Origin of the sequence: Micromonospora parastrephiae (assembly GCF_016802865.1) — a bacterium.
In the GTDB taxonomy this organism is placed as follows: Bacteria; Actinomycetota; Actinomycetes; order Mycobacteriales; family Micromonosporaceae; genus Micromonospora; species Micromonospora parastrephiae.
Genome location: NZ_JAEVHM010000008.1, coordinates 1 through 55,255, shown reverse-complemented (window position 1 = coordinate 55,255; position 55,255 = coordinate 1). Strand labels below are relative to the sequence as shown.

The following is a 55,255-nucleotide window of genomic DNA, read 5'->3' as shown; positions in this document are numbered from 1 at the left end:
CCGCGATCGACAAGCCGGTCAGCGCGAAGGAGCAGGGTGCGAAGGTGCGGGGCCACTACACGGCGCTCGCGCAGGATCTCCGTGAGGAGGCGCCGACGGCTGCGGATCCGCGGGTGCGTACGGCGTTGGAGAATCTCGCCGCCGCGGTCGAGAAGCGGCTCACCGGCCCGAAGGCCACCGAGGTGGAGGCGCCGGACCTGGATCCGACCCTGAAGGCGTTGGACAGCGCCTGCGGTCGTTGAGCGACGCGGGGGCACCGGCCGCGGCGGCCGGTGCCCCCGACCGGCTCAGCTCCAGGGCACCTGGGGCGACGGGTAGAAGTTGACCTGCTGCAGGCGCCAGCGGGGTGCCTGCTCCCCCAGTCGGGTCCGGAACGATTCCCAGTCGTGGCTGGCCGCCGTCGACCAGCCGAGCTCGGCGATCGCGGGCAGGCGTGGGAAGGCCATGTACTCGATGTCGTCGAGGGTTCGCAGGGTTTCGGACCACAGGGGTGCCTCGACGCCGAGGATCGCGTTCTCGCCGACGCGCTGACGCGGGTGGCGGGGTCCCAGCCGTACGCGTCGGAAACCTCGATCAGGCCGGCCCAGCGCAGCCCGAGGGGCGTGTTGGCGTCGTACTTCATGTCCAGGTAGGACTTGTTGGCCGGCGACATGATGACCTTGGTGCCTCGGGCGGCGGCGTCGGCCAGGTCGGCGTTGGTGGTGCCGGTGCCCCAGAACTGTGCGACCACGTCGGCGGGTGGATCGACCTGTGTGACCTCGTTCCAGCCCGAGGCGCGTTTGCCGTACTTGGTGACGAGGGGCAGGACGCGGTTCATGAAGGTGCGGTAGTCCTCGTCGGTGGTGGCGTGGGCTTCGTCGCCGCCGATGTGCAGGAAGGGTCCGGGTGTGATGGCGGCGAGTTCGCGGATGACGTCCTCGACGAAGCGGTAGGTCAGGTCGTCGTTGATGCAGAGGGAGCTGTAGCCGACGGCGGTGTCGGTGCGTGGGGGCGGCGGGACACCGTCGCAGTTGAGTTCGGGGTAGGTCGACTGGGCGGCGTTGGTGTGGCCGGGCATGTCGATCTCGGGGACGATGGTGATGTGTCGTGCGGCCGCGTAGGCGACGACGGCCTTGTAGTCGGCCTTGGTGAGGTATCCGGGGCCGACGCCGTCGACTCCGGTGCCGGGGCCGCCGCCGACGGTGGTGAGTCGGGGCCAGGAGTCGATCTGGATGCGCCAGCCCTGGTCGTCGGTCAGGTGCAGGTGCAGGTAGTTGATTTTGTACTGGCTGATGAGGTCCACGTAGGCGGTGATCTCGTCGACGGTGTGGAAGTGCCGTGCGAGGTCGAGCATGGCGCCGCGGTAGGCGAAGCGCGGGTAGTCGACGATGCGTCCGCCGGGGATGGTCCAGGTGGTTCGTCGCCGGTTGGGCGCCTCGATGTCGGCGGGTAGGAGTTGGCGCAGGGTCTGTGTGCCGGCGAACAGTCCGGCGGGGGTGTTGGCGCGGATCGTGACGCGCTGGCGGGTGACGTCGAGTTGGTAGCCCTCCTGGCCGATGCGGTGGTCCGCTCCCCCGAGCAGGAGGGCGATCTCGGGCAGTGGTGTGGAGGGCACGGGTAGGACCGGCAGGGGGTAGCCGGTGGCGGGGCGCAGTGTCTCGGCGAGTTGACGGCCCACCTGGCGGGCGTCGGTGGAGCCGGGTGTGGTGCGGATGACGGTCAGGGGGCTGATCCGGAACGCGGCCCGGGGGTCGGGGCGGGTGTCGACGGGTGCGGGGATCACGTCGGTCAGGTGTCGGGCCGGGGTGGTGGGCGCGGCGACGGCCGGGGCTGCGGTGAGGGTGAGGGGCAGTGCGAGTGCGGCGGTGACCATCAGCCGCGTCGTGGTGTGTCGGCGACGCACGGATACCTCCAGGCGTTCGTTATGATCGGTGTTCGTCGATCCGACTCGCACGCTACCCGTGGCGCGCTTGGACTGTAAACCTTCCTAATCAATGGTCCGGGTGCGACGCTGGTGCGGTCTGTCGCCGTGCTCACGGCGGCACAGCAGGGGAATTCGCAGGTGGGCAGCGCCGTTCACCGGTTGGAAGATCAGTTCAGATGATCGGATGGAAGTGCCATGCCCATGCGCTCTGACGCGGTAGTGCTGTTCGGCGTCACGGGAGACCTCGTATCGAAGAAGCTGTTCCCGGCGCTGTACGAGCTGACCCGACGCGGTCGCCTCGACGTGCCGGTGATCGGCGTGGCCCGCTCCCCCTGGGATGATCAACAACTGGTCTCCACCGCCCGCAAGTCGGTCAGCGAGGCGAACGCCGAGGTCGACGACGAGGCGTTCGACGCCCTGGCGCGCAACCTGTCGATGATCTCCGGCGACTACGCCGACCCGTTCACGTACCAACGGCTCGCGGAGCGTCTGCGCGACGCCGAACGACCGATCTTCTACCTGGCGATCCCGCCGGCGGTGTTCGGCGCCGTCGTCGACGGCCTGGCGGCGGCCGGACTGGCCGAGCGGGGCCGGGTGATCGTGGAGAAGCCGTTCGGGCGTGACCTGACGTCGTCGCGCGAGCTGGACCGTACGCTGCGCGCGGCGTTCGACCCGCGGCGTGTGTTCCGCATCGACCACTACCTCGGCAAGGAAGCCGTCGAGGGCCTCTACGCCTTCCGGTTCGCGAACCGGTTGTTCGAGCCGTTGTGGAACAGCGAGCACATCGACAACATCCAGGTCACGCTCGCCGAGGGCTTCGGCACCCAGGGCCGGGCCGGCTTCTACGACCGGGTGGGCGCCACCCGCGACGTGCTGCAGAACCACATCCTGCAGGTCGTCGCCCTGATCGCGATGGACGCGCCGGCCGCCGACGACATCGACGCCTTCCGCGAGGCGGAGAGCGCGGTGCTGCGGCAGATCGAGCCCCTGTCGCCGGACTCCACGGTGCGGGGGCAGTACGCGGGTTACCGCGACGAGCCGGGCGTCGCGCCGGACTCGAACACGGAGACGTTCGTGGCCACCCGGTTGACGGTCAACTCCCCCCGCTGGGCGGGTGTGCCGTTCTACCTGCGCACCGGCAAGTCCCTGCCAGGGACGGCGACCGAGGTGGTGGTCGAGTTCAAGCAGCCGCAGCGCTCGCTCATCCCGGCCGAGAACGGGGCCCAGGCGCCCGCGAACCTGCTGCGGTTCCGGCTCGGTCGCGGCGACGGCATCACGATGTCCATCCAGGCCAAGAGCCCGGGCGCCGAGGTGACCAGCCGGCCGGTGGACCTGTCGGTCGACTTCGGCGCGGCGTTCGGTCGCCGTCAGGAGGCGTACGAGCGGCTGCTCGACGACGCGATGGACGGGCAGCATCTGCGGTTCGCGCGCGCGGAGACGATCGAGCAGGAGTGGCGCATCGTCGGGCCGATCCTGGATCTGGCGGCCGAGGTCCAGTCGTACGACAAGGGCACCTGGGGTCCGGCGGACGCCGACGCGTTGGCCGGCGGCTGGCACACCCCGGACCTGCGGTAGTGGTGCTGCTCACGGTGCCGGCAGCGCCGGCATCGTGGCAGGCTGGGCCGAGTGACAGCTGATCATCAGGACCAGGACCAGGACACGCTACGCGCGCTCGCCGAGCTGGCCGAGGCCGAGTTCATGTTCCGGTACGAGTCGGGGGCGCCGGCCGACGTCCGGGAGGCGCTCGGGATCCGGACCGCCCGGATGGGCGGCGGGGTGGTGCTGTCGATGCGGCACGACCCGACCGGGTACTGGAGCAAGGCGCTCGGGTTCGGCTTCGACGAGCCGGTCAGCGGCGACCTGATCGCCCGGGTGTGCGACCTCTACCGCGCCGAGGGCACTCCGGCAGCTGTCATCCAGATCGCTCCGGACCGGTTGCCGGCGGACTGGGACGACATCTGCGCGCGGGAGAACATCAGCGCGGGGAGCGTCTGGGTGAAGCTCGCCGGCGAGATCGCGGCGCTGCGGCCGGGCCGCACGGACCTGCGGGTCGGGCCGGTCCCGGACCACCTGGTGGACGAGTGGGCCTCGGTGGTGCTGCGCTGCTTCGGGATGCCCGAGGAACACCTGGCGCCGATGGTCGCCGCGAGCGTGCGCGATCCGGGCTTTCGCCCCTTCGCCGCCTGGGACGGCACGCAGATGGTGGCCGCCGCCAACCTGTTCCTGCACGGCGCGGTCGGTTCGCTCAACACCGCCGCGACCCTGCCGACGCATCGGGGTCGGGGTGCGCAGTCGGCCCTGTTGGCGGCCAGGGCGGCCGCCGCCGCGGCGGCCGGCTGCCGGTGGGTCACCGCCGAGACGGGACGACCCGAGCCGGGGTCGTCCAACCCGTCGCTGAACAACATGCGCCGGCTGGGCCTCACACCGTTGTACGAGCGGCGCAACTGGGTCTGGCGGGCGCAGCAGCCGGCCGTCTAGGAAATCACGGCCGGCCCGATGCGTGATCGACTCCGGATCACCGACATGGGGGTGTCCCGCGCCAGGGACACCCCCATGTCGCCGGTGAGCAGTGGGTCGACCACCGGCGGCTGAGTGACCGCTCAGCTCACCGCAGCGACCGTCCGGCGACGGTGAGGTTTGCCGCTCGGGCGCGGTGTGGGCACGTTGTCACCAACGTTTCCCGCCCGCTCCGAGAGGAAGCAGCGCATGCTTTCCGCACTCGACCGTCGGCACACCGTCGCGCCACCCGGCTACAGCCGGTGGCTGATCCCCCCGGCGGCGTTGGCCATCCATCTCTGCATCGGTCAGGTCTACGCGACCAGCGTCTACAAGAACTCGCTGATCGCCCACTTCGACACCGGTCAGACCGCGATCGGGGTCATCTTCAGCATCGCGATCGTGATGCTCGGCCTGTCGGCCGCGGTCGCCGGGACCTGGGTGGAGGCGAACGGGCCGCGCAAGGCCATGTTCGTCTCCGCCTGCTTCTGGGCGGCGGGCTTCCTGGTGGGGTCGCTGGGCATCGCCACGAAGCAGCTGTGGCTGCTGTACCTGGGCTACGGGCTGCTCGGCGGCATCGGCCTGGGAATCGGGTACATCTCCCCCGTCTCCACGCTGATCAAGTGTTCCCGGATCGGCCGGGTCTCGCCACCGGTCTGGCGATCATGGGTTTCGGAGGTGGGGCGATGGTGGCCTCTCCCCTGTCGCGGCAGCTGTTGTCGTTCTACGACCCCGCCTACGACCCGTCCAACGGGGCCTCCACGGCGTCGGGCAGCGCGCTGGTGTGGTTGTTCGTGACGCTCGGCCTGGGCTACTTCGTGATCATGATGTTCGGGGTGGCGAACGTGCGGGTGCCGGCCGACGGCTGGCGTCCGGCGGGCTTCGACCCGGCGAGTGTGGCGGCGAAACCACTGGTCACCACGGCGAACGTGTCGGCGGCCAACGCGGTGAAGACCCGCTCGTTCTGGCTGCTGTGGGTGGTGCTGTTCTGCAACGTGACCGCGGGCATCGGCATCCTGGAACAGGCCAGCCCGATGATCCAGGACTTCTTCCGGGACAACGGCACGTCGGCGGTGTCGGTGGCGGCGGCCGGCGGGTTCGTGGGCCTGCTGTCGCTGTTCAACATGGCAGGTCGGTTCGTGTGGTCGTCCACGTCGGACCTGATCGGGCGTCGTCCGATCTACATGGTGTATCTGGGTGTCGGCATGGTGCTGTACGTGCTGCTGGCGCTCGTCGGGCAGACCGCGACGGCGCTGTTCGTGCTGCTGGCCTGTGTGATCCTCTCGTTCTACGGCGGCGGATTCGCCACCGTGCCGGCGTACCTGCGGGACCTGTTCGGCACGTACCAGGTGGGCGCGATCCACGGACGGCTGCTGACCGCCTGGTCGGCGGCGGGAATCGCCGGGCCGTTGATCGTCAACGGGTTCCTCGACGCGCAGGGCAAGCCGGGCACGTTGACGGCGGCGGCGTACCGGCCGGCGTTGTTCACCATGGTCGGCCTGCTGGCCGTGGGCTTCGTGGCGAACCTGCTGGTGCGCCCGGTGCCGCAGCGCTACCACGAACCGTCGGCGCAGGGAAACGTGGACGAGGGCAGGACCGCGGAGAGGAGTGGCACGCGATGAGTGACGACAGCCGACACGGGCAGCACGCCCGGTTGTGGATTTCCTGGCTGGTGGTGGCGGCGCTGCTGGGCTACGGGGTGGTGCAGACGCTGATCACGGCGGCGAAACTGTTCACGCACTGAGGAGGTGAGCCGGGGCGCGCGGCGCCCCGGCTCACAGGCCACCGGAGACGCGCAGCACCGTGCCGGTGGCGTACGAGGCGTCCGGGCTGAGCAGCCAGGCTATGGCGGCGGCGATCTCGTCGGGTTCCCCGGCGCGGCCCAGCGGGATGCGGCCGACCGCGGTGTCGGCACGGTCGGGTACGCCTGAGTCGGCGTGGATGTCGGTGCGCACGATGCCGGGCGCGACGGCGTTGACCCGGATGCCCCTCGGGGCGAGTTCCTTGGCCAGACCCACGGTGAGCGTGTCGGTGGCCGCCTTCACCGCGGCGTAGTGCACGTACTCCCCCGGGCTGCCGAGGGTCGCGGCGGCCGACGAGACGTTGACGATAGCGCCGCCGTCGGTCAACCGGCGGGCGGCCTGCTGGGCGCAGAGGACGTAGCCGACGAGGTTGACGTCGACGACCCGGCGCAGGTCCTCGACGCGCAGCTCGGTGAAGGGCCCGATGAGGCTGGTGACGCCGGCGTTGTTGACCAGGCCGGTGAGCGGACCGAGGCGCGCGGCGGCGTCGAACAGCGCGGCGACCTGGTCGGGATCGGTGGTGTCGGCGCGTACCGCGATGGCCTGCCCGCCGGCCGCCCGCAGATCGGCCAGGACGGCGTCCGCGGCGGCGTGGTCACGGCGGTAACACAGGGCGATGTGGTGACCGGCCTGGGCGAGACGGCGGGCGGTGGCCGCGCCGATGCCGCGGCCACCGCCGGTGATGACGGTGACGGGTGCCACGGTGCCTCCCGGGATTTCTGACGGCTGCGCAACGGTCCCGCCGACGCTACCGTGACCGGCGCGGACCAGTCGTCGAGAGGAGGGTCACACGCAGCGGGCGTTGGTGCTCGGCGGTGGTGGCGTGACCGGCGTGGCGTGGGAGTTGGGGCTGCTGGCGGGGTTGGCCGAGCGGGGCGCGGCGGTCACCGAGGCCGACCTGGTGGTCGGCACGTCGGCGGGTTCGGTGGTCGGCGCGCAGGTGCGTTCCGGGGTGCCGCTGGAGCAGCTGTACGAGGAGCAGTTGGCGCCGCCGACGGGTGAGGTGGCGGCGCGGCTGGGTTCGTGGCGGTGGCGCGGCTGGTGTGGGCCGGTGGCCGCACCCGTGACGCGGCGGCGCGGGCCGGACGGGCGCAGGCAGCGGTGGTGGCGGACGAGGTGACGACGCTCTGGGTGTGATCGCTTACGCTCACCGCGCGTTCGGTCGGACAACGGAGGTGCGCGGTGGCGGGTGTGGGTGTCGGCGACGTGGTGGAGGATTTCGAGCTGCCGGACGAGACGGGCACGCCGCGACGGCTGTCGGAGTTCCTGGCGACCGGTCCGGTGGCGCTGTTCTTCTACCCGGCGGCGATGACCCGGGGCTGCACGGCGGAGAGCTGCCACTTCCGGGACCTCGCGGCGGAGTTCGCGGCGCTGGGCGCCTCGCGGGTGGGCATCAGCCGCGATCCGGTGGCGAAGCAGGCGGAGTTCTCCCGGCTGCACGGCTTCGACTATCCGCTGCTGTCGGATGTGGACGGCAGGGTGGCGCAGCAGCTGGGGGTCAGGCGGCGGCTGCCGTTGGGGCCGTTGAGCATGAAGCGGATGACGTTCGTGATCGGTACCGACCGGCGGATCATCGAGGTGATCCACAGCGAGGTCAGCATGAACGACCACGCGGACCGGGCGCTGCGGGCGTTGGGCGGTTGAGCCCCGTGCGGCGGGTGTCGCAGCGGGCTGGTATCAAGACAGCAATCAAACAGGTGTACGGAAGAGGGTTGTGATGGATGCCGGCCAGGGTTTGTCCACTGACGAGGTGCAGAGCATCCGGGAGGCGTTGGCGGCCGGGCGTAAGCCGCGGGTGGTGTTCACCGCGTCGGCGGGGCAGATCGCCGGTCAGGTCGGCCAGGTGGTCGAGCTGACCGATCCCGAGGTGTCCGACGAGTTCGTGGTGGTGCGGTTCGGCCGCGACGAGTTGCCGTTCTCCCCGGCCGATCTGGCGGTGGCGCCCAAGGGCGCGGGCCGCCGGGTGGTGGAGCCGAAACCGGAGCCGGAGCCGCAGGCGCCGCCGGCGGTGGCGGTGCCGGAGTTCGTGTTGGACACGCCGCGGGTTCCCGCGCAGCGACAGGAGGAGCCGAAGGTGGAGCAGACCGAGAAGCCGCCGGCGCGGCGGCCGGTCAAGGCTGTCAAGCCCAAGGGGCCCGCGGGTCTGACGGTGACGCTGGCGTACGCCGACGGTGAGTGGACCGTCGCCGCGCAGCAGGGCAGCAAGGCCCTGGCCAAGCCGTACGTGGTGAAGCCGGCGGAGGCGTTGAAGATGGTGGCGCTGGTCGACGTGCCCGGTGTGCAGGAGGCGGTGGAGCAGATCCTCGGCACCGAGCGGGCCGAGGCGGAGCAGCAGGCGGAGAAGCTGCGCGCCGAGCTGGCCGAGATCGAGGCGCGACTGGCGGAGCTGCGCGAGGCCCGCTGAGGGCGCTCAGCGCCGGGCGCGGTGTTCCAGTGGCCGGGTGAGCAGCCGGGTCAACTGGTCGCGTTCGGCGCTGCCGGCCCGACCGGATGCGATCACCGGGCGGCTCGGCGCCGTACCCGACGATCTGAGCGGCACGCGGCCGCTCAGAAGTAGTCGAGCAGTTGCGCCGGGCCTCCGGAGCCCAGCAGGTCCAGGGCGTCCGGCGCGACACCGGCGGCGTGCAGCAGGCCCGCCTGGGCGACCGACCGGGCGCGGGCCGCCCCGGCGTACAGCAGCGCGAAGCCGCGGACGTTCAGCCGCAGGTCCGCCTCACCGTCGAACCGGGTCAGCTCGGCGGCGCCGTCGGTCACGGCCAAGCGCCACGTGCCGGTGTTCCACTCGGCGAGCGGGTCGGTGAGGCTGAAGTCGACGACGCCCCGAGCGTGGGCCGGCCAACCGCGTGCGCTCACCGCCCGGGCCACGTCCACCGGCCGGTGCATCCACAGGTCCCGCTCGTGTTCGCGGGCCGACTCCAGCGGCAGGTGGACGCCGACCGCGTCACCGTCGAGGGGGCACAGCCGCAGGGTCGGCGCGACGCTGGCCCAACTGGCGAGCACGCCGACGAGTTCCCGGGCGGCCTCGGAGGTGGTGGCCAGGGCCTCGTCGACGGTGAGTACGGAGTCGGCGCCGTATCCGCGGCCCCGCTGCCAGGTGGCGTAGCCCACGAGGTCGCCGTCGTGCTCGACGAGGGTGAGCCCGTCGCCGGGCAGGCCGCCGTCGGCGGCGAAGAAGTCGAACAGCTCGCCCCGGCGCGTCAGCATGCCGTTGCGGTGCCGGGTGACCTGTTCGTAGAGGGCGGCGACGGCGGGTAGGTCCGCAGGCGTGCCGGCCCGCACGCTCAGGTGCGCGGCAGGTCGGTGTCGGGGCAGCGCGGCGGTGGCCAGGTCGACGGTGCGCAGCACACCGCCGGCCTCCCACCCGCAGGCGCGGTAGGGGGCGGCGATGGTCGGGTACAACGCGCTGACCGCGGCGCCGCGCTCGCGGGCGCCGCGCAGCAGCGTGTTGAGCAGGGCGCGGGCCACGCCCCGACCGCGGGCCTCGGGGGCGACCGCCACACCGGCGACGTCGGCGGCCGGCACCGCACGCCCGGACCACCACTGCTCGTGGTGCAGGTCGACGGCCTTGCCGACGAGCCGACCGGCGTCGTCGAACGCGCCGTAGCGGGTCATCCCGGGCACCTCGACGCTGGCGTGCGGAGGTCGTTGCGGGTCGGAGCCGAACGCGAACCGCCCCAGCTCCCAGGCGGCTTCGAGGTCGGCGGCGGAGAGTTCGCGGACGGGGTCGGGCATCGGCACACCCTAGCGGGCGGATCGGAGCCGACCCCCCTCCCTCGCCGTCGATCAAGGAATTGTGGTGGGTGACAAAGCAGCCCTACCGCGTCAAGTCCGGCACCATAACTCCATGATCGACCGGGTCGGCCCGCGGGCTCGGCCCGCGGGCCGGTCGGTCAGTGCTGCGGGATGTTGGCGACGCCGATGCGCTTGCGGAACACCCAGTACGTCCAGCCCTGGTAGGCCAGCACCACCGGAGTGAAGATCACCGCCACCCACGTCATGAGCTTCAGGGTGTACGGGGTGGAGGCGGCGTTGGTGGCCGTCAGCGTGCCCGCCGCGTCCAGGGTGGAGGGCAGCACGTTCGGGAACAGCGCCGCGAACAGGGTGGCCACGGCCAGGCCGATCGCCAGGGCGGTGCCGGTGAACGCCCAGCCCTCCCGACGTACCCGGGCGGCGGCGAGGCCACCGAGCAGCGCGAGGGCCGCGCCGACGGCGAGCACGACGGCGGCCGCGCTGGAGCGGATGTTCAGCGTCCAGGTCAGGAAGCCGATCGCGAGCACGGCCGCGCCGGCACCCACGCGCACCGCGAGGGCGCCCGCGCGCTCGCGGATGTCGCCGGTGGTCTTCAGGGCGAGGAACACCGCGCCGTGGGTGAGGAACAGCGCGAGGGTGGTCGCGCCGCCCAGCAGGGCGTACGGGTTGAGCAGGTCCACCAGGCCACCGACGTACTCGTGGTCGGCGTCGAGTGGCACGCCGCGCAGGATGTTGGCGAAGGTGACGCCCCACAGGATCGCCGGCAGCAGCGAGCCGACCACGATCGCGGTGTCCCAGCGGCGCTTCCAGGACGCCTCGGGGCGCTTGTGCCGGTACTCGAAGGCCACCCCGCGGGCGATCAGGGCGAGCAGGATCAGCAGCAGCGGCAGGTAGAAACCGGAGAACAGGGTGGCGTACCACTCCGGGAAGGCGGCGAACATGGCGCCACCGGCGGTGATCAGCCACACCTCGTTGCCGTCCCAGACCGGGCCGATGGTGTTGATCAGCACGCGGCGTTCACGGTCGTCGCGGCCGAGCACGGGCAGCAGCATGCCGACGCCGAAGTCGAAGCCCTCCAGGATGAAGTAGCCGGTGAACAGCACGGCGACGAGGAGAAACCAGATGGTGGTCAGTTCCACGATGGGCTCCGGGGTCAGTAGGCGAAGGCGAGCGGGCGCTCGGCGTCGTCGTGGGTGTCGTCGATGGGGTGCTCGTCGCTGACGTCCGGCACGCCGGCCTCGGCGTAGCGCAGCAGCAGCTTCACCTCGATCACGGCGAGGGTCGCGTAGATCAGCGTGAAGGCGGTGAAGGAGGTGAGCACCTCGGCCAGCGAGACGCTGCGGGACACCCCGTTGCGGGTGAGCATCTCGCCGAAGACGATCCACGGCTGGCGACCCATCTCGGTGAAGATCCAGCCGAAGGAGTTGGCCAGCAGCGGCAGTACCGGCATGGCCAGCCCGGCGCGCAGCAGCCACCTGCTGCTCGGGGTACGGCCCTTGCGCTGGCTCCACAGCACCAGCAGGGCGATGGCACCGGCGGCCATCCCGAAGGCGATCATGAAGCGGAAGCTCCAGTAGGTCACCGGGATGATCGGGGTGTAGCTGCCCGCGCCGTACTGGGTCGCGTACTGGGCCTGCAGGTCGTTGATGCCGTGCACGGTGCCGTTCGGGTCGCCGGTGCCCAGGTACGACAGCAGGTAAGGGATCTTGAGGGCGAACACCTCGCGGCTGCCGTCGAGGCTGCCGATGGTGAGCACGGAGAACGAGGCGGGGCTCTCGGTGGTGTAGAGGCCCTCGGCGGCGGCCATCTTCATCGGCTGCACGTCCGTCATGATCTTGCCTTGGATGTCGCCGGTGAACAGCACGGCGGCGGAGGCGACCAGGACCACCCAGGAGCCGAACTTCGTGGCGAAGCGGTACGCGCCGGTGTCGGCGGAGTCGCGGTTGCGGATCAGGTGCCACAGGCCGACCGCGACGATCAGCGACCCGGCGACCAGGAACGAACCGGCCAGGGTGTGCGGGAAGGTGATGAGGGCGACCTTGTTGGTCAGCACGGCCGGGAAGTCGGTCAGCTCCGCGCGCCCGCTGTCCGGGTTGATCCGGTAGCCGACGGGGTTCTGCATGAACGAGTTCGCGGCGAGGATGAAGTACGCGGAGAGGTTGGTGCCGATCGCGGCGGCCCAGATGCTGGCCAGGTGCGCCCGCTTGGGCAGTCGGTCCCAGCCGAAGATCCACAGGCCGATGAAGGTGGATTCGAGGAAGAACGCGACCAGGGCCTCGATGGCGAGGGGGGCGCCGAAGATGTCGCCGACGAAGCGGGAGTAGTCGCTCCAGTTCATGCCGAACTGGAATTCCTGCACGATGCCGGTGACCACGCCCATGGCAAAGTTGATCAGGAAGAGTTTGCCGTAGAACTTGGTGAGCTTGAGGTAGCGCTCGTTGCCGGTGCGGTGCCACATCGTCTGCAGGATGGCCACCAGCACGGACAGGCCGATGGTCAGCGGAACGAAGAGAAAGTGGTAGACGGTGGTGACACCGAACTGCCAGCGGGCGACGTCCAACGCGTCCACCTGAAACCCCCAGCCATTCATACTACGGGACGTAGTAAATACTACTGCCCGTCGTAGACGGGTGGGTGTCCCGCGCCGCCCCGGGACCAATGACCCTGATCACCCGGGCAACCCGCCAACCGCCCTCGCGGCCACACCGCCGCGTGCGACGATGGCGCGCTGATGGACACCACGCATTCCCCCTGGCAGCCACCGCTGATCTGGCGCGCAGCCCTTCTGCTGGCCCGGGCCCTCGTCGGCCTGCTCGCCCGCCTCGAGGTCACCGGCGACGTTCCCGCAGACCTACGTCGTGGGCCGCTGGTGCTGGCCGCCAACCACATCAGCCCGTTCGATCCGCTCGTGATGGCCGCCGCCTGCCAGACCCGCGGCATCGCCCCGCGGATCATGGCCACCGCCGGGCTGTTCCGCGCCCCGGTGCTCGGCGCCGCGATGCGCCGGGCCGGGCACATCCGCGTCGACCGCGGCACCAGCGCCGTGCACCGGGCCCTGGACAACGCCGCCACCGCCGTCGCGGCGGGCTCGGTGATCCTCATCTACCCCGAGGGGCGCATCGGCCTGGACCCCGGCATGTGGCCCGAACGCGGCAAGACCGGCGCCGCCCGCCTCGCGCTGGCCTGCAACGCGCCCGTCATCCCGGTCGCCCAGTGGGGGTCGCACGAGGTGCTGCCCTACCAGGCGCCCCGGGGAATGCTGCGCGGCATCGTCCGCTCCCTGTGGCGCCGCCCGGTGATCCGCGTGCACTTCGGCACCCCCGTCGACCTGGGCGAGTCGACCGCCGCGATCCCCGGCGCCGCCCGGCGGGCCACCGGGCGGATCATCGACGCGCTCACCGACACCCTCGCCCCGCTGCGCCCGGACGAACCCGACCTCCCCCGGCACGTCGACCCCGGCCGCCCCACCGACCCCAGCCGGACCCACCGCCGCAGCGAGAGCTGATCCCTCCGGCGCGCACCACCGCGGGATTCCCATGATCTCTTGATGACCAGCAGGTGATTCGATCCGTCGGCGACTGCTGAGCATCAAGTGATCAAGGGAATCTTCCGGGCGGTCATCCGCCGGCCACCCACCGGGGGCATACTGCGTCGCGTGCTGACCCGATCCAGCTACCTCGACGCGCCCGCGCCGCTGGCGTTCGCGCACCGTGGCGGCGCCGCCGACGGCGACGAGAACACCGCCGAGGCGTTCGCCCGCGCCATCGGGCTGGGTTACCAGTACGTGGAGACCGACGTGCACGCCACCGCCGACGGAGTGGCGGTGATCTTCCACGACCCGACCCTCGCACGGGTCACCGGCGAGCGGGGACGCATCGCCGACCTGCGCTGGGCCGACCTCGCCTCGGTACGCGTCGGCGGGGCTGCCGTCGTACCCCGGCTCGACGAGGTGCTGGGCGCCTGGCCGCTGGTCCACTTCAACATCGACGTGAAGGCCGACGGCGGCGTCGAGCGACGGTCGCCACCGTGACCCGGGTCGGCGCCGCCGAACGGGTGCTGCTCGCCTCGTTCAGCGACGCCCGACTGACCCGGATGCGGGCGCTCACCGGGGGGCGGGTCGCCACCAGCCTCGGCATGCGCGGGGTGGCCCGGCTGCGACTCGCCTCCCTGCACGGGCGTCCGCTGCGGCTGCCTCCGTCGGTGGTCGCCGCGCAGGTGCCGCCACGCTACGGGCGGATGCCGGTGGTGGACCGCCGGTTCCTCGACTACTGCCACCGGCTGGGCCTTCAGGTGCACGTCTGGACGATCGACGAACCCGCCCAGATGCACGACTTACTCGATCGCGGCGTGGATGGCATCATGACCGATCACGTCGGCGTGCTGCGCGACGTCTACCGCAGCCGCGGCCACTGGGCCGCCTGACCATCGAAGGACCCCCGATGGCCGAAACCGTGACCCCCACGGTGGACGACACCCCGCCCCCGGCGAGCACCCGCCGCGAGCGCAGCGGCTGGTACATCTACGACTGGGCCAACTCCGCCTTCCAGACCACGGTCATCACGGTGTTCCTCGGTCCGTTCCTGACCACCGTCGCCGAGCTGGCCGCCGGCTGCGAACTGGGCGCGGACACCTGCGACGGGTACGTGCACCCACTGGGCATCCGGGTGGCCGCCGGCTCCTACTACCCGTACCTGATCTCGCTGTCGGTTTTCCTCACCGTGTTCGTGCTGCCGGTGATCGGGGCGATCGCCGACCGGTCGGCGCACAAGAAGCGGCTGCTCGGCGGCGCCGCGTTCACCGGCGCCGGCGCGACCATCGCGATGGCCTTCGTCACCGGCGACCGCTACCTGCTCGGCGGCGCGCTGTTCCTGATCGCCAACATCTCCTTCGGCGCGGCCATCGTGGTGTACAACTCGTTCCTGCCGCAGCTCGGCGGCCCCGACGAGCGCGACGGCATCTCCAGCCGCGGCTGGGCGCTGGGCTACCTCGGCGGTGGCCTGCTACTGGCGCTCAACCTGGTCGCGGTCACCCTGCTCAGTGAGGACGACAACCCGCAGCGCACCCTGGACCTGGCCCGCTGGTCGATCGTGTCCGCCGGCGTGTGGTGGGCGGCGTTCACGCTGGTGCCACTGCGGTGGCTGCGGGAACGCCCCACCGCGGCGGCGCTGGCTCGCGGCGGGAACGTGCTCACCGACGGGTTCCGGCAGTTGGGCCGGACGCTGCGCGAGGTCAAGGCGTACCCGCTGACCCTGTTCTTCCTGCTCGCGTTCCTGGTCTACAACGACGGGATCCAGACCGTCATCACCCTGGCCAGCCAGTACGGCACCGAGGAGTTGCGGCTGCAACAGAGCCACCTGATCGTCACGATCCTGCTGGTGCAGTTCCTCGCCTTCGGTGGCGCGTTGAGCCTCGGCGCTCTGGCCCGGCGCATCGGCGCCTGGAAGACGGTGCTGATCAGCCTGGTGCTCTGGACCGGTGTGATCATCGGCGCGTTCCGGCTGCCCGCCGAGGCGCCGGTGCCGTTCATGGTCCTCGGCGCGGCGATCGGGCTGGTCCTGGGCGGCAGCCAGGCGCTGAGCCGGTCGCTGTTCAGCCAGCTCATCCCGGCCGGCAAGGAGGGCGAGTACTACGGCTTCTACGAGATCAGCGACAAGGGCACCAGCTGGCTCGGGCCGCTCGCCTTCGGCCTGGTGTTCCAGCTCACCGCCTCCTACCGGGTGGGCCTGGTCTCACTGCTGATCTTCTTCGTGGTCGGGTTCCTGCTCCTCGCCGCCGTGCCGATCCGCCGGGCCATCGTCGCGGCCGGCAACACGCCGCCCCGGGTGCTCTGAGCACGCATCCCGCACCCGACAGATCACGGTCGGTCGATCGGCTAGGCTGCCCGACCGTGACTGACGACGCCGCCACCGCCCCTACCTGCCTGGCTCACCCGTTCCCCGGCCAGCCGCACGCCCCGGCGGGGTGCGCGGCGGCGCGCGGGCTCGACGGACGTCCGGTGCACGCGGCGGCGTTGAAGTTCTTCTGGGGGCCGATGGACTGCGGCAAGTCCACGATGGCGTTGCAGATGAACTACAACCACGCCCGGCAGGGCCGCCGCGGGCTGGTCACCACCCGCATCGACCGGTCGTTGGGCCCGCAGGTCACCACCCGCATCGGCCTGGCCCACGAGGCCATCGAGGTCACCGACGACCTGGACCTGCGCGCCCTGGTCCGCGGCCGGTGGGCCGACGGGGTACGCGTCGACTACCTCATCTGCGACGAGGCATGCTTCTACACCGTCGAGCACGTCGAGCAGATGGCCGAGCTGGTCGACAGCTACGACGTGGACGTGTTCGCGTTCGGGCTGGCCACCGACTTCCGGTCCTGCCTGTTTCCCGCCGCGCAACGCCTGTTCGAGTTGGCCGACGAGGTGGCCCGCATCCAGGTCGAGGTGCTGTGCTGGTGCGGTCGGGAGGGGCTGCTCAACGCCCGCGTCGTCGACGGGCGCGTCGTCCGCGAGGGGGCGCAGGTCGTCATCGGCGACACCGTGGACACCGCCGAGGTGCGCTACCAGGTGCTCTGCCGTCGGCACTACCGCAGCGGCGACCTCGGCCCCCGCGACTGAGGCGCCCGCCGCCCCGACACCCGGTCGGCCACGATCACCGCGACCGTGATCAGCAGCGCCGCCGCGGCGGCCACCGCGACCGGCACCCGCAGCGCGACAGCCGCGGGTACCAGCGCCAGCAACACCACCACCGCCGCGATCCGGCTGGTCGGCAGGGTCCGCCACAGCACCGCCCGGTAGGCGGCGTGCCCGGCGAGGAACAGCGCCGGACCGCCCAACGTGAACAGCGCGCCGGCCGGGGTGGCGGGGGCGCCGGGCTCGCGCAGGAGCTTCTCGTCCCCCGCCGAGGTGACGATGATGCCGGCGACCATCACCGGGTGCAGGTAGTTGAACGCCAGCCGGCCCAACGCGCCGGTGCGCTCACCAGCGCGCGCGATGACCTCCGCCGCCGCCGGAGCCGAACGGGCGAAGTACACCCACCACAGCGCCACCGAACCGGCGAACGCCAGCACGAACGCACCGGCCATCGTCAGGTCCAGGTGCTGCGCGAGTGTGCTGCCGGTGACCAGAATCGACTCACCCAGGGCGATGAGAATGAACGCCTGGCACCGCTCCGCCAGGTGCCCGCCCTCCACCATCCACCGCTCAGCTGGGGTACGGCCCAGACCGGGCACCGGGAACCCGGTCGACAGGCCGACCACCTCGAACACGATCGCGGCCGCCCACAACGCCTCCTGGAAGGCTCCGCCGACCACGGTGCCGACCACGGTGCCGACCACGGCGCCGAGCACCACGAGCAGCGACGTTCCGGCGAACCACGGCAGCGTCTTCTGAAACCCGTCGACCAGCCACGGCTGGCCCTGCACCGCCCACAACGCGAACACGGTGCGGCCCACCTGCAAGGTCACGTAGACCAGCGCGAAGACCGGTCCGGCCCCGGCGAACGCCTCGGGGATCGCCGCCGAGAGCAGCAGGCTGCCCAGCATCAGCGCGATCAGCAGCGCCCGCACCGGCGCCTGGTCGGGCCGCAGTCAATTCGTCCCCCAGGCGGTGTAGATCCACACGAACCAGACCAGCGCCAGCAGCAGCCCGGTGCGCGCCGCGCCACGCCAGTCCGGGTGCGCGATCAGGTAGTGCGCCAACTGGGTGGTCGTGAAGATGAACACCAGGTCGAAGAAGAGTTCCGTCGACGTGGTCGGCTCCACCCCCCGACGCTCGCGGAGCAACCAGGGCCGCTTCGGTCGGACGATCGGCGGCTCAGAAGGGGTCACCGCACACCCGCCAGTCGCCGCCCTCGCGGACCACCGGCAGGCGACGCTCCTCGCTGATCCCGCCGTCACGGCTCAACCGCACCGTCACCGTGCCGTGCGGTCGCCCACCCTTGGTGGCCACCGACACGTCGGTGATCTCGTAGTCGGTGACCATCGGCGGGGTACGCACCCAACTGGTGAAGCCGATCGCGCTCCACCGGCTGCGCGCGTCCTTGCACAACCGGTCGTACGCGCCGGTGGTGTCCCCGACGGCCACCTCGTTGAGGAAACCGTCGGCGGTCTCCCGGATCGGGCCGGCGGCCCCGCGAACCGTCTGCAGGTTCCACGCGGCCAGCCCGGCCACCCCGACGCAGCACAACGCCACGCCGAACCCGGCGAACGCCAGCCCGGTGCGCATCGGACGGGTCCGCCGGGCCGGTCGACTCCACGACTGGCCGGCACCCACGACTACCGACCGTAGAGAACACCGTCGCGCCGAATCACGACAAGCGGAAAATCGGGTCCGGCCGGTACGCGGGTGCGCCCTGTTCGGACCGGCCGCGGATCGTCTACCGTCGGCGCACACCCCCGAGCAGTGCCAGGGAGCCGATCGATGAACCGCTTCGTGCAGCCGGTACCACCTCCCGCCGATCCGTACGCCGACGACACCCTGCTGCGGTCCTGGCTGGAGCGTCACCTCGGCCCGGGCGGGCACGCCGCCGCGAAGGGTCGCCTCGCCGACCTGGCGGCCGACGTCACCGGGCCGCTGCGCGCGGCGCACGCCGACGCCGAGGCGCACCCGCCGACGCTGGTCCGCTACGACCCGTGGGGCGCGCGGATCGACCGCATCGACACGTCCGCCGGCTGGCAGGCGCAGCGGGCCGCCGCGGCCCGGCACGCCGTGGTCGCGCTGCCCTACCTCCCGGACGCGCGCGGCACCTGGGGCGCCGCCGCGCGGGTCGTACAGCACGCCCTGCTGCACCTCTACGGCCCGGAGTCGGCGACGTTCTCCTGTCCGGTGGCCATGGCCGACGGGGCGGCGGCGCTGCTCTGTCTTCCCGACGTCGACGCGGGGGTCCGCGACGCGTGGCTGCCCCGGCTGGTCTCGACCGACCCGGCCACGGCGATCACCAGCGGCCAGTGGATGACCGAGTCGCAGGGCGGCTCCGACCTGGGCCGCTCCAGCACCCTCGGCCGTCCGGCGGCGGACGGGTCGTGGCGGCTGACCGGCGAGAAGTGGTTCTGCTCCGCCGCCGACGCGGCGATGGCGGTGGCGCTGGCCCGACCCGAGGGCGCCGGGCGGGGCAGCCGGGTCCTCGCCCCCTTCCTGGTCCCCCGCTACGCGGCCGACTCACCCCTGGCCGACGGGGCCGCCGCCGACGCGCCGGCGCCGGGCGTCACCGTGCACCGGCTGAAGGACAAGCTCGGCACCCGCGCGCTGCCCACCGCCGAGATCGGCCTGCACGACGCGTACGCCGTGCCACTGGGCGACCCGGCGTGCCCGGCCTGGTCCGGGCGATGACCCTGGTGGTGGTGACCCGGGTGCACAACGCCGCCGCGGCGGCCGGTGGGATGCGCCGCGGTCTCGCCTACGCCCGGGCGTACGCCGACGTGCGGCACGTCGCGGGCGGCGCGCTGGCGTCCTCGCCGCTGCACCGGGCCACCCTGGGCACCCTCGCGGTCGACGCGGCGGGGGCGTTCGCCCTGGCCGGGCACGCGTTCGCGCTGCTCGGACGGATCGAGGTCGGCGCCGACCCGGCAGCGGCGGCCGAGCTGCGCATCGTGGCGCCGCTGGCGAAGCTCGCCACCGGCCGGCTCGCCGTCGGCTCCGCCAGCGAGTACGTGGAGAGCTTCGGCGGGGCCGGTTACGTGGAGGACACCGGCGTGCCCCGGCTGCTGCGCGACGCGCAGGTGCTGCCGATCTGGGAGGGCACCACCAACGTGCTGGCCCTGGACGTGCTGCGCGCGCTGACCCGCGAGGATGCCGGGGCGCCGCTGCTGAGTCGGCTCGCCGCCGCCGTGGACCTGGCCCGGCCGCTGTCGCCCGCGCTGGCCGACACCCTGGCCACCGCCGCCGCGCAGTTGGGCGACACCATCACCGCGGTGACCGCCGAACTGGGCGCCGCCGCGGTGCTGGCCGGTGCTCGCGGCCTGGCGCTGCGCCTGCCGTACGCGCTCACCGCCGCCCTGCTCGTCGAGCACGCCGCGTGGGGCGACGAGCAGGCGGAGCTGGCCGCCCGGCTGTGGGGCGCGGCGGTGGCTGCGGCACGAGGAGATCGCCGAGGACGCCCACCACCACCTGGACCTGCTCTGCTGAACGGCCGGCACGGGCTAGGGAGAGCCGGCGGTCAGCGCAGGGGGCCGCCGGCGACCGCCGCGCGCATCGCCGCCGGATCGTCGGCCGGCACGAACTCCAGCCACCAGGTGGCGCCGGCCGCGGCCAGCTCACCGAGGTAGGCCCGTTCGGCACGTTCGTCGGCTCGACGGCGTCGACCGCCGACCGCCACGTCGAACGGTTGGCCGTCGGCGCGCGTCGGCGGCAGAGCGTCCACCAGCTCGTGCACCTCGTCGGGGGTGAAGTCGGACCAGCCGGCGGTGTCGGTCAGCTTGTACGGGACGATGCCGTCGGCGCGGGCCGCCCGGCGTCGTACCGCGCCGGCCTGGGTGCTGCCGCCGACCCAGACCGGCACCCGGGGCGACTGCACCGGTGGCGGTCGCAGCGCCACCTGATCGGCGCGGTAGTGGGTGCCCTGGTGACTGATCCGCTCGCCGCTGAGCAGGCCGGTCAGCAGGTCGAGGCCCTCGTCGAGCATCGCGGCCCGCACGGCCGGTTCGGTCTGCTCGCCGAAGGCGGTCAGGCCCCGGTCGCCGGGGTCGCCGACGCCGACGGCGACGATGGCGCGGCCCGCGCTGAGGTGGTCGAGGGTGAGCACCTCGCGGGCCAGCTTCGCCGGGCGGCGCCGGGGCAGCGCGGTGACCGTGGTGCCCAGCCGCACCCGGCTGGTGCGGCCGGCGATCGCGGCGAGCACCAGCCACGGGTCGTAGGTGGACGGGTCGTCGCCGTCGTAGTGGATCAGATAGTCCTCCAGGAACACCCCGTCCCAGCCGGCGTGCTCGGCGAGTTCACCCAGCTCGACGAGGGTGGACACCGCGAGCGAGGCGCCACCGCAGGAGATCTCCAGACCGTGTCTCATCCGCCGACCGTAGAAGGCGGGTGCGACGCTCAGCCGCGGCGGCGTGACCGCGCCGCCCACACCACGTACGCCGGGTCGCGGTCGAGGTTGTGCCGGTCGCGGTCGTAGCGGCGGGTGGTCCGTGGGTCGGCGTGCCCCATGGCGTCCTGCACGTCTTCCAGGGGCACGCCCTCGGAGCGGGCGGTGGTGGCGAAGGCGTGCCGCAGCGAGTGCGGGGACAGCCTCGCCCAGGCCGGGATCCCGGCCGCTCGGGCGAGGCGGCGGACCATCCGGAACACCGAGTGCCGATCCAGGCGGGCGCCGCTGGCGGTGACCAGCAGTGGCCCGGTGAGCTGCGGCACCGGCACGCCGGTGGCGGCGGCCCGTTGGGCCAGGTAGGCGTCCACGGCGTACCCGGTGCCGGGGGTGAGGGCGCGGCGGCGCTGCTTGCCGCCCTTGCCGACGAAGCGCACGCTGCGGTGGCCGCGTTCGGTGCCGAGGTCGGTCAGGTCCAGCGAGATCAGCTCGCCGACGCGCAGGCCGAGGTCGGCGAGGAGCGCGATGGCCGCCCGGTTGCGTACGGCGGTCGGGCCGGTGTCCGCGTCGGCGGCGGCGAGGAGGGCGTCCACCTCCTCGGGGGTGAGCCCGACGGTGGCCGAGTGGTCCCGGTCGACGCGGGGGCGATCCGCGCCGGAGACCGGGTTCGCCGGCACCCCGCCGAGCTTGACGAGGAAGTCGTACCAGCTGGACAGCGCGGAGAGCCGACGTGCCACGGTGGCGGGGGTCAGTGGGCGACGGCTGCGCGCCCCGAGGGTGGACTCCAATGCTCGGGCGTACTCGTTGACGTGCAGGAACGTGGCCCGCAGCGGGTCGACGTCGCGGCCGGCGCACCAGGTGAGCCACCCGGTGACGTCCCGCCGGTACGCGTCGCGGGTGTGCTCGGACAGCCGCCGGTTGCGCAGCCACGCCTCGGTGACGTCGACCGGTCCGCCGGGTAGGACGGGCCGGGCGGCGGGGCGGACGAGCACCGGAGCGTCGGAGGACACCATGTGAAAAAGGCTCTCAGCTCGGGTGGGATCGGCCTGCAGGCGCGCCGATCCCATCCGAGGCTGAGTCGATCCCGTGGGTCAGGCGTTGATCTGCCGACGGCCGTCGCCGTTGGCGGTGATGGTCACCCGGCGCGGCTTGGCGCGCTCGGCGACCGGGATGCGCAGCGTCAGCACCCCGTGTTCGTAGCCCGCTTCCAGCTTGTCGGTGTCCAGTGTGTCGCCCAGGAACAGTCGCCGGGTGAAGGTGCCCATCGGGCGTTCGGCGGCGACCAGCTCGACGCCGTCGCCGGCGGGTCGGCGACGCTCGGCGCGGACGGTGAGGACGTTGCGCTCGACGGTGCAGTCGATGGTGTCGGGGTCGACGCCGGGCAGGTCGAACGCGGCGTAGAAGTAGTCTCCGTCGCGGTAGGCGTCGAGGTGCATCGTCGCCGGGCTGGCCGCCGTACCGAAGAACTGCTCGGCGAGCCGGTCGATCTCGCGGAACGGGTCGGTACGCATCAACATGGTCATGCCTCCTCGGTTCTCCTGGCCGAAGGTGATGGTTGAGTCGGGGTGACTCAACTTCCTCTTTTTATTTAGCGCGACCGGAGTCGGACGTCAACCGCTCAACGCAACCGTTTTTCGAACCAGTGCTCGGCGTACGGGCCCCGTGAGTACGCCGGGATCTCGACGTAGCCGTGCCGGGCGTACAGGGCGCGGGCCTCGACCAGGTCGTCGCGGGTGTCGAGCCGGATCCGGTCCGCCCCCACCGCGCGGGCACGATCCTCGGCGGCGGCCAGCAACGCGGCGCCCCCACCCGCGCCGCGATGCGGGGGACGGACGTACACCCGGGTCAACTCGGCCCAGCCCGGCTGCCACCGCAGCCCGGCGCAGCCGGCCGGTTCGGCGCCGTGATGGGCGAGCAACAGCAACCCGGTCGGGTAGGTCAGGTCGTCGCTGGGCATCTCGACCAGCGCCGCGTCGACCTCGCCGGGCAGGGCCGGGCGGTGGTGGTAGCGGACCACCATCTCGGTCATGTACTCGCGCAGCAGCCGGGCCGCGTCGGACTGTTCGGGTTGGACGGTGGTGGTCGCCCAGGTGGGTCGGATGGTGGCGGTCACCTGTCGATCATCAGCGCCCGGTCAACGGATTATTCCGAGCGGCGGTGGGTCGGCAGCAGGGCGATCAACGCGACCGCCACCGCGAGGTGTGTCGCGCCGAGGGTCAGCTTCGCGCCGGCGGTGGCCTCGGTGCCGAGCAGCGGGAGGAAGGACAGCAGTGTCACCACGACGGCCAGCGAGATCCAGACCGGACGGGCGAAGCGCGCGGCGAACCGCTCCAGCAGGGCCAGCGATGCCCAGCCCAGCAGGGACGCGCCGAGAGCGACGACGCCGATCGCGCCCGCCCCGATGACCGTTGCGGGCTGACCGGGGCTCTCGACGGTGAAGTCGACCCCGGCCAGTGCGCCGATCGCCCAGATGGCCAGGCAGGCCAGCACTGCGATGGCAACACCGAGGGCCCGACGGCGCAGCGGCGAGTCGGTGGTGGGGGTGGTGACGGCGGCAGCACTCATGACGGCTCCTCGTTCAGGGAAACGAACGAGTATGACCGTAGCAGATAGTCTTGTTCGGAACTATCTTTCTCGGGATCAACAACCGGAGCGGCCACCGGGCGCGTACGGGGAGGTGTTGGCCAACGGTCCGCTGATCAGTGCGACGAGGGCCCGCAGGAACGCCTCCCGGTCCTGCTCGGGCAGGGTCGCGAGGAGCTCGTCCTGGATGCGCCGGACGACCTCCTGCGCCCGGCGCAGGATCCGCTCCCCCGCCGGCGTCACCGCGACCAGCCGCGCACGTCGATCCGTCGGGGCGGGGCGGCGCTCGGCCAGCCCGGCCCGCTCCAACTGGTCGAGCGTGACGACCATGGTCGTCTTGTCCACGCCGCACCGCTCGCCGATCTCCCGCTGGGTCAGCTCCCCGGTGCTGGCCTGCGCCAGCACGTAGTGCGCCCGCGGCGAGATGCCCAACTCGGCCAGACCCGCCGCGTGCTCGGTCTGCAACGCGTGACTCGCCCAGGAGAGCAGGAACAACAGGTCGGGTGGGCCGTCGGCGGGCGTACACGAGGTCATGCACGGAGGCTAGCAACATGCTCCGGAACCAGACGGTTCGCGCAGCGGACGATCAGGCCCGCTGGTAGATGCCGTGCTCGCGGGTGAGCAACTGCTCGTCGACGAGGTAGCGGCGCAGCGTGACGTGGTCCGACCCGCCCGCCGCGCACCAGGGCTTGAGCGCCTCGTCGACGGCCCGCTCGGGATACCGGGTCCCCGTCGTGAACGACCGGTCCGCGATGTGCGCCAGCAGCACCCGCCTGCGACCACGTTGTGCCGGCAGGCCCACCAGGACGCCCGCGCGCAGGAAGGTCCGCAGCACCGGGTCGTCCGCCGGGTCGGCGTCGTCGGCCGGGCGACGGTCGCGCGCCGCCGCCCGCAGCGACGCCTCGTCGGCCGCGAGCGCGCCGTCCGGGCCGATGAGAGACCCGCGTCGGTGAGCCGGCGAACCCAGGTGAGCACCACCCGCGCCGCCAGGCCGGTCCGCTGCGCGACCTCGGCGACGCTGGTCGCACCCAGCACGATCGCCGCGAAGACCCGCCGCCGTCCGTCGTCGGCCAGGGCCCCGGCCAGAGCATCGGCTGTCATGCCGCTCACCCTCCCATCGGGGGTACGCGGGCCGCCAGGCGATTTCCGGTCGCGGCTGTCAGCCGGGCTGCTCGATCAGCCGGCGTTGCGTGCCAGTGCGACGAAGCCACGCCACGACTCCGGGCTGACGGTGAGCGTTCCGCCGTCGCGATCCTTCTTCATCGCCGTCGCCGCCGCTCTTCGTGCTCTTCCGCCACCGCGCCGGTCATGTCCATGCTGCTGCCGCTTCTGCGAGGAGTGCCAGGGAACGCCCTCGGGGCAGTGCCTCTCCGCGGATACGCTCCCACCGTCGCTGCAGGGTGCCCAGAAGCTGTGCGCGGAGAGGTGTCGTCGGAGCACTCCGAGAGGGGACCCGCGGGCTTATGCGCAGCCGAACATTGCGCGAGACTGACGGCGTGACGACCCGCCCCGGGATGAGGCCGGCCGGATGAGCCGGCCAGACAGGATTGTCGTCGCCGCGCTCGCCGCGGTGGGTGCCATCCTGATGTACCTGGTGGTCACCGCCAAGCTGCGTTCCATGCCGGGGCCGTTCACCATCCCGCGGACCGCCGTCGACTTCCCGACGCTCGTCGTGAAGGGTGTGGCCTTCTTCGCCCCCCTCGACCCCATGACCGCTCCCATGATGGACGCGGTGACGCCGCAGATCCGTTGGGTCGTGATCCTTTTGATCGGGGTGTCGACGTACCTGGCCTGCGGCCTGGTCACGCGGCGGACGCACCCGTTCATCGCGGCGATGACCGGCGCGGCCGCCGCCCTCACCGCCACGGCGATCGGGGACCTGCTCTGGTGGGCCACCTTCGTGGTCCGTGTCCACACCGCCCCCACCGGCTGGTACGCCAACGAGGCACTGGACCACTCCACGCTCCTCGCCAGCGCGCACCTGACGCTGGCCGGCTGGACGTCCGACGCTCTCTTCCTCGGCTGCCTGGTGGCAGGCACGAACGCATCCCTGGTGGGTAGCGTCAGCCTGGCGAGGTTGCTGCTGGACCGGTTGAACAAAGCGACCGACGAGGACGAAGGCGAAGACGAGGAAGAGGACGCGGTCGACGACACGGACGAGGACCCGGAGCCGACAGCCCGCGTTCCGCTGATCGGCGACGTGCGAGGACGCAGCGCGAACCTTGCCCTGGCCGGCGTCCTTCCGGTGCTGGTGCTCCTGCTGATCAACGGCACCCGAGCCGTGTGGGAGAGCTATGCCGGGAGAGGTTTCCTGGGACTGCTCAGGGAATTCCTGTACCGCCCCGCCCTGTCGCCGCCGCCACTCGTACGCGATGACGTGGGGTACCGGCTGACCCACGAGATCGAGCCGAATCCCCTGTCGATGGACCTGTGGGTGCACAGGTCGGTGCTCGCCCTCGCCCTGCTGGTGTTGCTGTGGCTCCTGCTGCGGGCTCTGCTCGCCGGCCTGCCGAACTCCGGGCACCGCCTCGGGCTCGTCGTCGTCTGTTGGGGTGCCACGATCGCCGCGGCCGGGCTGACCGCGACATCCGACGTCCTTGTCGACTGTGCGGTCTCGCACTCCCCTACCGGCTGCGCGCCCTGGCAGTCCCTGGGCGTGCAGTTGACCTCCTCGCTGCGTTTCGGCGCGGCCTGGGGTTGGCTCGTCGCGCTGCCCGTGCTGCTGGCCCGTCGGCTCCTCGACAACAAAACGTCCATCGATACGCAGGAGACGCCGGTCCATGAGTCCACGTAACAAGCGCCCGCGTCGCCGTAAGGCCCCCACTCCGGCCCCGGTGTCGTCGCCCGCGCCGGCAACCGTCGCCTGGTGGAAACGTCCCGTTACCTGGCTGCTGACGATCGTGGTCGGTGCGGTCGCCACCTGGCTCGGCGCCGTCGTTCTGGGCATGATCAATCAGTGGAAGCCCGCGGACGAGCTGGCCGAGGAGTTGGCCGGCCGGGGGCCACTCGTCGTCCTGGACGTGAAGCACGTCCCCTATCCGCAGGAGGGTTCGCTCGACTACGTCTACCCCGCCGGCTCCGACCTGGCTCGCCTGGACGCCGCACGTCCGGACGATCCGGCCGTCGAGGCCGGCGCGGTCGACATCGAACGGAGCACCTGGGAGATCACCCTCGTCGGCACCCGGGACGAGGCAGCCGAGGCCGTCGACCTCCGGCCCGTCCTCGTCGAGCCCTGCCGCGCCCCACTCACCGGGATCAAGGAGCCCAACGAATCCCAGGGCGAATCCAAGAAGGTCGTCCTCGTGACACACGTGGATCGCCCGAATCCCCGGATGCTCGTCGAGGACCGGGGTGGCGACGAAGCCGGTGCCCCGTTCTTCGCCACCCACAAGATCACCTTGCCCAAGGGTGAGAAGAACGTCATTCAGGTACGAGCGCTCAGCGCGAAGCAGCACTGCCGATGGCGACTGGAGTTGGACTACCTCGCCGACGGACGACGCCAGACGATGGTGATCTCGGCACCCGGCGACAAGCCGTTCGAGGTGACCGGGCGCGCGGACGACTCGGCCTACACCTGGGTCTACCTCAATCCGATCAATGGCTGTCGGGCCAAGGACGGCAGCAAGACCGACCGGCTCCGCATCACGGGCGCCGAGTACGCGCAGATGGTGCGCGAGGGGCGCAACTGCCCCTACTGGTAGCCCCCGGTCGTCCACCAGCTGCGACGCCGCTCCGGATCGCCGGCACACACCTCCACCGCGGACTGGTCGGCACCCCTACCGGTGCGGCTACGGCTGCCTGACCACCAGGGCGTTCTCGTCGCCGAGGGGCAATTTCCTGGTTCAGTCTCAGGTCGCCAACCGCGAATGCAGGTGCATGTCGTGCCAGCCGTCGGCGTGGCGCACCGAGCCGCGGGCCACGCCCTCCTCGATGAAGCCGGCCCGCGCAGCCACCCGGCAGGACGCGGTGTTGGCGGTCGAGTGCTCCAGGGCCAGCCGGTGCAGCCCGGCCCGCGTGAAACTCCACCGGGTCAACGCGCGCAGCGCCGCGGTGGCGATCCCTCGACCCCGCGCGGCGGGCAGCACCCAGTACGACAGGTGCGCCGACGCCTCGGCCAGCAGCACACCGCGCCACCCCACCTGACCGACCGGCCGGTCGTCAGCGTCGACGATCGCCCAGCTGGCAGCCGTCTCGGCACGCCAGCGGCCGGCCCACTGCGCCGTCCACGCCCGCGCCTCGTCGTCGCTGTCGAGGCGGCGGACGTGCCACCGCTGGATCGCCGGACAGTTGAAAGCGACCCGGACCGACGGGCCGTCGTCGTCGCGCCACGCCCGCAGCGCCAGTCCGGGGCGTACCGGCAGGTGGGGTTGCTCCTGGCCGCCGATACTCCCGGCGGGCAGGGCGGGCGCGACGAGCAGCGGCATGCCCCCAGTATCGCCTCGGCCTCACTCGCCGGTTGGACCGCCGGCGAGTTCGGCAACCACGTCGAGGTGGCCGAGGTGGCGGGCGTACTCCTGGACCAGGTGGAACAGCACCCGCTCCAGCGACGCCGGGTCGGCGCCGTTCCACCGCGGGCCGGGCGCCCCCACCTCCGACAGGTCGTGCGCCGTCACCACGGCGCTGGTGTGCGCACCCTGCGCGCGCAGCGCCGCCACCAGGTCCGCGCGGGTCTGCTCGGGCGCCACGTACCAGCGGTCCCCGCGGCGGTCACCCCACGGCTCAGCGATCTGCCGGCCCTGGAAACCCCACTCGATCCAGCGCAGCTCGACGTGACGCAGGTGGGTGAGCAGCTCCAACGGCGTCCACCCGGACGGCAGCCGGCTACGCCGCAGCTCCGTCTCGTCCAACGCCGACACCTTGGCCAGCACCGACTCCCGGAAGTAGTCCAGGTAGCGCAGGAAGACCTCGGTGCGGCTGCCGGCCGCCTCGGTGGGCTCAGGAAACGGGATCATGGCGCGGTCGGCAGGTCGCGGCCACGCTGACGCACTCCCGCGTCGCCGTACGGGTAGTCGCCGACCGGCGGGGCGCTCGCCTCGTCCAGCAGCCGCGTCTGCTCGGCGTCGAGCACCAGGTCGGCGGCGGTGAGGTTGTCGTCGAGCTGCTCGGTGGTGCGCGCGCCGAGGATCACCGAGGTGACCGCCGGTCGGGCCGCCAGCCAGGCCAGCGCCACCGCCGACATGGACACACCGCGTTCCCCGGCGACCTGACGGACCGCGTCGAGCACCCGCCAGGTGCGCTCCTCGGCGTTACGACCGGCGTACGCCTCGACGCCGCGCTGCGGGTTCTCACCGAGACGGGTGGCGCCGGTGGGCGTGCTGTCGCGCTGGTACTTGCCGGTCAGCCAACCGCCGCCCAGCGGCGACCACGGCAGGATGCCGATGCCCTCGTTCTCGCAGACCGGCACCAGTTCGAACTCGACCTCCCGGGCCAGCAGGTTGTACTGCGGTTGCAGGGTCACGACCGGGGTGAGGTTGAGGTGCTGGGTGAGCAGGGCGGCCTTCTGCAACTGCCAGCCGGTGAAGTTGCTGACGCCCGCGTAGCGGATCTTTCCGGCGCGGACCGCGTCGTCGAAGAACCGCAGCGTCTCCGGCAGCGGGGTCAGCGGGTCCCAGGCGTGCGCCTGGTAGAGGTCGATGGCCTCGACGCCGAGCCGCCGCAGGCTGGCGTCCAGTGCGCGGCTGAGGTGCACCCGCGACAGGCCGGCGTCGTTGGCGCCGGGGCCCATCGGGAACCGCCCCTTGGTGGCGATGACGAGGCGGTCCCGCAGGTCGGGTCGCGTCCGCAGCCAGCGGCCGACGATCTCCTCCGAGACGCCCGCGGAGTAGACGTCGGCGGTGTCGACGAAGGTGCCGCCGGCGTCGACGAAGCGGTCCAGTTGGGCGAAGCTGCCCGCCTCGTCGGTCTCCGCGCCGAAGGTCATCGTGCCCAGACACAGGGTCGACACCACCGTGCCGGTGGCGCCCAGAGTGCGATAGCGCATGTCGTCCTTTCGGTCCGAGTGACGAAGCTGATCTTCGCACCTGGTCACACCGTCTGCACGCGGAGGCTTCCGGGCACCCGCGCGGCGGTATCGGGGGCGATGATGTGCGGGTGAGCGAGTCCGCGATCGACATCGACCGACCTCACCAGCCGGCCCAGCCGCCGCCAGGTCGGCCACCGGAGTCGGGTCCGCGCGCGCTCGGCCGGTGGCTGGCCGCCGCCGCGACCAGCCTGACGCTGCTGCTGCTCGCCGGTCGCTACGGCTACCACCGCGACGAGCTGTACTTCCTGCTCGCCGGCCGACATCTTGACTGGGGCTTCGTCGATCAGGGCCCCCTGGTCCCGGCGCTGGCCCGACTGCTCGACACGATCGCGCCAGGAAACCTGGTGGTGCTGCGTACGCCGTCGGCACTGCTGGCCGGCGTGGCGGTGCTCCTGGTCGCCGCCATCGCCCGCGAGCTGGGCGCCGGCCGGGGCGGGCAGACCTTCGCGGCGGTGCTCGCCGCGCTGTCCGGCATCGTGCTCGCCGGCGGGCACCTGCTCAGCACCACCACCGTCGACCTGTTGGCCTGGCTGGCCGCGGCGTGGTGCGCGGTGCGGCTGCTGCGTACCGGTGACAGCCGTTGGGCGCTCGGCATCGGGCTGGCGCTCGGCGTGGGCATGCTCAACAAGCTGCTGCCCGCGCTGCTGGCCGTGGGCCTGATCGCCGGGGTGCTCATCGCCGGGCCGCGTCGGCTGCTGCGCGACCGGTGGGTGCTGGCCGCCTCCGCGCTCGCCGCGCTGCTGGCGGGGCCGAACCTGATCTGGCAGGCGGCGCACGGCTTCCCCCAGCTCGGCGTGGCGGCCTCCATCTCCGAGGGTGACAGCTCCTACAGCGGCCGCCTCGACGCGTTCGTCCTCCAGTTCGTCATCATCAGCCCGTACGCCGTACCGATCTGGATCGCCGGCCTCGTCGCCCTGCTGCGCCGGCCGGAGTGGCGGGCGTACCGGGCGGTGGGCTGGGCCTGGTTGGTCGTGATCGGCGTCGTGCTGATCGCCGGCGGCAAGGGCTACTACGACGCGCCACTGCTGCTGGTCCTGACCGCCGCCGGCGCGGTGGTCACCGGGGCGTGGGCGTCGCGCGGCTCAGTCCGGTTACGTCGAGGGTTGCTCGCGCTGGGCGCGGTGCCGTTGCTCCTGCCCACGGTGGTGCTGCTGCTGCCGGTGCTGCCGGCCGAACGGTTGCCCGGTTTCGTGGTCGACGTCAACTACGACGCCGGGGAGACGATCGGCTGGCCGGCGTTCGCCGACTCGGTTGCGGCCGTCCATCGTGTTCTGCCCGCCGAGGAGCGCGCGGGGGCGGTCGTCCTGACCGGCAACTACGGCGAGGCCGGTGCGCTGGCTCGTTACGGTCCGGCCCGTGGCCTCCCCCGCGCGTACTCAGGACACAACAGCATGGCCGATTTCGGCCGGCCGCCGGCCGACGCGGACGTCGTCATCGCCGTCGGTTGGGAGCGTCCCGACCAGCTGAACACCTGGTTCGAGGAGTGCACGCTCGCCGGGCGGGTGGACCAGCGGGCCGAGGTGGACAACGACGAGAACGGCGGCCCGATCCAGGTGTGCCGGGGGCTGCGGCGTCCGTGGGCGCAGATCTGGGACACCGAGGTACGCCACACCGGCTGACCGTGCGCAGCCGGCTCCGCCGGTCAGCCAGGTTCAGCCGGCTCCGCCGGTCAGCCAGGTCTGGATGCCGGCCAGGGCCTCGGGGCCGGAGTCGACGTCGACGTCACGGGCGAGGTCGGCGATCGTGACCGCGCCGAGTGCCTGGCGCCAGGCGTCCTCGGCGGCCCACATCGCGCGGGCGACCGGGCACGGCGTGGTGCAGGCGTCGGCCGGCGTCGCGAAGGGGCCGCGCTGGCGGATCTCCGTACAGACGAAGGTCGGACCGGGACCGTCGACCGCCCGGACGACGTCGAGCAGGGTGATGCTCTCGGGTGCGCGGGTCAGCACGTAGCCGCCCGACTTGCCCTGCACGGAGTGGATCAGATCGGCGCGGGCGAGGGCCTGGAGCTGCTTGGCGAGGTAACTGCTGGAGACGTCGTGCAGTTCGGCCAGCTTGGCCGCAGGGACGGGTGTGCTGCTGACCATGAGCACCACGCAGCAGTGCAGCGCCCACTCGACCCCGCCGGACATCTTCATGGCGTCACCCTAGCCACCCCATTACTCGGACTCATCCTGTCCGAGTATAGTTCTCGGACAGGAGAGGTCCGCGTTTGGTTGCGCCTCAGCGGCCGGACGAACGACCCCACAGTCACGGGAAGGTGCATGGGCATGAAGATCGCCGTACTGGGCGGAACCGGCCTCATCGGGTCACAGGTCGTCAAGATCTTGCAGGCCACTGGTCACGAGGCGGTGCCACTCTCGCCGTCCACCGGGGTGGACCTCCTCACCGGGCAGGGCCTGTCCGACGCGCTCACCGGCGCCGACGTGGTCGTCAATCTGACGAACTCGCCGACCTTCGACGACGCCTCCCCCGCGTTCTTCCAGACGACCATGGACACCCTGCTGGCCGCCGCCGACCGCGCGGGCGTGGGCCACGCCGTGGTGCTCTCCATCGTCGGCGTCGACCAGGTGCCCGACCTGGCCTACTACCGCGCCAAGACCCTCCAGGAGGACATCCTCAAGGCCGGTCCCATTCCGTACTCGATCGTCCGGGCCACCCAGTTCTTCGAGTTCGTCGACGCGATCCTGTCCTGGACCGCCGACGAGAACACCGTCCGCCTGCCCGCCACCCCCGTGCAGCCGATGGCCGCCGCGGACGTGGCGCAGGCCGTCGCCGAGGTCAGCATGGGCGCGCCCCTCCAGGGTGTCCGCAACGTCGCCGGGCCGGACGTCTTCGCCCTCGACGAGTTGGGGCGGATCACCCTCGCCGCCCGCGGTGACCAGCGCACCGTCACCACCGACAACAGCGCTGGCATGTTCGCCGCCGTCGCCGGCGACGTCCTCATCGCCTCCGACGACGCGGTCATCGCACCCACCGCCTACCGGGAGTGGCTCGGCCGCCAGGGCTGAGACGCGACCCGACCCGCGCGCGCTGTGGTGATCGACTGCCACAGCGCGTCCGGGTACGGTGTCGGCGTGCTGTCCGCGGTGAAGGGTCTGTCCCGGTACCACACCGAGGAGTCGCTGCGCGCGCACCTACTGGAGCGCTCGCACCGCACCGACGACGGCTGCCTCGTCGTGCACGGCTACGGGCCGCGACGCGGGGTCCACCAGAAGGTCGCCGGCCGCGCTTGGGCGCACATCGCCGCGTTCGTGGTCCTCGTCGGCGGGTACGACCCCACCCTCGACGTCGACCAGACCTGCGGCGCCCCCGACTGCATCGAGCCGACGCACCTGCGCCAGGTCAGCCGCTCCGAGACCTGCCGAACCCGGTCACAGGCGGCACAGTGCCGCAACGGCCACGACCGTGAACTCGACGCCGCGACCGGCCGCTACCGCCGGGTCTGCCGGGCCTGCAACCGGGAAGCCCAGCGACGGTGGCGTGAACGCGAGGCCGCCGAGGTGGCCCAGGCCCGCGCCGCGTACGGCCGCACGTAGAGGCGTCAGGCCCGGGACCGCCACTCCCGGGCCAGGACGGCGAAGACAAGCTGGTCAGCCCACTGTCCATCGAACAGGTAGCTCTGCACGTGGTGGGCCTCCTGACGCATCCCGAGCCGGGCCATCAAACGGGCGGACGCCTCGTTGCGGGCGTGACAACGACCGAAGACCCGGTGCAGCCCGACCTCGTCGAACCCCCAGTCCACGAGCGCCGCGACGGCCTCGGTGGCCAGGCCGCGACCGCCATGATCGGGATGGAAGACGTACCCGACCTCAGCCGTACGGTCACGCTCGCTGCGCCACACCAGCTCGACGGTCCCGATCACCCCGGTGCCGTCGACCACGGCCACCGTCAGGCAGTCGCCCTCCGCGCGCCACGCGTCCTCACCCGCCATGGCGAGCACCGACGCCCGGGACTGCTCGCGGGTACGCGGCTCGGCGCCGAGCATCCAGCGCACGACGTCGGGCCGGCTCTGGTACGCGTACACGTCGTCGAGGTCGTCGATCGTGACCGGTCGCAGGGTGAGCCGCGGGGTGTGGATCGGATAGGTCGGCTGGAACATCAGGCGATCCTAGGGCGGACGGGCGGGTGAACCATCCGTGACAGCAGGCGCGACGTGGAGTTGGATGGAAGGGACGATGCGGCGAAGGGATTCGTCCATGGGTGCAGAGGGTCGCCGCTCCACCGGATGGGTCGTAGCCGGTGTGCCGCTGTTGGCCGCGCTCGGCGGCCTCGCGGCCAACGCCGCATCCGACCAACAGCGATGGCCGAGAGTCCTCGATCTGGTGCGGCAGAACCCGTGGTTGACCCTGGGCCTCGTCACCCTGGTGTGTGTCGGGTTCGAGGTCGCGTTGCTGTGGCCGCGCCGTGTATCCGACACCGCCGGCCTCGCAGCGACCGAGCAGCCCACCCAGCCGCCTTGCGATCAGCCTGGCCCGCGCCGGATGCCGAAGCGGAATCCGTTGTTCACCGGCCGACAACAGATTCTGGACGACCTTCAACGGCGACCGACAGCATCCGTGGTCTGCCTGCACGGCATTGGTGGATCCGGCAAGACGAGTGTGGCGATCGAATATTCGCACCGATTCCAACACCGCTTCTCCGTGATCTGGTGGATCGACGCCGAACAGCCTCCACTGGTGGTCGAGCAACTGGCCACCCTGGCTGTGGACGTGGGTGCGGCGACCGAGGGAACATTGGCCAAGGATGCCGCCGGGAAGGCTCTCGATTGGCTGCGCAGCCACAGTGGTTGGCTGGTGGTGCTCGACAACATGCCGGGAATCGAGCTCGCGTCACCGGCCATCCCCGATGGTGCGGGCCAAGTGTTGATCACCTCACGGGCCAATCACTGGAATCAGCTGGGAGCGTTGATCGAAGTGGACGTTTTCACCCGGGCGGAGTCCGTTTCCCTGTTGGCGGCTCAGCTGAGCGGGATCAGCCCGTCGGACGCGGACAGAGTCGCGGACGCGGTCGGCGATCTGCCCCTGGCGGTAGCCCAGGCCGCGGGGTTCATGGTGGCGACCGGCATGGGGCCGCGGGAGTACGTCGAGGCGATCGAGGCACACGCGATGGAGATCCTTGGCCAGGGCAGACCGGTTGGATACCAACTGTCTTTGGCCGCGGTGGTCGCGCTCTCCGTCGAACGTCTCAAGGTTGAGGACGCGCTCGCGGTCAGCATCCTGGATCTGTGTGCGCTCCTCGGCTCGGAGCCCATTCCCGTCACCTGGCTTTCTCGCATGCCGCAGGCGCGGCAGCCGGGCGCCCCCGCCAAGGCTTCGGCGGTCACGTTGAGGTCAGCGGTGGGACGGCTGCGGGAATTCGGCCTGGTGCGGCTCGACTCGGACGGCGGGTCGCTCGTGGTGCACCGCACGACGGCGGCGGTGGTGCGCGATCTGCTCGGTCCGGCTAAGCGCAGCAGGCAGTGGCAGTTGTCCGGTGACCTGCTCGCCGCGAACCGACCCGGTGACCCCTCCGAGTTGGCGCTCTGGCCGGCGTGGTCCACCCTGACGGCTCACGTCGAGGTCCATCTACGACTGCCGCCGCCGGACTCCGCCGAGGTGGGCAGCGAGGATTATCGGGATGTCGTCCTGGATGCCGCCCGCTACCTGGAGCTATCCGGAAAGGGCGCATCAGCGAACGGGCTCGCCCGGGCCGCCCGCGAGAGGTGGTCCCGGTCTCTGGGCGACGACGACCTGGATGTCCTGAGGGCAGCCCGGCGTCAGTCGGCGACGCTTCCCCCGGCACATTCCGACGCGTTGGCCATCGAGATGGACACCCTTGCCCGCCTGCAACGCCTGTTCGGTCCCGACAACGCGGAGACGTTGCTGTCGGCCGCCAACTGTGCCAGGGCCCTTGCCGACGTCGGGAGATACGAGGACGCCCGACAGCTGAACCAGGACACTCTCCTTCGCCTGCGGCGCGTGTTCGGCGACGATGATCCCCAGACTCTCCGTTCCGCCGACAACCTGGCCAACCGATATTCCGAACTCGGTGAACACGAAGCCGCGAAGGCTCTCCACCACGAGACCCTGGAACGCCGCACCGCCGTACTTGGTCATGATCATCCGGAAACCCTGATCACGATCTCCCAACTCGCGCGCGACCTTGCGAATCTCGGAGAGCTGGAAGAGGCGATGACGTTGGGTCGCCACGCTCTCACCGAGCTGCGACGCATGCTCGGCCCCGACCACCGCAGCACCCTGCACGCGGCCGCCATCCTTGCCGCCATCCTTCGCCGCCACGGCAGTCTCCACGAGGCGCAGGCTCTCGACGAGGACACCTTTCACCGTCGTAAGCGGGTGTTGGGCGCAGACCACCCGGAAACCGCGGCCCTGGCCCGAACCCTTCCTCCGGGCCGCTCTTCACAGGGCGAAGCCGAGAACACCCGGGCCTAGCGGCTCTTCCCGTCACTTGCCATGACCGCCTGTCACACCAACCTGAACCCTTACGCACAAGAACTGTCATTATGATGTCTGTGTGGTTTGTCCCCTTATGTGCCGGTCGATTATCGGATTATCGTTAATAGCAATCCGATAATCGTGGTGCGGTGCATGTTTCGCTTCGTAGCCGAGTTGGCGAGTGGTGTCGGTTCTCAGGTGAACTGGCGCACCCGGGATGGTCGTTCGACCAGTGCGGTTCCCGTCGTCGTGCCAGGGGTGCCGATGAACCGGACAGGTGCCGAATCTTCGTTGCCTCGGCGGCCGGGCGAGCTGAAAGATGCGGACTGTGAAAATCGAGATCCGGCCTGTCGAACGATCCGAGGCAGTCGACTACCTCAAGGTGCTGCCGTACGCCAACGGGCTGCCGAACTGGGAGCCCGCACCGGCCTCGTGGCACGGCGGCCCGGAAGCTTGGCCGCCGCCGAGAAAGCCGGCCACCAAGCAGCAACTGGAGGCTTGGGCCGATGAGGTGATGGATGACCACTTCCATCCTCAGGCCGCCTTCGTGGACGGAAAGCTGGTGGGCGGCTCGGCGATGCTCTCGCTGGCCATCACCGTGCCGGGCCCGGGTGCTGTCCCCTTCGGCGGTGTGACGGCAACCGGCGTAATCGCGACCCACCGGCGGCGAGGGCTCCTGCGCGGCATGATGCAGGCGATGTTCGATGAAGCCTTGGAGCGTGGCGAACCTCTGGCCGCTCTGAGCGCAAGTGAGGGCGGCATCTACGGACGTTTCGGGTTCCTCCCGGCGACGATGCGCAGCCGTTGGGAGTTGGAGCGCAGCGACGCCCGCTTCATCGACTCCGAACTTCCAGCGGGATCCTTGGAGCTGGTAGACGCTGCGGCAGCGCGGCAGGCGTGGCCGCAGATCCAGGAGCAGATTCGGCAACTCCAGATTGGCGAGCTCACCCCTCAGCCGGACCGGTGGGACGGCCTGTCCGATGAGGCCGCCGGCACCGACGGGCCGATGCGGTACCTGGTACATCGTGACGCCGCCGGCGACCTTGACGGCGTCGCGAACTTCCGGCTCCCGTGGTCGCCATCACCGGAACACACCGGGACGCTCGTCGTCGACGAGTTCCAAGCCTTGACGCCGGATGCATATCGGGCAATGTGGATGCTTCTGGCCGACTTTGACCTCACCCGCAAGATCATCGCGCCGTCCCGACCGACCGACGAACCACTGCGCTGGATGCTGCGCAATCCACGGGCCATGCGGATCACCCGGCAGTCCGACAACCTGTGGCTCCGCATCCTCGACCTGCCAGGCGCCTTGACCGCACGCGCCTACGACACCACCGCTGAGCTGACGTTCGCGATCGAGGCCGACAGCATGTGCCCGCGAAACGTCGGCGTATGGCGGTTGGCAGTCTCCCCCGAGGGTGCGACCTGCACTCGCACGGCCATGCGACCGGACCTCACGATGGACATCCAGGCGCTGGGTTCCCTGTACCTGGGCGGCATGTCTGCTGCGGTGCTGGCTGGCGCAGGACGCATTCGTGCCCACCGGCCCGGTGCTGTAACCGACGTCGCCCGTGTCCTCCGCGTCGACCCGGAACCGTTCAACTCTTTCGGTTTCTGACCTCTCCTCGGCTGCGATGGATGGCGCGGTCTCATTGAAAGCGGCGAGGAATGGTGTTCTCCCGATGCGTCGAGCGCGGCGTGTCGGGCTGCCTCGCCTAGTCGAGAACGCTGGCGAACCGCAGGTCAACCCACACCAGCGTCGCCAGATCGAACGAGAAGCGACACCATGGCCGCCGTCACCCGGCACCTGCCGATCCTGGAGGTTGGCGGCCCCGTGATGCGCAGCGTGCAGGCGCGGTGTCGCATCTGCACGCTGCGCATCGAACCGCTCGGCGACGTTCGGCTGGCCGACCGACAAAGGCCCCCGGGTGGGAGGAAAGCCAGCGGGAGGGGCACGGGAACACCGAGTAGGTGGCCGCTGCGGACCGCATCCTCAACTCGGGCAGGAACAAGTCCTGAGAGCGATGCCGTCCCTGCGTAAGCGACACGGACGTGTCCGTGAGTGTGCGGTCACAGCCGGGGCTGAGGTCACCGCTCCAACAGTCGCATGGCGGCTTCGTCGTGGGTGTCGCCGACAGCGGGAGGAAGGTTGTCGAGCTTCTCGATCTGTTCGGCGGTCAGTTGCACGGCGTCGGCGGCGGTGTTCTCCTCGACGCGTGCCACGCGCTTGGTGCCGGGGATTGGAGCGATGTCGTCGCCCCGGGTCAGCAACCAGGCCAGTGCGATCTGCGCCGGGGTGGCACCCGCTTCGGCGGCAACGGCTTGGACCTCGTCTGCGAGACGCAGGTTACGCTGCAGGTTCTCGCCGGTGAAGCGCGGGTTGTTCTTACGCAGGTCGGTCTCGTCGAAGCCGCTGGTCGAGCGGATCTGCCCGGTGAGGAATCCCCGCCCCAGGGGCGAGTAGGGCACGAAGCCGATGTTCAGCTCGCGCAGCAGGGGCAGCACCTTTGCCTCCGGGTGCCGGGTCCACAGGGAGTACTCCGACTGGACGGCAGCGATGGGATGCACGGCGTGGGCGCGGCGGATCGTCTCCGGTCCGGCCTCGGACAGGCCGATGTGGCGGATCTTGCCCTCGGTGATCAGTTCGGCCAGCGCTCCGACCGTGTCCTCGATGGGCGTGTTCGGGTCGACCGGTGCTGGTAGTACAAGTCGATGTAGTCGGTGCCCAGCCGCTTGAGCGAGCCTTCGACTGCGGTCCGGATGTTGGCCGGGCTGCTGTCGAGTTGTCCTGCCCCGCCGCCCCCGTGCGAGATCATGCCGAACTTTGTTGCCACCACGGCCTGGTCGCGGCGGCCCTTGAGTGCCTTACCGAGGAGTTCCTCGTTGATGTAGGGGCCGTAAACCTCGGCGGTGTCGAGGAAAGTGACGCCCAATTCCAGGGCCCGGTGGATCGTGCGGATCGACTCGGCGTCGTCCGTGCCGGCTCCGGTGTAGGCGTAGGACATCGATACCAGGCCCAAACCGATACGGGAGACGTCCAGGTCCCCCAGCTTGATGCGCTTCACGACAATTCTCCGTTCTCTTGAAAATGTGTACGACTTGTTGCCGCGCTCATCGGTGCGCGGTGGCGCGGCCCGTTCCAGGGGTCGCACCGCCGGGTGGGATGGTCAGGCGACGGGGATCCAGGTGAACCGGCCGTCGGGGCGGCGCTCGGCGCGTCCGAAGACCACGTCGGCGAAGTGGTTGCCGTAGCCGATGGTGTCGGGTCGGCTCAGCTCGTCGACCAGGCGGCGGCGGTGCTCGGCGGCCTCGGCGGGGTCGTGGTCGATCCCACAGCCCCATTCGGGATAAGTGACCTGTACCGGCGCGTGCATCGCGTCGCCGAACGCGATGAGCCGCCGGTCGCCGTCGGTGATGGTGTACGTGGCGTGGCCGACGGTGTGTCCGAGCGAGAGCGAGGCCCGCACGCCGGGGAAAATCTCCTCGCCGTCCTGGACCATACGGACGCGGGACGCGAAGGCGGCCAGGCGTTCCTCGGTCGCCCCGGCCCCGGCGGCCAGATCGCGCCGCTCCCACTCGGGTGCCGCGACGAAGTGGGTGGCGTGCGCGAACGGCGGCGCATCGGCACCGGGCTCGGCGCTCCAGGCCCAGCCCAGGTGGTCGAGGTGCAGGTGGGTGATGGCGACGGCCTCGATCTGGCGCGGCTCGCGGCCCAGTCGCCGCAGGCCGTTCAGCAGCTCACCTCCGTGAATGCTGCCCAGCATCGGGTTGGCCGGGTCGTCGGGGTGGGACTCGGGTCCGAACCCGGTGTCGATGAGCAGCGCCCGGTCACCCCGCTCGACCAGCAGCCCGCCGACGGCTGCGGGAAGGAAGCCGGCGTCGTCGAGATGATCCCGGTTGGCCGCCCAGTCCGCGTCGCTGGCGGCGGGCAGCCAGCCGCGCGGCTTGCACAGGGCCAGCCCGTCCGGAATGTAGGTGATCTTCAGTTCACCCAGGCTGAGCGAACGGACGCGCGGTGCACTTGTCAGCCGTACGCGGTCGAAATCGGTCGTCGTGGCCATATGGTCCTACCTCCTGCTCGGAGACGTGCCGCCGGGCGGCGACACGAGCAGAAAGTTACAACTAGAATGACTTCAACTGCAACTATGTGAGTTGTAGTAATCTTGTGACGTGTCCACCGAGCGCGAGCCCCAAAGCCAAGACGACCGCCAGCTGTGCGGGCTGGTAAAGGACCTGGCCAGTCACATCGAAGCCCACCTCCGGGTCCGGGCGGCCGCCCTCGGTCTGACCGCCTCACAGGGCAACGCCCTGCGCGAGCTGACCCACCCCTTGACCCTGCGCGAACTCGCCGAACGGATGAGCTGCGAGCCCTCCAACGTCACCTTCATCGCCGATCGCCTCGCGGAGCAGGGCTACCTCGAACGCCACCCACACCCCGACGATCGGCGCTCCAAGCAGCTCGTCCTGACCCCCAAGGGCACCGAACTCCGCGAACGCCTTCTCGAGCTGCTCTCCGAAGACTCCCCCCTGTCTCCTCTGACCACCGATGAGCAGGACGCCCTGCAGCGCCTCCTCACCCGCGCCCTCATCCGCTGACCCGCTCTGATGGCCCTTCACGGGGCGTCCACATGCACCAGCTGCGTGATGGTGCTGCGGTCAGCGAAGGGAAATCCGGGACCTGTTCGGCAGGTCGGCGCACCGGGCCAGCAGGTCCGGGGGCGTCCATCACCGGCCGGTAGGCGGTGTTGGGTCGAGTGGATCAGGTCAGCAACCGGATTGGCCTGCCGTCGAGGAAGGTGCCGATATCGTCCACGGCGTCCCGGAAGAACGTCGCATAGTTGAGCTCGCTGACATAGCCGAGGTGCGGCGTGGCCAGCACGTTCGGTAGCGTACGGAACTCGTGGCCGGCGGGCAGCGGCTCCTCGTCGAACACGTCCAGCCCGGCCCCCGCGATCCGCTTCTCGCGCAGCGCGGACGCCAGGGCGGACTGGTCGACGATCGCCGCCCGCGCGGTGTTGACCAGGTAGGCGGTCGGCTTCATCAGTGCGAGTTCCCGCGCGCCGACGAGCCCGCGCGTCCGGTCGCCGAGCACGAGGTGAACGGAGACGACGTCGGAGCCGGCGAGAAGATCGTCCAGGCTGCCCGCCGGCCGCGCGCCGACCTCCTCGGCCCGCGCGCGTGTCAGGTTCTGGCTCCAGGCCGACACGTCCATGCCGAGCGCCCGCCCGACCGCCGCCACCTTCGACCCGATCCTGCCCAAGCCGAGCAGCCCGAGGGTGCGTCCGTGCAGGTCGGTGCCGAGGGTGTGCTGCCACGGACCGCCGCTGCGCAGCGCGGTCGCTTCGGACACCAGGTGGCGGGCCACACCGAGGATCAGCGCCCACGTCAGCTCGACCGTCGAGGTCCAGCCGCCGCCGGTGCCGCACACCGTGACGCCGTGCGCCCGCGCCGCCTCCAGGTCGATGGCGGCGTTGCTCATGCCGGTGGTGACGAGCAGCCGCAGGTGGGGCAGCCGGTCGAACACCTCGGCGGGGAACGGCGTGCGCTCCCTCATGGCGACCACGATCTCGCGGTCATGGATGGCCGCCACGAGCTCGTCGGTGCTCGTGAAGTGCTCGCGGAAGCTGGTGGCCCGGACCGCGGACCAGTCCGCCAGCCCGAGGGCCACCCCCTGGTAGTCGTCCAGCACCGCGCAGCGTAGATCAGTCGACATGACGAACGACCGTACGCCCCTCTGCTCAAGCTCATCGCCACTTTGGGGCACACGGTCCCCGCCGGCCAGGAATGCGGCCAACACCGGCGCCAGGGCCGAGGTCGCCGGGAGGCCCGCTCCGGCCGAGGTTGTCAGCGCAGCATCGCACGGGTCATTCGACGAGTGGCGACGTACATCGCGATCGAACCGAAGGCGACGAGGTAGACCACCGGGATCAGTACGTCCCAGCTCAGGTGGCCCAACGCCGGCTCCCGGACCAGCTCGATGCTGTGGTAGAGCGGCAGCGCCTGGATCAGGGGCCGCACCGCCTCCGGATAGACCGACAGGGGATAGAACGTCGTCGCGAACAGGAACATCGGCAGCATGAAGAGCTGGATGTACTGGAAGTCGGGGAAGTCGCGCAGGTACGTCGTGACGGCCAGTCCCGCAGCGGCGAACGCGTACGAGATCAGCACCGACGCCGGTAGGGCCAGCAGCACCCAGGCCGAGGTGACCAGCCCACCGGCCGCCATGACGGTGAGGAACCCGATCGACGTCAACAACCCGTTGATCATCGCGCTGGTGACCTCGCCGACGGCGATGTCGCTGACGGAGAGCGGTGTCGGCAGGATCGCCTCGTAGGTCTTCTCGACCCGCAAGCGGATGAAGACGCCGAAGCTCGTCTGGTTGAACGCGGTGTTCATCGCGGTCGTGGCCAGGATCGCCGGGGCCACGTAGACGGCGTACGGGACATCGACACCGGGTACCGTGCCGACGAGCAGCCCGACGCCGACACCGATCGACAACAGGTACAGGATCGGTTCGACGAGCGCGTTGAGCAACGGCGTGACCGACCGGCGGTAGATCATGAAGTTGCGTTCGATGAGCGCCAGGGCTCGGCGTCTCGTCCAGGCCGGTACGACGACGGTGGTCATGGTGTCTCCACGAGGCTCTCGGCGTGGGCCGTCACGGGTGCAACCGTCGGCGGTAGGTGATGCGCGCGACCAGGAAGCCGCCGATGGCGAGCGCCAGCAGGTAGGCGATGTGGACGGAACTGCCGGTGATCGTCGCCGAGCCGAGGCTCAGCGTGCGGCACAGCTCCACCCCGTGCCACAACGGCAGCAGGTAGGACACCGGGCGGATCCACTCCGGTAGTTGCGAGACCGCGAAGAACGTACCGGAGAACATGTAGAGCGGCATGATGACGAAGCGGAACACCGTGTCGACGTGGCGCAGCTTGCGTACCCCGACCGCCCACGCCGCGGCCGGCGCCGCGAACGCGACCCCGGTCAGCGTCGCGCCGAGCAGGGCGCCGAGAGCCCACCATCCCGAGATCAGCCCGAACGCGGCCATCACCACGATGAAGGCGCCGCTGGCGATGAGCACCCGGAAGGCGATGAAGAGCAGATGCCCGGCGGCGAGCTGCTCCGGCGTGAGCGGCGTCGGTGTGGCGCTGCGGTAGGCCCCGAAGCCCGCAGCTCGGGCGACCCCCGCGGACCCCTCCAGGAACGCGTTCTGCATCGCGGCCGCGGCCAGCATGCCCGGTGCGAAGAACGCCGCGTAGGAGACGCCGGCGATCTGGGCTGGCGCGTTGTCGTCGACGAGGGCGCCGAGGCCGGCGCCGATGCCGATGAGGAACAGCAACGGGTTCAGCACGTTGATGACGATCGAGCCACGCCAGGTACGCCGGTAGAGCGTGAACCAGTATCCGAATGCGTGAAGCACCAGGGCTCTCTCTCCTGCTACTCGATGAGCGATCGGCCGGTGAGCGTGAGGAACACGTCCTCCAACGTCGCGCGGCGGACCAGTGCGGTGAGCGGCGTGAGCGACATGGCGTGCACCGTGGCGAGGGCCGCCTCGCCGTCGGCGGCGTAGACGAGCACCCGGTCGGGAAGCAGTTCGACGCGACCATCGGTGTCGTTGCCGCCGGTGGCCAGTGCCGACGTCCGGAGCTTCTCCGCTGCGGTGTCCCGTTCGTCCAGGCGGAAACGGAGTTCGAGAACGTCCCGGGTGGCGTACCTGCTGATCAGTTCACGAGGGGAGCCCTGCGCGACGATCCGGCCGTGGTCGACGACGATGAGCCGGTCGCAGAGCTGCTCGGCCTCGTCCATGTAGTGCGTGGTGAGGATGAGCGTGACGCCCTCCTGCTTGAGCCGGAAGAGCCGGTCCCACAGGATGTGCCGGGCCTGCGGGTCGAGGCCGGTGGTCGGCTCGTCGAGCAGCAGGATGTCGGGTTCGTTGATCAGGGCGCGGGCGATGGTCAGTCGCCGGCGCATCCCGCCGGAGAGCGTCTCGACCTGGTCGCCGGCTTTCTCCCGAAGCTGGGCGAAATCCAGCAGTCGGGTCGCACGGTCCCGGATGACGGCTCGCGGCAGGCTGAAGTACCGCCCGTAGATGTGCAGGTTCTCCCGCACGGTGAGCTCGTTGTCCAGGTAGTCGTCCTGTGTCACGACGCCGAGCCGGGCCCGGATCTGGGGGCCCTGTCTCATCGGGTCCATGCCGAGCACGCGCAGGCTGCCGCCGCTGATCGGCGACGTCGCGGCGATCATCCGCATGGTGGTGGACTTGCCGGCGCCGTTGGGGCCGAGAAGTCCGAAGGACTCTCCCCGCTGGACCTCGAAGTCGATGCCGTCGACCGCGTGGAACTCCGCTGTGGACCCGCGCGGCGGATAGGTCTTCGTCAGATTCCTCGCCTCGACCAGCGGACGTCCATTCACCACCACAGCCTACGGAACAGAGACAGAAATCTGCAAGATTTGAGCAATCGCATGTAATTTGCCGACTCGATGATCAGTTCGTGGTGTGGCAGGGCTCGATCCTCGCCTTCGGCCGGCGGCAATCCGTAGGTTCTCTTCTTGACGATGGCCGCACGCGTAGCTAAGTTTCAGCCACCCGGACTGAGAGGCGTCTATGCAGACCCGACTCGTTACCGCGACCGCCTGGGCGGCCACACTGGCGGCCACCCTCGCCCCCATCCCTGCCCGAGCCTCCAACCCGCACCCGCCGTCCGCCGAACACGGTTGGGTCACCTCCACGCTGCGGCACATGAGCCTGGAGCAGAAGGTGGGCCAGCTCTTCGCGACCTACGTGTACGGCGGTGACGCCACCGAACCCACGGCCGCCGACCGGGCCGCGAACCGGGCCGCGTTCGGCGTCGAGACGCCAGCGGAGGTCATCGACCGGTACCACCTCGGCGGCGTCTGCTACTTCTCCTGGTCGCACAACCTGGACAGTCCCCGCCAGATCGCCACCCTCTCCAACGGACTCCAGCGGGCCGCCCTCGCTGACGGTGCGAAGGGTCGGGTGCCCCTGCTCATCTCGACCGACCAGGAACAGGGCACGGTGCTACGGATGCCCTCCCCCGCCGCGCAGTTCCCCGGCGCGATGGCCCTGGGTGCCGCGCGGTCCCCCGCCGCCGCCCGGACGGCGGCGGACGTCACCGGGCGGGAACTGCGGGCCGTCGGCATCCGGCAGCCGTACGCGCCTATCGCCGACGTCAACGTCAACCCCGGCAACCCGGTGATCGGCGTACGGTCCTTCGGCGCCGACCCCACCCTGGTGGCCGACCTCACCGCCGCCCAGGTCACCGGCTTCCAGGACCGGGCTGGGGTGACCGCCGTGGCGAAGCACTTCCCCGGGCACGGCGACACGGCCACCGACAGCCACACCGGCCTCCCGGTGATCAACCACAGCCGCGCCGAGTGGGACCGGATCGACGCGCCGCCGTTCCGCCGGGCGATCAGCGCCGGCGTCGAATCAATCATGACCGCGCACATCGTGGTTCCGGCACTCGACCCGTCCGACGATCCCGCGACGTTGTCGCCGAAGATCCTCACCGGCGTGCTGCGCGGTGAGCTCGGCTTCCGCGGCGTCATCGTCACCGACGCGCTGAACATGGCCGGCGTACGGGAGAAGTACGGCGACGAGCGGGTGCCCGTGCTGGCGCTCAAGGCCGGCGCCGACCAGCTCCTGATGCCGCCGGACCTCGCGCTGGCGCGGGACGCGGTGCTGCGGGCCGTCGCCACCGGCGAGCTCACCGAGCGCCGGATCGACGAGTCGGTCCGGCGCATCCTCGGCATGAAGTATCGGCAGGGACTGGCCCGCTCTCCGCTGGTCGACGTCGACGAGGCGGTCCGGACCGTCGGCGCGCCGGAGCACCTCGCGGCCGTCGCCCGGGTCACCGACCCGACGCTCACCGCCGTCCGTAACGACGCCGGCGTGCTGCCGCTGCCCCGCGCCGACCGATCGGTGCTGATCACCGGCTGGGACAGCGCCGCCTTCGCACCGGTGGCGACGGTCGCCGCCGGATTCACCACCCGCGGTGCCCGCGCCACCGCCCGACCGGCGACCCTGCCCTCCGACGCGACGATCGCCGCCACGGCGAGCCAGGCCGCCGAGCACGACCTCACCGTCGTGCTGGTGAACAAGGCGTGGGACACCGCCGTCACCGACCCGCGCGCCACCCAGCAACGCCTCGTCGCGGCGCTGCTGGCCACAGGGAAACCCGTGGTCGTCGTGGCCGTCCGCGACCCGTACGACATCGCGTATCTGCCGGGCGTGACCACCTACCTGGCGACGTATTCGTACACGCGGGCGGCGATGGACACGCTCGTCCGCGCGCTGCACGGCGAGCTGTCCCCGCGCGGGCAGCTACCCGTCACGATCCCCACGGCCGAGGGGACGGGCTCCGTGCTCTACCCCTACGGCCACGGCCTGAGCTGGTAGGAGGCAACCAATGCAGCGCAGGAACTTCCTTGTCGGAGCCGTCGGAACCGGCGCGCTGGGGGCGAGCGCGGGGGCACTGGCGCCCGCGGCGGCGAGCCCCCGTGGCCGTGCGGTCCGCACCGGCCTCGACGAGCTGGTGTCCTCCGGATTCGCCGAACTCGCCGGCCAGCGGGTGGGCGTCGTCTCCAACCCCACCGGCGTCGACGCGTCCTACCGGCACCTCGTCGACCTGATGCACGGCTCGGGTCGGGTACAACTGGCCGCGGCGTTCGGCCCGGAACACGGCTTCCGCGGCTCCGCGCAGGCCGGTGGCAGCGAGGGCACCGGCGTCGACGCACGCACCGGCATCCCGGTCTACGACGCGTACGGCGCCTCGCAGGCCCGGTGGGAAGCCATGTTCACCGAGGCCGGGGTGGACACGGTGGTCTTCGACATCCAGGACGTCGGGGTCCGCTTCTACACCTACATCTGGACGATGTACACCTCGATGGTCGCCGCGGCCCGGGTCGGCAAACGCTACGTCGTGCTGGACCGGCCCAACCCCATCGGCGGGCGCGCGTACGGACCGATGATGACCAGCCCGTACACCTCGGGGGTGGGCCTCAAGGAGATCATCCAGCAGCACGGGATGACAGTCGGGGAGCTGGCCCGGTTCTTCAACGCCACCTTCCTGCCGGCCGAGGCGGGGCGACCGGTCGACCTGCACGTGGTGCGGTGCCGGAACTGGAAGCGCGACGACCTCGCCGCCGACACCGGCGTGCCCTGGGTGATGCCCAGCCCGAACATGCCCACCCCGGACACCGCCCTTGTCTACCCGGGTACCGGCCTGTTCGAGGGCGTCGCGTCGATCACCGAGGGCCGCGGCACGTGCCGCCCGTTCGAGCTGATCGGTGGGCTGGCGACGGACTTCGACCACCACTGGGGTGACCGGCTCAACGCCCGGAACCTGCCCGGAGTGGAGTTCCGCGAGGCGTACTTCTCGCCCACCTCGGCCGGGCAGAAGCCGGACCTGCTCAACAAGCTCTGCGCCGGCGTCGAGGTCAAGGTCGTCGACCGGGCGGTGTACGACCCGATCCGCACCGGCGTCGCGATGTTGGTGGAGGCGCACAAGTACCCGGCGTTCGCCTGGCGACGCGACTCCTGGGACACCGTGCGCCCGTACTGGATCGACAAGCTCACCGGGTCGCCGCGCCTGCGTACCCAGATCGACGCCGGAGCCGACGTGGACGACGTCGTCGGTGCCTGGGCCGAGGAGTTGGCCACCTTCAACCGGCGCCGCCGGCCCTACCTGCTCTACTGAGGAGTGCGGTCATGACCATGCCGACCCGTCGCCCGCTCCGTTCACTCGCGCTCGGCCTGGCCCTGGTGGTCCTGGGCACGACCCTGCCCGTCACCGGGGCGGTGGCCGCCCCGGCCGGGTCCGGTCCGCCGTCCGTCACCCCCGCCGACATCCACTTCCGACACGACACGTTGCGGCGCGGCAGCGCCCGCCAGGTCGGGCTGCTCCCCGAGCAGGTGGATCGCCTGCCCGCCGACCTGGCGGCGTACCTTCAACCGACGCCGGACCACCCCGACTACCCGGCGTACGCGGGCGCGGTGGTCCTCGCCGCCAAGGACGGCGTCATCGTCCAGCACGCCGCCGTGGGCAGCGCGGTGAAGTACGCCTCCGTCGGGCCACCGCCCGGCCTGGTCGGCGTGGAACTCCCCGCCGACCAGCAGATCGCGACCCGCCCCGACACCATCTTCGACCTGGCGTCGGTGTCCAAGCTGTTCACCACGATCGTCACCATGCAGCAGGTGGAGCGGGGGCGGGTGGAGCTGGACGCGCCGGTCGCCCGGTACGTCCCGGAGTTCGCCGCCGGCGGCAAGGAGACGGTCACCGTCCGGATGCTGCTCACCCACACGTCGGGTCTGCCCGCGTTCACGCCGCTGTGGAGCCGGTACCCCACACCGGCCGAGCGGTTCGCCGCAGCGCTCGCCACGCCCCTCGCGGCCGGGGCGACACCCGGTGCCCAGTACGTCTACTCCGACCTCGGGCTGATCTCGCTGGGCGTACTGGTGGAGCGGGTGACCGGCCGGCCGCTGGCCGACCTGGTCCGCGACGGCGTGACCGGGCCGTTGGGCATGACCGACACCGGCTACAACCCGGGCGCGGAGCGGCGGTCGCGGATCGCCGCGACCGAATACCAGCCGTATGCCGGACGCGGCATGGTGTGGGGCGAGGTACACGACGAGAACGCGTGGTCGCTCGGCGGCGTCGCCGGGCACGCGGGGGTCTTCTCCACGGCGGCGGACCTGGCCGTGCTGTGCCAGTCACTGCTCAACGGCGGCGACTACCGCGGCCGGCGGATCCTTCGCGCGGAGACGGTGCGCACGATGCTGGTCAACTACAACGCGCCGCTGGAGTCGGCCTATCCGGAGAGCGACCGCGGGCTCGGCTTCGAGCTGAACAAGCACTGGTACATGATGGGGCTCTCCTCGCCGGTGGCCTTCGGACACACTGGCTTCACCGGGACGTCGATCGTCGTCGACCCGCTGTCGCACTCGTTCGTGATCATGCTCAGCAACCGGGTGCACCCCGACCGCGGCTGGGGCAGCAACAACGTGGCCCGACGCGCCGTCGCGCGGGATCTCGCCGAGGCGATGCCGGTGCGACCGCGCTCGGCCAGCGCCTGGCGGGCCGATCCCCGCGACTCCACGACGAGCACCCTCACCGCTCCGCTGCGCCGGCCCGCCCGGGGCGGGACGCTGAGCTTCCTCCTCTGGTACGACACCGAACCCCGCTACGACAGCGCACGATTCGAGGTCTCCACCGACGGCGGGCAGACCTGGACGCCGTCGACCATGCGCCTACGCGACGCCGCCCGCCAATGGAGCGCCGACGGCACGGTCACCGGCTACGGGGGCCGGGTCTGGTGGCAGGTTACGGTGGCGCTGCCCGACCAGGCCACCCACCTGCGATGGAGCAGCAGCACGGACGGCTCCGGTCAGGGGCGTGGCGTCTACGTCGACCGGGTCGTCGCGGCGGACCGGTACGGGGTGCTCGTCGACGGCGAGGGCGCCGATGCCTCCCGGCTCGTCGCCGACGGGTGGTCACCCGCGCGCAGCTGAGCGATACCCGGCGAGGGTCGACCGATGTCCGGTGGGTTGACCCTCGACCGGGTTGAGGCCTGAGCATCGGCGGCATGGACGACCAACCGACACCCGACCCGACCATGAAGCGCATCATCGAGGCGGTGCAACTCGGCCAATCCGGTGCGCCGGTCCAGGCCCGCGAATCGCTCAGCGCGCTGTGGGACGAGATCGGCCCCACCGGTGACGCCCTGCACCGCTGCACCCTCGCCCACTACCTCGCCGACCTCCAGGACACCGCCGAGGCCGAGCTGGTGTGGGACGAACGGGCGCTGGCCGCCGTCGCCGACCTCACCGACGACCGCGCCCAGCAGTACCACTCCGCGCTCCAGGTGCGGGCCTTCCTACCGTCGCTGCACCTGAGCCTCGCCGACGTGCACCGACGACTGGGCAACAGCACCCGGGCCCGCGCGTACCTGGTCACCGCTCGCAGCCTCGCCGTGCAGCTGCCGACCGACCAGTACGGCGACCTGGTCCGCGCGGGCATCCAGCACGTCGACCAGGCCCTGGCGGCGGGCTCGACACACCGCCTCGACTCGCATCCCGCGGCAGCCGGCTGACGAACCCGGTTGCACCCGCGCGGCGCCGCTGAGAGGGTCGACGGATGTCAGCGGTGACCGGCGCCGACCTGCTCCAGGCAGCCGACGAGATGACCCGGGTGCTGAGGCCGTACCAGGAGCACGACTGGTCGGTCCCGGCCGGCACCCTGCGCTGGAGCTGCTGGCTCACCGCCGCCCACGTCGCGCACGACCTTCTCGGGTACGCCGGCCAGGTCACCGGCCGCCCCGATGACGGTTACCTGCCGTACGACCTGCGGGTCTCCCCCGACGCGAGCCCGGCGCAGGTACTCACCGTGGTGCGTGCCTGCGCCGGGCTGCTCGCCGTCGCCGTCGACGCCGCCCCGCCGGGCACGCGGGCCTGGCACTTCGGTCCCTGCGACCCGGCCGGCTTCGCCGCGATGGGCGTGGCCGAGACCCTGCTGCACAGCCACGACATCACCCTCGGGCTCGGCGTGCGGTGGCAGCCGCCGCAGCGGCTGAGCGCGCTGGTGCTGCGGCGGCTCTTCCCGGACGCCCCGGAGGGCGCCGCCCCCGACGTGCTGCTGTGGATGACCGGTCGTGGCGACCTGCCCGGCCGGGCACGGCGCAGCTCGTGGACTTGGCGGGCCGCTCTGGAGTGAGCCGGCCCCAGGTCAGCGGACGGTGAGCGTGTGTCGGTGACCGTCGAGGGGGAACGGCGGCCGGGCCGGCAGCACCTCCTGGAACACGTAGCCGCTCTTCTGCGCCACCCGGCAGGACGCGACGTTGTCCACCTGGTGCAGCAGGTCGAGGCGCTCCAGCCGGGGGAACCGGTCGAACGCCCACCGACTGAGCGCGGTGACCGCCCGTGGGGCGATTCCACGCCCGCGCGCCCACACCGCGGTCCAGTAGCCCACCTCGGCGGCCGGCCGCTCGGGCGCGGCCCCCTTGAGCACCACGTTCGCCACGAGGCGTGGATCGTCCGTGGCGCCCTCGAGAACGGCGAGACTGTACCGGCGGCCGTCGGTCCAGTCCTGTCGCGTCCGGTCCAGCCATCGCCGGCCCTCGGCGGCGTTCGTCACCGGGACACGGGTCCATCGGCGCAGCACCGGATCCCGGTACGCGGCCAGCAATGCGTCCAGGTCGTCCGCGCACCAGGGGCGCAGGATGAGCGCCGGGGAGGTGTCCGACGCCCGTGACTCGATCAACATCGGTACAGTCTGCCGTTGCCGTCGCCGCTGTGGGGGTCAGCCCGCACGGCGCCAGCGCGGCCACCACCTCCGGCGGGGACGGCGGGCCGGCGCGACGGCGGTTGCCGGTTCGGTGGCGGGCACCCTGGCCCCGGGCCGGGCGCGCTCGGCGCGCCAGCGGCCGATTACCTCGTCGGCGTTCACCGGCCGGACCGCCACGCGCGGGCCTTCGGGGTTGCGCAGCCACGCCACGATCTGGGCGTTGAGCTGCGCCACGAAGTCCCGCACGGACTGCTCGGTAGGCAGGTCGCGGACCTCGTCGGGGACCTGCTCGATACGGCGACGCAGTTGCAGTGGGGTGGGTAGCAGCAGGTCGCTGGGCAGCTTCTCGCGCTCCAGGAAGCTCTTGATCCACCACGACTCGTCGTACGGCATTCCGCGCCCGGGGATCGGCTTGCCCAGGCCGGGCAGGTTGTCGAACTCGCCGCGTTGCACGGCTCCCCGGATCTGCGCCTCCACGGCCGCGTCCCACGCCTCGGTCACCCTGCGCCACCTCCCCTGGCCACCGTAACGCGCCCCCTCCGGCCGGCGACACGCACTTGCGACGGATCAGCGCCCCCGCGACCGCGACCATTCCCGGCGCACTGCCACCCAGGGACGTTTCCGCCCCGCTGACCGGATTTCAGGGCCACGACCTGGCAGGTGGCCCTCGGCCGGCGGGGCCGCCCCGGCCTACGGTCGGTCCGGTCGGCGGTGAAACGGGGGATCGTCATGGTGGGTTCGGGTGCCCTGCTGGGCATCGCGTTGGTGGCGTTGGGGCTGGTGCTCACACCCGGCCCGAACATGGTCTACCTGGTCTCGCGCTCGGTGGCGCAGGGCCGCCGGGCCGGGCTGGTCTCGCTGCTCGGGGTGGCCGCCGGGTTCGGCGTCTACCTGACCACGGCGGTCGCCGGCCTGGCCGCCGTGTTCGTCCTGGTGCCCACGCTGTACGCGGTGGTGAAGCTGGCCGGGGCCGGTTACCTGCTGTGGCTGGCCTGGCGCACGGTGCGTCCGGGCGGGCGGTCACCGTTCACGCCCGCGCCGCTGCCGCCGGACCCGCCGCGGCGGCTGTTCACCATGGGCCTGGTCACCAACCTGCTCAACCCGAAGATCGCCATCCTGTACGTGTCGCTGCTGCCGCAGTTCGTCGACCCGACTCGGGGGCACGTGGCGGCGCAGAGCCTGCTGCTCGGACTGACCCAGATCGCCGTCGCGCTGAGCGTCAACGCGCTGATCGTGCTCAGCGCCGGCACGCTTGCCGGGTTCTTCGCCCGTCGGCCGGTGTGGCTGCGGGTGCAGCGGTGGGTGACCGGTACGGCCCTCGCGGCGCTGGCCGTCCGCATCGCCACCGACCGCAGCCGCGCCGCGATCGCCACACCCTGAGGCGTCGCTCAGGCCCGCGCACCGCCGTCGACCCGCAGAACCGTGCCGGTGACGAACGAGGCGCGATCACTGAGCAGCCAGGCGGCGGCCTGGGCGATTTCGACGGGCTCGGCCGCACGGCGCAGCGGCGTGTTCGCCACGAGTCGTTCGACGAGACCGGGCGACTCCCCCTCCCAGGTGCGGATCATCTCCGTCCGTGTGTTGCCGGGCGCGATGGCGTTCACGCGGATGCCTTCCGGGCCGTACGTGATGGCGGCCGACTCGGTGAGGCTGTTCACTGCCCGCTTCATCGCACCGTAGGCGGGCAGCTCGGGGTTGCCCGTCAGGCTGCCGACGCTGGAGTTGTTGACGATGGCCCCGGTACCGGCGGTAGCCCGGATCGCGCCGACCTCGGCGACCATGGCCAGCCACGGGCCCCTGAGGTTCACGGCGTAGACATGGTCGAAGTCGGTCTCCCGCACCCGGTCCATCGGGCCGGGCGGCACGAACGTCGCGCCGTTGTTGAAGGCGACGTCGAGGCGGCCGTACAACTCGACCACGCGGTCGACCGCGGCGCGCACGCTCGCCGCGTCGGCCAGGTCGCAGACCACGTGGTCCGCGGTGCCGCCCGCTGCCCGGACCTCCTCGGTCACCGCCTTCAGTTGCTCCTCCGTGCGGGCGGCGAGCAGCACCCGGGCGCCCTCGGCGGCGAACAACCGGGCCGCGGCGGCACCGATACCGCGCCCAGCGCCGGTGATGAAGGCGACCTTGCCGGCCAACAGACCAGTAGGGGTCAGGGTGGTTTCGTCAGCATTTGGTGTGTTGTCCATGGCAGCAAGCCTGCGTCCGGTCGCGGGGCCGATCCAGGCACTGGCGGTACCTGGATCGGTCCCGCGAATCACGTGCACACTGGGGGTGTGGACCGACGAGAGCTGGCTGTCTTCCTGCGTAGCAGGCGCGAGCGGATCACGCCTGCCGACGTGGGCCTGCCCGCCGGGCCGCGCCGCCGCACCCCCGGGCTGCGTCGTGAGGAGGCGGCCCAGTTGGCGTTCATCTCGACCGAGTACTACACCCGTCTGGAGCAGGCCCGCGGGCCGCGCCCATCGCGTGAGGTGCTGGCCGGGCTGGCCCGCGCCCTGCGGCTGTCGAACGCCGAGCGCAGTCACCTGCACCACCTCGCCGGCGCACCGCCGGGGCCGCCGCCCGGGCCCTCCCGCGAGGTACGGCAGAGCGTCCTCGACCTCCTGCAACGGCTGCCGCAGGCGGCCGTGATCGTGACCTCTGCGGCGTACGAGGTGATCGCCTGGAATGATCTCGCGGCTGCCCTCATGGAGGACTTCTCCGCCCTGCCACGGCGACACCGCAACCTTGTGCGCCGGGTCTTCCTGGGTCCCCACCCGCAGGGGCGGCGGCTGTACGGGGTGTCCGACGCAAACGCGTTCGCCCGTACCTCGGCCCGCCGCCTGCGCGCCACCGCGGCGCGCTACCCCGACGATCCCGAGGTGACCGAGCTGGTGGGTGACCTGCTCGCCGGGAGTGAGGACTTCGCCCAACTGTGGGCCTCCCACGACGTGGGCGCCGAGCCCACCCTGTGCAAGACCTTCCAGCACCCGCTGGTCGGCCCGGTCACCGTGAACTGTGACGTCCTCGACATCACCGACCGGGACCAGCAGGTCGTGATCTACACGGCCGTTCCCGGCTCACCCTCGGAAGAGGCGCTGAGGCTGCTGTCGGTCATCGGCACCCAGCGCATGGACGTGGAGCACTGAGCCGGGTTCACCGGTCCGCGTCGCGGTGCCGGCGCAACATCCCGGCGGCCAGTGTTGAGGTGCAGGGTGCGGTACGCGGGCGAGTCGGGTGCCCCGTACACCCACAGGCCGCCGACCTGGTCGGTGGCCGCGTTGAGCACCACCTCGCGCGTCGGTCGGGTCTCGTCGCGCCGGGGTCGACCCGGACGGCGGCGGGGCATGGTCATGGCCGCCATGGTGCCCCTAGAATCCGGCAACGTGGCTGGCCGTCGGCGGTTTCGTGGCCTCGACGGCCGGTGAGTCGCCGACGCGGCGCTCGCGGCGGTTCGCTACGGTTCGGGCTGCTGCCGGCGGTGGCGATGCTAGCCGCGGTGCTGCTGCAACGCCGCTACACCCTGGACGCGACGGCCCGGGCCGCGAGCTGAACGGCCGGCACTAGACTTCGCCCTCGATGGACGCGCAGCTCACCCCCGCCGAGACCCGTCCGTGTGCGCACTGTGGACGGCCGGTGCCGCAGCGTGTCGGCGCGGGTCGACCGTTTCGCTACTGCCGGGACAACGACGGCGCCTGCCAGCGCGCGTCGCGCAACAGCCGGATGCGCCACCGCAACGCCCCCGGCCTGCCCGGGCAGGTGGCCCGCACGTGGGAGGCGGTGGACCGGCTCGACCAGATCGTCGAGACGCTGACCGAGGCCCTGCACGCCGAGCTGTCCCCGGTGGGGGTGCAGCGGCAGCTCGCCCAGGCCCGCGCCGAGGCCGCCACCGAGATAGCGGCGGCCCAGACCGAACGCGACGAGGCCCGCGACGACGCCGAGACCGCGGCGGCCGACGCGGCGAGGGCGCGGGAGCAGGCC

At 71.4% G+C, this 55,255-nt stretch carries 54 protein-coding genes and 7 pseudogenes (1 of these 61 cut by a window edge); 31 read left to right on the top strand and 30 right to left on the bottom strand.

The annotated features are described in order from the left end of the window. Positions 1-242: the final stretch of a hypothetical protein gene (locus JNW91_RS03795; RefSeq protein ID WP_203173544.1), read on the top strand. The gene continues 313 nt to the left of window position 1, outside the view; the window shows 242 of its 555 coding nt (coding positions 314-555); the start codon falls outside the window, past its left edge; its stop codon occupies positions 240-242. 45 nt (positions 243-287) lie between these two features. On the opposite strand, the gene JNW91_RS33810 is transcribed toward JNW91_RS03795, so the two are convergent. Next, the gene (locus JNW91_RS33810; RefSeq protein ID WP_407664247.1) at positions 288-473 is read right to left on the bottom strand and encodes a hypothetical protein; all 186 of its coding nucleotides are present in this window, start codon (positions 471-473) and stop codon (positions 288-290) included. A gap of 110 nt (positions 474-583) precedes the next feature. Continuing rightward, positions 584-1,852: pseudogene (locus JNW91_RS03790) on the bottom strand (beta-N-acetylhexosaminidase); the annotation flags it as partial. Between the two features lie 246 nt (positions 1,853-2,098). Between JNW91_RS03790 and zwf the strand changes: the two are divergent. The 4 genes and pseudogenes from zwf (at position 2,099) to JNW91_RS33060 (ending at position 6,143) form a co-directional block, all read left to right on the top strand. Further along, on the top strand, positions 2,099-3,478 hold the full coding sequence (gene zwf / locus JNW91_RS03785; protein WP_203173543.1) for a glucose-6-phosphate dehydrogenase: 1,380 nt from the start codon (positions 2,099-2,101) through the stop codon (positions 3,476-3,478). Positions 3,479-3,529: 51 nt separating this feature from the next. Next, entirely contained in the window at positions 3,530-4,381 is an 852-nt protein-coding gene (locus JNW91_RS03780; protein WP_203173542.1) for a GNAT family N-acetyltransferase, read from the top strand. A 228-nt stretch (positions 4,382-4,609) separates the two neighbouring features. Next, positions 4,610-6,021: pseudogene (locus JNW91_RS03775) on the top strand (OFA family MFS transporter). Next, positions 6,018-6,143: an MFS transporter small subunit gene (locus JNW91_RS33060; RefSeq protein WP_255544963.1), complete on the top strand. Its 126-nt coding sequence runs from the start codon at positions 6,018-6,020 to the stop codon at positions 6,141-6,143. Before JNW91_RS03775 ends, JNW91_RS33060 begins: the two are co-directional and overlap by 4 nt. Positions 6,144-6,174: 31 nt before the next feature. Here JNW91_RS33060 and JNW91_RS03770 read toward each other — a convergent pair whose 3' ends face one another. Further along, entirely contained in the window at positions 6,175-6,903 is a 729-nt protein-coding gene (locus JNW91_RS03770) for an SDR family NAD(P)-dependent oxidoreductase (protein ID WP_203173541.1), read from the bottom strand. A 121-nt stretch (positions 6,904-7,024) separates the two neighbouring features. On the opposite strand from JNW91_RS03770, the gene JNW91_RS03765 reads away from it, so the two are divergent. From JNW91_RS03765 to JNW91_RS03755, 3 genes are all read left to right on the top strand, one after another. After that, positions 7,025-7,321, top strand: a complete 297-nt coding sequence (locus JNW91_RS03765) for a patatin-like phospholipase family protein (protein WP_309244212.1) — start codon at positions 7,025-7,027, stop codon at positions 7,319-7,321. Positions 7,322-7,383: 62 nt separating this feature from the next. Beyond that, positions 7,384-7,845, top strand: coding sequence for a peroxiredoxin (locus tag JNW91_RS03760; RefSeq protein WP_309244211.1), 462 nt, complete (start codon positions 7,384-7,386; stop codon positions 7,843-7,845). 73 nt (positions 7,846-7,918) lie between these two features. After that, positions 7,919-8,605 (top strand): hypothetical protein, encoded by a 687-nt coding sequence (locus tag JNW91_RS03755; RefSeq protein ID WP_203173540.1) that lies wholly within the window; start codon positions 7,919-7,921, stop codon positions 8,603-8,605. Between the two features lie 143 nt (positions 8,606-8,748). On the opposite strand, the gene JNW91_RS03750 is transcribed toward JNW91_RS03755, so the two are convergent. From JNW91_RS03750 to JNW91_RS03740, 3 genes are all read right to left on the bottom strand, one after another. Further along, positions 8,749-9,933 (bottom strand): GNAT family N-acetyltransferase, encoded by a 1,185-nt coding sequence (locus JNW91_RS03750; protein WP_203173539.1) that lies wholly within the window; start codon positions 9,931-9,933, stop codon positions 8,749-8,751. A 158-nt stretch (positions 9,934-10,091) separates the two neighbouring features. After that, a complete protein-coding gene (cydB, locus tag JNW91_RS03745) occupies positions 10,092-11,090 on the bottom strand; it encodes a cytochrome d ubiquinol oxidase subunit II (protein ID WP_203173538.1) in 999 nt (332 codons plus the stop codon). Positions 11,091-11,104: 14 nt separating this feature from the next. Beyond that, complete coding sequence (locus tag JNW91_RS03740) at positions 11,105-12,520, bottom strand: cytochrome ubiquinol oxidase subunit I (RefSeq protein WP_203173556.1); 1,416 nt, start codon at positions 12,518-12,520, stop codon at positions 11,105-11,107. A gap of 162 nt (positions 12,521-12,682) precedes the next feature. On the opposite strand from JNW91_RS03740, the gene JNW91_RS03735 reads away from it, so the two are divergent. The 4 genes and pseudogenes from JNW91_RS03735 to JNW91_RS03720 all read left to right on the top strand — a co-directional run bounded on the left by JNW91_RS03735 (position 12,683) and on the right by JNW91_RS03720 (position 16,555). After that, the gene (locus JNW91_RS03735) at positions 12,683-13,456 is read left to right on the top strand and encodes a lysophospholipid acyltransferase family protein (protein ID WP_203173537.1); all 774 of its coding nucleotides are present in this window, start codon (positions 12,683-12,685) and stop codon (positions 13,454-13,456) included. 150 nt (positions 13,457-13,606) lie between these two features. Beyond that, positions 13,607-14,373 (top strand): annotated as a pseudogene (locus JNW91_RS03730) (glycerophosphodiester phosphodiesterase). Between the two features lie 17 nt (positions 14,374-14,390). Further along, complete coding sequence (locus JNW91_RS03725) at positions 14,391-15,782, top strand: MFS transporter (protein ID WP_203173536.1); 1,392 nt, start codon at positions 14,391-14,393, stop codon at positions 15,780-15,782. A 56-nt stretch (positions 15,783-15,838) separates the two neighbouring features. Beyond that, positions 15,839-16,555 (top strand): thymidine kinase, encoded by a 717-nt coding sequence (locus JNW91_RS03720; protein ID WP_203173535.1) that lies wholly within the window; start codon positions 15,839-15,841, stop codon positions 16,553-16,555. Here the strand turns inward: JNW91_RS03720 and JNW91_RS03715 are convergent. After that, positions 16,522-17,700: pseudogene (locus tag JNW91_RS03715) on the bottom strand (low temperature requirement protein A). The gene JNW91_RS03720 and the pseudogene JNW91_RS03715 sit on opposite strands and share 34 nt — an antisense overlap. A 52-nt stretch (positions 17,701-17,752) precedes the next feature. Continuing rightward, on the bottom strand, positions 17,753-18,211 hold the full coding sequence (locus tag JNW91_RS03705; RefSeq protein ID WP_407664246.1) for an Rv0361 family membrane protein: 459 nt from the start codon (positions 18,209-18,211) through the stop codon (positions 17,753-17,755). Between the two features lie 147 nt (positions 18,212-18,358). Between JNW91_RS03705 and JNW91_RS03700 the strand changes: the two genes are divergently transcribed. Both JNW91_RS03700 and JNW91_RS03695 read left to right on the top strand, forming a co-directional pair. After that, on the top strand, positions 18,359-19,267 hold the full coding sequence (locus tag JNW91_RS03700; RefSeq protein WP_203173531.1) for an acyl-CoA dehydrogenase family protein: 909 nt from the start codon (positions 18,359-18,361) through the stop codon (positions 19,265-19,267). Continuing rightward, positions 19,243-20,202, top strand: coding sequence for an acyl-CoA dehydrogenase family protein (locus JNW91_RS03695; protein WP_203173530.1), 960 nt, complete (start codon positions 19,243-19,245; stop codon positions 20,200-20,202). The genes JNW91_RS03700 and JNW91_RS03695 overlap by 25 nt, the downstream gene beginning before the upstream one ends. Here the strand turns inward: JNW91_RS03695 and JNW91_RS03690 are convergent. The 8 genes and pseudogenes from JNW91_RS03690 to JNW91_RS03655 form a co-directional block, all read right to left on the bottom strand. Next, a complete protein-coding gene (locus tag JNW91_RS03690; RefSeq protein ID WP_203173529.1) occupies positions 20,094-20,939 on the bottom strand; it encodes an LLM class flavin-dependent oxidoreductase in 846 nt (281 codons plus the stop codon). The genes JNW91_RS03695 and JNW91_RS03690 overlap by 109 nt on opposite strands. Positions 20,940-20,968: 29 nt before the next feature. After that, positions 20,969-21,967 (bottom strand): tyrosine-type recombinase/integrase, encoded by a 999-nt coding sequence (locus JNW91_RS03685; RefSeq protein WP_203173528.1) that lies wholly within the window; start codon positions 21,965-21,967, stop codon positions 20,969-20,971. Between the two features lie 78 nt (positions 21,968-22,045). Continuing rightward, entirely contained in the window at positions 22,046-22,471 is a 426-nt protein-coding gene (locus tag JNW91_RS03680) for an Hsp20/alpha crystallin family protein (RefSeq protein WP_203173555.1), read from the bottom strand. Between the two features lie 101 nt (positions 22,472-22,572). Next, positions 22,573-23,067, bottom strand: coding sequence for a GNAT family N-acetyltransferase (locus JNW91_RS03675; RefSeq protein WP_309244210.1), 495 nt, complete (start codon positions 23,065-23,067; stop codon positions 22,573-22,575). Positions 23,068-23,096: 29 nt separating this feature from the next. Continuing rightward, complete coding sequence (locus JNW91_RS03670; RefSeq protein ID WP_203173527.1) at positions 23,097-23,519, bottom strand: DUF6069 family protein; 423 nt, start codon at positions 23,517-23,519, stop codon at positions 23,097-23,099. Between the two features lie 75 nt (positions 23,520-23,594). Continuing rightward, entirely contained in the window at positions 23,595-24,071 is a 477-nt protein-coding gene (locus JNW91_RS03665) for a MarR family winged helix-turn-helix transcriptional regulator (RefSeq protein ID WP_203173526.1), read from the bottom strand. A 52-nt stretch (positions 24,072-24,123) separates the two neighbouring features. Next, positions 24,124-24,372, bottom strand: coding sequence for a DUF2087 domain-containing protein (locus tag JNW91_RS31785; RefSeq protein WP_309244209.1), 249 nt, complete (start codon positions 24,370-24,372; stop codon positions 24,124-24,126). A 471-nt stretch (positions 24,373-24,843) separates the two neighbouring features. Further along, positions 24,844-24,966 (bottom strand): annotated as a pseudogene (locus JNW91_RS03655) (XRE family transcriptional regulator); the annotation flags it as partial. A 99-nt stretch (positions 24,967-25,065) separates the two neighbouring features. Between JNW91_RS03655 and JNW91_RS03650 the strand changes: the two are divergent. Both JNW91_RS03650 and JNW91_RS03645 read left to right on the top strand, forming a co-directional pair. After that, positions 25,066-26,331: a hypothetical protein gene (locus JNW91_RS03650; RefSeq protein WP_203173562.1), complete on the top strand. Its 1,266-nt coding sequence runs from the start codon at positions 25,066-25,068 to the stop codon at positions 26,329-26,331. After that, positions 26,318-27,238, top strand: a complete 921-nt coding sequence (locus tag JNW91_RS03645; protein ID WP_203173525.1) for a hypothetical protein — start codon at positions 26,318-26,320, stop codon at positions 27,236-27,238. The genes JNW91_RS03650 and JNW91_RS03645 overlap by 14 nt, the downstream gene beginning before the upstream one ends. Before the next feature lie 147 nt (positions 27,239-27,385). Here JNW91_RS03645 and JNW91_RS03640 read toward each other — a convergent pair whose 3' ends face one another. Genes JNW91_RS03640 through JNW91_RS03630 form a run of 3 tightly spaced genes read right to left on the bottom strand, consistent with a single transcriptional unit; the run spans position 27,386 to position 29,517 of the window. Beyond that, positions 27,386-27,961: a GNAT family N-acetyltransferase gene (locus JNW91_RS03640; RefSeq protein ID WP_203173524.1), complete on the bottom strand. Its 576-nt coding sequence runs from the start codon at positions 27,959-27,961 to the stop codon at positions 27,386-27,388. 21 nt (positions 27,962-27,982) lie between these two features. Continuing rightward, positions 27,983-28,489, bottom strand: coding sequence for a mycothiol transferase (locus tag JNW91_RS03635; protein ID WP_203173523.1), 507 nt, complete (start codon positions 28,487-28,489; stop codon positions 27,983-27,985). After that, positions 28,486-29,517: an aldo/keto reductase gene (locus tag JNW91_RS03630; protein WP_238424297.1), complete on the bottom strand. Its 1,032-nt coding sequence runs from the start codon at positions 29,515-29,517 to the stop codon at positions 28,486-28,488. The genes JNW91_RS03635 and JNW91_RS03630 overlap by 4 nt, the downstream gene beginning before the upstream one ends. Positions 29,518-29,627: 110 nt before the next feature. On the opposite strand from JNW91_RS03630, the gene JNW91_RS03625 reads away from it, so the two are divergent. Then, positions 29,628-31,178 (top strand): glycosyltransferase family 39 protein, encoded by a 1,551-nt coding sequence (locus JNW91_RS03625; protein ID WP_203173522.1) that lies wholly within the window; start codon positions 29,628-29,630, stop codon positions 31,176-31,178. A gap of 33 nt (positions 31,179-31,211) precedes the next feature. Here the strand turns inward: JNW91_RS03625 and JNW91_RS03620 are convergent, their stop codons facing one another. Beyond that, positions 31,212-31,694 (bottom strand): RrF2 family transcriptional regulator, encoded by a 483-nt coding sequence (locus tag JNW91_RS03620; RefSeq protein ID WP_203173521.1) that lies wholly within the window; start codon positions 31,692-31,694, stop codon positions 31,212-31,214. Between the two features lie 132 nt (positions 31,695-31,826). On the opposite strand from JNW91_RS03620, the gene JNW91_RS03615 reads away from it, so the two are divergent. Both JNW91_RS03615 and JNW91_RS03610 read left to right on the top strand, forming a co-directional pair. Beyond that, positions 31,827-32,567, top strand: a complete 741-nt coding sequence (locus JNW91_RS03615) for an SDR family oxidoreductase (protein ID WP_203173520.1) — start codon at positions 31,827-31,829, stop codon at positions 32,565-32,567. Positions 32,568-32,633: 66 nt separating this feature from the next. Continuing rightward, positions 32,634-33,095, top strand: coding sequence for an HNH endonuclease (locus JNW91_RS03610; RefSeq protein ID WP_203173519.1), 462 nt, complete (start codon positions 32,634-32,636; stop codon positions 33,093-33,095). 5 nt (positions 33,096-33,100) lie between these two features. Here JNW91_RS03610 and JNW91_RS03605 read toward each other — a convergent pair whose 3' ends face one another. Continuing rightward, the gene (locus JNW91_RS03605) at positions 33,101-33,658 is read right to left on the bottom strand and encodes a GNAT family N-acetyltransferase (protein WP_203173518.1); all 558 of its coding nucleotides are present in this window, start codon (positions 33,656-33,658) and stop codon (positions 33,101-33,103) included. A 97-nt stretch (positions 33,659-33,755) separates the two neighbouring features. On the opposite strand from JNW91_RS03605, the gene fxsT reads away from it, so the two are divergent. Both fxsT and JNW91_RS03595 read left to right on the top strand, forming a co-directional pair. Then, positions 33,756-35,990, top strand: coding sequence for an FxSxx-COOH system tetratricopeptide repeat protein (gene fxsT, locus JNW91_RS03600; RefSeq protein ID WP_203173517.1), 2,235 nt, complete (start codon positions 33,756-33,758; stop codon positions 35,988-35,990). Positions 35,991-36,321: 331 nt separating this feature from the next. Further along, the gene (locus tag JNW91_RS03595; RefSeq protein ID WP_203173516.1) at positions 36,322-37,614 is read left to right on the top strand and encodes a GNAT family N-acetyltransferase; all 1,293 of its coding nucleotides are present in this window, start codon (positions 36,322-36,324) and stop codon (positions 37,612-37,614) included. Between the two features lie 470 nt (positions 37,615-38,084). Here the strand turns inward: JNW91_RS03595 and JNW91_RS03590 are convergent. Both JNW91_RS03590 and JNW91_RS03585 read right to left on the bottom strand, forming a co-directional pair. Then, positions 38,085-39,001, bottom strand: a pseudogene (locus JNW91_RS03590) (aldo/keto reductase). Between the two features lie 162 nt (positions 39,002-39,163). Beyond that, positions 39,164-40,057 carry an MBL fold metallo-hydrolase gene (locus JNW91_RS03585; protein WP_203173515.1) on the bottom strand — a complete coding sequence of 298 codons (894 nt, stop codon included), beginning with the start codon at positions 40,055-40,057 and terminating at the stop codon, positions 39,164-39,166. Between the two features lie 109 nt (positions 40,058-40,166). Here JNW91_RS03585 and JNW91_RS31780 point away from each other — a divergent pair, with 109 nt between their 5' ends. Next, positions 40,167-40,592: a MarR family winged helix-turn-helix transcriptional regulator gene (locus JNW91_RS31780; RefSeq protein WP_203173514.1), complete on the top strand. Its 426-nt coding sequence runs from the start codon at positions 40,167-40,169 to the stop codon at positions 40,590-40,592. A 163-nt stretch (positions 40,593-40,755) separates the two neighbouring features. Here JNW91_RS31780 and JNW91_RS03575 read toward each other — a convergent pair whose 3' ends face one another. The 4 genes from JNW91_RS03575 to JNW91_RS03560 form a co-directional block, all read right to left on the bottom strand. Further along, positions 40,756-41,709 (bottom strand): D-2-hydroxyacid dehydrogenase family protein, encoded by a 954-nt coding sequence (locus JNW91_RS03575; protein ID WP_203173513.1) that lies wholly within the window; start codon positions 41,707-41,709, stop codon positions 40,756-40,758. Between the two features lie 131 nt (positions 41,710-41,840). Further along, positions 41,841-42,623 (bottom strand): ABC transporter permease, encoded by a 783-nt coding sequence (locus JNW91_RS03570; protein ID WP_203173512.1) that lies wholly within the window; start codon positions 42,621-42,623, stop codon positions 41,841-41,843. Between the two features lie 31 nt (positions 42,624-42,654). Continuing rightward, entirely contained in the window at positions 42,655-43,413 is a 759-nt protein-coding gene (locus JNW91_RS03565) for an ABC transporter permease (RefSeq protein WP_203173511.1), read from the bottom strand. A 17-nt stretch (positions 43,414-43,430) separates the two neighbouring features. Beyond that, on the bottom strand, positions 43,431-44,408 hold the full coding sequence (locus tag JNW91_RS03560; RefSeq protein ID WP_203173510.1) for an ABC transporter ATP-binding protein: 978 nt from the start codon (positions 44,406-44,408) through the stop codon (positions 43,431-43,433). Positions 44,409-44,598: 190 nt separating this feature from the next. Here JNW91_RS03560 and JNW91_RS03555 point away from each other — a divergent pair, with 190 nt between their 5' ends. The 5 genes from JNW91_RS03555 to JNW91_RS03535 all read left to right on the top strand — a co-directional run bounded on the left by JNW91_RS03555 (position 44,599) and on the right by JNW91_RS03535 (position 50,725). Beyond that, positions 44,599-46,413, top strand: coding sequence for a glycoside hydrolase family 3 protein (locus JNW91_RS03555; RefSeq protein WP_203173509.1), 1,815 nt, complete (start codon positions 44,599-44,601; stop codon positions 46,411-46,413). Positions 46,414-46,423: 10 nt separating this feature from the next. Then, positions 46,424-47,713, top strand: coding sequence for an exo-beta-N-acetylmuramidase NamZ family protein (locus tag JNW91_RS03550; protein ID WP_203173508.1), 1,290 nt, complete (start codon positions 46,424-46,426; stop codon positions 47,711-47,713). Between the two features lie 11 nt (positions 47,714-47,724). After that, complete coding sequence (locus JNW91_RS03545) at positions 47,725-49,524, top strand: serine hydrolase domain-containing protein (RefSeq protein WP_238424296.1); 1,800 nt, start codon at positions 47,725-47,727, stop codon at positions 49,522-49,524. A 74-nt stretch (positions 49,525-49,598) separates the two neighbouring features. Then, positions 49,599-50,105 carry a hypothetical protein gene (locus JNW91_RS03540; RefSeq protein WP_203173507.1) on the top strand — a complete coding sequence of 169 codons (507 nt, stop codon included), beginning with the start codon at positions 49,599-49,601 and terminating at the stop codon, positions 50,103-50,105. Between the two features lie 44 nt (positions 50,106-50,149). Next, on the top strand, positions 50,150-50,725 hold the full coding sequence (locus JNW91_RS03535) for a maleylpyruvate isomerase N-terminal domain-containing protein (protein WP_203173506.1): 576 nt from the start codon (positions 50,150-50,152) through the stop codon (positions 50,723-50,725). Between the two features lie 12 nt (positions 50,726-50,737). Here the strand turns inward: JNW91_RS03535 and JNW91_RS03530 are convergent, their stop codons facing one another. Next, positions 50,738-51,274: a GNAT family N-acetyltransferase gene (locus tag JNW91_RS03530; RefSeq protein ID WP_203173505.1), complete on the bottom strand. Its 537-nt coding sequence runs from the start codon at positions 51,272-51,274 to the stop codon at positions 50,738-50,740. Positions 51,275-51,310: 36 nt separating this feature from the next. Beyond that, positions 51,311-51,796, bottom strand: a complete 486-nt coding sequence (locus JNW91_RS03525; protein ID WP_203173504.1) for a DnaJ family domain-containing protein — start codon at positions 51,794-51,796, stop codon at positions 51,311-51,313. Between the two features lie 228 nt (positions 51,797-52,024). Here JNW91_RS03525 and JNW91_RS03520 point away from each other — a divergent pair, with 228 nt between their 5' ends. After that, the gene (locus JNW91_RS03520; RefSeq protein WP_203173503.1) at positions 52,025-52,675 is read left to right on the top strand and encodes a LysE family translocator; all 651 of its coding nucleotides are present in this window, start codon (positions 52,025-52,027) and stop codon (positions 52,673-52,675) included. 8 nt (positions 52,676-52,683) lie between these two features. On the opposite strand, the gene JNW91_RS03515 is transcribed toward JNW91_RS03520, so the two are convergent. Then, positions 52,684-53,484, bottom strand: coding sequence for an SDR family NAD(P)-dependent oxidoreductase (locus JNW91_RS03515; protein ID WP_203173502.1), 801 nt, complete (start codon positions 53,482-53,484; stop codon positions 52,684-52,686). Positions 53,485-53,571: 87 nt separating this feature from the next. On the opposite strand from JNW91_RS03515, the gene JNW91_RS03510 reads away from it, so the two are divergent. From JNW91_RS03510 to JNW91_RS03505, 3 genes and pseudogenes are all read left to right on the top strand, one after another. Next, positions 53,572-54,423 carry a helix-turn-helix transcriptional regulator gene (locus JNW91_RS03510; RefSeq protein WP_203173501.1) on the top strand — a complete coding sequence of 284 codons (852 nt, stop codon included), beginning with the start codon at positions 53,572-53,574 and terminating at the stop codon, positions 54,421-54,423. A gap of 275 nt (positions 54,424-54,698) precedes the next feature. Continuing rightward, positions 54,699-54,827 (top strand): hypothetical protein, encoded by a 129-nt coding sequence (locus JNW91_RS33055; protein ID WP_255544960.1) that lies wholly within the window; start codon positions 54,699-54,701, stop codon positions 54,825-54,827. A 26-nt stretch (positions 54,828-54,853) separates the two neighbouring features. Continuing rightward, positions 54,854-55,255: pseudogene (locus JNW91_RS03505) on the top strand (hypothetical protein); the annotation flags it as partial.

Bases quoted from the DNA above. Each gene is read 5' to 3' on its own strand.
- JNW91_RS03620 (WP_203173521.1), bottom strand. From the start codon at position 31,694: ATGAAGATGTCCGGCGGGGTCGAGTGGGCGCTGCACTGCTGCGTGGTG.
- JNW91_RS03555 (WP_203173509.1), top strand. From the start codon at position 44,599: ATGCAGACCCGACTCGTTACCGCGACCGCCTGGGCGGCCACACTGGCG.
- zwf (WP_203173543.1), top strand. From the start codon at position 2,099: ATGCCCATGCGCTCTGACGCGGTAGTGCTGTTCGGCGTCACGGGAGAC.
- JNW91_RS33060 (WP_255544963.1), top strand. From the start codon at position 6,018: ATGAGTGACGACAGCCGACACGGGCAGCACGCCCGGTTGTGGATTTCC.
- JNW91_RS03520 (WP_203173503.1), top strand. From the start codon at position 52,025: ATGGTGGGTTCGGGTGCCCTGCTGGGCATCGCGTTGGTGGCGTTGGGG.
- JNW91_RS03535 (WP_203173506.1), top strand. From the start codon at position 50,150: ATGTCAGCGGTGACCGGCGCCGACCTGCTCCAGGCAGCCGACGAGATG.
- JNW91_RS03735 (WP_203173537.1), top strand. From the start codon at position 12,683: ATGGACACCACGCATTCCCCCTGGCAGCCACCGCTGATCTGGCGCGCA.
- JNW91_RS03630 (WP_238424297.1), bottom strand. From the start codon at position 29,517: ATGCGCTATCGCACTCTGGGCGCCACCGGCACGGTGGTGTCGACCCTG.
- JNW91_RS03665 (WP_203173526.1), bottom strand. From the start codon at position 24,071: ATGACCTCGTGTACGCCCGCCGACGGCCCACCCGACCTGTTGTTCCTG.
- JNW91_RS03635 (WP_203173523.1), bottom strand. From the start codon at position 28,489: ATGATCCCGTTTCCTGAGCCCACCGAGGCGGCCGGCAGCCGCACCGAG.
- JNW91_RS03690 (WP_203173529.1), bottom strand. From the start codon at position 20,939: ATGAGACACGGTCTGGAGATCTCCTGCGGTGGCGCCTCGCTCGCGGTG.
- JNW91_RS03545 (WP_238424296.1), top strand. From the start codon at position 47,725: ATGACCATGCCGACCCGTCGCCCGCTCCGTTCACTCGCGCTCGGCCTG.
- JNW91_RS03530 (WP_203173505.1), bottom strand. From the start codon at position 51,274: ATGTTGATCGAGTCACGGGCGTCGGACACCTCCCCGGCGCTCATCCTG.
- JNW91_RS03750 (WP_203173539.1), bottom strand. From the start codon at position 9,933: ATGCCCGACCCCGTCCGCGAACTCTCCGCCGCCGACCTCGAAGCCGCC.
- JNW91_RS03570 (WP_203173512.1), bottom strand. From the start codon at position 42,623: ATGACCACCGTCGTCGTACCGGCCTGGACGAGACGCCGAGCCCTGGCG.
- JNW91_RS03650 (WP_203173562.1), top strand. From the start codon at position 25,066: ATGAGCCGGCCAGACAGGATTGTCGTCGCCGCGCTCGCCGCGGTGGGT.
- JNW91_RS03575 (WP_203173513.1), bottom strand. From the start codon at position 41,709: ATGTCGACTGATCTACGCTGCGCGGTGCTGGACGACTACCAGGGGGTG.
- JNW91_RS03605 (WP_203173518.1), bottom strand. From the start codon at position 33,658: ATGTTCCAGCCGACCTATCCGATCCACACCCCGCGGCTCACCCTGCGA.
- JNW91_RS03645 (WP_203173525.1), top strand. From the start codon at position 26,318: ATGAGTCCACGTAACAAGCGCCCGCGTCGCCGTAAGGCCCCCACTCCG.
- JNW91_RS03615 (WP_203173520.1), top strand. From the start codon at position 31,827: ATGAAGATCGCCGTACTGGGCGGAACCGGCCTCATCGGGTCACAGGTC.
- fxsT (WP_203173517.1), top strand. From the start codon at position 33,756: ATGGGTGCAGAGGGTCGCCGCTCCACCGGATGGGTCGTAGCCGGTGTG.
- JNW91_RS03725 (WP_203173536.1), top strand. From the start codon at position 14,391: ATGGCCGAAACCGTGACCCCCACGGTGGACGACACCCCGCCCCCGGCG.
- JNW91_RS03540 (WP_203173507.1), top strand. From the start codon at position 49,599: ATGGACGACCAACCGACACCCGACCCGACCATGAAGCGCATCATCGAG.
- JNW91_RS03585 (WP_203173515.1), bottom strand. From the start codon at position 40,057: ATGGCCACGACGACCGATTTCGACCGCGTACGGCTGACAAGTGCACCG.
- JNW91_RS03700 (WP_203173531.1), top strand. From the start codon at position 18,359: ATGAACCGCTTCGTGCAGCCGGTACCACCTCCCGCCGATCCGTACGCC.
- JNW91_RS03515 (WP_203173502.1), bottom strand. From the start codon at position 53,484: ATGGACAACACACCAAATGCTGACGAAACCACCCTGACCCCTACTGGT.
- JNW91_RS03680 (WP_203173555.1), bottom strand. From the start codon at position 22,471: ATGTTGATGCGTACCGACCCGTTCCGCGAGATCGACCGGCTCGCCGAG.
- JNW91_RS03550 (WP_203173508.1), top strand. From the start codon at position 46,424: ATGCAGCGCAGGAACTTCCTTGTCGGAGCCGTCGGAACCGGCGCGCTG.
- JNW91_RS03670 (WP_203173527.1), bottom strand. From the start codon at position 23,519: ATGAGTGCTGCCGCCGTCACCACCCCCACCACCGACTCGCCGCTGCGC.
- JNW91_RS03755 (WP_203173540.1), top strand. From the start codon at position 7,919: ATGGATGCCGGCCAGGGTTTGTCCACTGACGAGGTGCAGAGCATCCGG.
- JNW91_RS03685 (WP_203173528.1), bottom strand. From the start codon at position 21,967: ATGGTGTCCTCCGACGCTCCGGTGCTCGTCCGCCCCGCCGCCCGGCCC.
- JNW91_RS03640 (WP_203173524.1), bottom strand. From the start codon at position 27,961: ATGCCGCTGCTCGTCGCGCCCGCCCTGCCCGCCGGGAGTATCGGCGGC.